The sequence below is a fragment of the Bacillota bacterium genome (genome assembly GCA_013314855.1).
Taxonomy (GTDB): Bacteria; Bacillota; Clostridia; order Acetivibrionales; family DUMC01; genus Ch48.
In genome coordinates this window covers 1-53,594 of record JABUEW010000011.1, presented here as the reverse complement: position 1 = coordinate 53,594, position 53,594 = coordinate 1, and the positions used below count along the sequence as shown (strand labels likewise).

At 36.7% G+C, this 53,594-nt stretch carries 29 protein-coding genes and 1 CRISPR repeat array; of the genes, 28 read left to right on the top strand and 1 reads right to left on the bottom strand.

The annotated features are described in order from the left end of the window. Nucleotides 1–211 precede the first annotated feature (211 nt). Nucleotides 212–1,843, top strand: a complete 1,632-nt coding sequence (locus HPY74_03120; GenBank protein NSW89669.1) for a histidine kinase — start codon at nt 212–214, stop codon at nt 1,841–1,843. Between the two features lie 160 nt (nt 1,844–2,003). Here HPY74_03120 and HPY74_03115 read toward each other — a convergent pair whose 3' ends face one another. Continuing rightward, entirely contained in the window at nt 2,004–2,693 is a 690-nt protein-coding gene (locus HPY74_03115; protein NSW89668.1) for a hypothetical protein, read from the bottom strand. 302 nt (nt 2,694–2,995) lie between these two features. On the opposite strand from HPY74_03115, the gene HPY74_03110 reads away from it, so the two are divergent. The 27 genes from HPY74_03110 to cas2 all read left to right on the top strand — a co-directional run bounded on the left by HPY74_03110 (nt 2,996) and on the right by cas2 (nt 36,412). Then, nucleotides 2,996–4,474 carry a helix-turn-helix domain-containing protein gene (locus HPY74_03110; protein ID NSW89667.1) on the top strand — a complete coding sequence of 493 codons (1,479 nt, stop codon included), beginning with the start codon at nt 2,996–2,998 and terminating at the stop codon, nt 4,472–4,474. Between the two features lie 736 nt (nt 4,475–5,210). Continuing rightward, on the top strand, nt 5,211–5,969 hold the full coding sequence (locus tag HPY74_03105; protein ID NSW89666.1) for a type II toxin-antitoxin system Phd/YefM family antitoxin: 759 nt from the start codon (nt 5,211–5,213) through the stop codon (nt 5,967–5,969). A gap of 311 nt (nt 5,970–6,280) precedes the next feature. Then, nucleotides 6,281–7,546, top strand: a complete 1,266-nt coding sequence (locus tag HPY74_03100; GenBank protein NSW89665.1) for a zinc-binding dehydrogenase — start codon at nt 6,281–6,283, stop codon at nt 7,544–7,546. 146 nt (nt 7,547–7,692) lie between these two features. After that, nucleotides 7,693–8,358, top strand: coding sequence for a lipoyl(octanoyl) transferase LipB (gene lipB / locus HPY74_03095; protein ID NSW89664.1), 666 nt, complete (start codon nt 7,693–7,695; stop codon nt 8,356–8,358). A gap of 20 nt (nt 8,359–8,378) precedes the next feature. Then, a complete protein-coding gene (gene lipA / locus HPY74_03090; protein NSW89663.1) occupies nt 8,379–9,233 on the top strand; it encodes a lipoyl synthase in 855 nt (284 codons plus the stop codon). Nucleotides 9,234–9,378: 145 nt separating this feature from the next. Continuing rightward, on the top strand, nt 9,379–10,860 hold the full coding sequence (locus HPY74_03085; protein NSW89662.1) for a 2-oxo acid dehydrogenase subunit E2: 1,482 nt from the start codon (nt 9,379–9,381) through the stop codon (nt 10,858–10,860). Nucleotides 10,861–10,987: 127 nt separating this feature from the next. Beyond that, nucleotides 10,988–12,352, top strand: a complete 1,365-nt coding sequence (gene lpdA, locus HPY74_03080) for a dihydrolipoyl dehydrogenase (protein NSW89661.1) — start codon at nt 10,988–10,990, stop codon at nt 12,350–12,352. A gap of 109 nt (nt 12,353–12,461) precedes the next feature. After that, nucleotides 12,462–14,933, top strand: a complete 2,472-nt coding sequence (locus HPY74_03075; GenBank protein ID NSW89660.1) for a dehydrogenase — start codon at nt 12,462–12,464, stop codon at nt 14,931–14,933. A gap of 24 nt (nt 14,934–14,957) precedes the next feature. Next, nucleotides 14,958–15,722 (top strand): DeoR/GlpR transcriptional regulator, encoded by a 765-nt coding sequence (locus HPY74_03070; protein ID NSW89659.1) that lies wholly within the window; start codon nt 14,958–14,960, stop codon nt 15,720–15,722. 235 nt (nt 15,723–15,957) lie between these two features. Then, nucleotides 15,958–16,749, top strand: coding sequence for a sorbitol-6-phosphate dehydrogenase (gene srlD / locus HPY74_03065; protein NSW89658.1), 792 nt, complete (start codon nt 15,958–15,960; stop codon nt 16,747–16,749). A 60-nt stretch (nt 16,750–16,809) separates the two neighbouring features. Further along, on the top strand, nt 16,810–18,132 hold the full coding sequence (locus HPY74_03060; GenBank protein NSW89657.1) for a PHP domain-containing protein: 1,323 nt from the start codon (nt 16,810–16,812) through the stop codon (nt 18,130–18,132). A gap of 123 nt (nt 18,133–18,255) precedes the next feature. Continuing rightward, entirely contained in the window at nt 18,256–19,740 is a 1,485-nt protein-coding gene (locus HPY74_03055; GenBank protein ID NSW89656.1) for a rhamnulokinase, read from the top strand. Between the two features lie 111 nt (nt 19,741–19,851). After that, on the top strand, nt 19,852–22,107 hold the full coding sequence (locus HPY74_03050; GenBank protein ID NSW89655.1) for an S-layer homology domain-containing protein: 2,256 nt from the start codon (nt 19,852–19,854) through the stop codon (nt 22,105–22,107). A 564-nt stretch (nt 22,108–22,671) separates the two neighbouring features. Next, nucleotides 22,672–24,573, top strand: coding sequence for a transcription termination factor Rho (gene rho, locus HPY74_03045; protein NSW89654.1), 1,902 nt, complete (start codon nt 22,672–22,674; stop codon nt 24,571–24,573). A 142-nt stretch (nt 24,574–24,715) separates the two neighbouring features. After that, nucleotides 24,716–24,925: a 50S ribosomal protein L31 gene (gene rpmE, locus HPY74_03040; GenBank protein NSW89653.1), complete on the top strand. Its 210-nt coding sequence runs from the start codon at nt 24,716–24,718 to the stop codon at nt 24,923–24,925. A 147-nt stretch (nt 24,926–25,072) separates the two neighbouring features. Further along, entirely contained in the window at nt 25,073–25,999 is a 927-nt protein-coding gene (locus tag HPY74_03035) for a DUF1385 domain-containing protein (protein NSW89652.1), read from the top strand. A 6-nt stretch (nt 26,000–26,005) separates the two neighbouring features. Further along, a complete protein-coding gene (gene prmC, locus HPY74_03030) occupies nt 26,006–26,863 on the top strand; it encodes a peptide chain release factor N(5)-glutamine methyltransferase (protein ID NSW89651.1) in 858 nt (285 codons plus the stop codon). A gap of 152 nt (nt 26,864–27,015) precedes the next feature. Beyond that, nucleotides 27,016–28,299: a homoserine dehydrogenase gene (locus HPY74_03025; GenBank protein ID NSW89650.1), complete on the top strand. Its 1,284-nt coding sequence runs from the start codon at nt 27,016–27,018 to the stop codon at nt 28,297–28,299. A gap of 290 nt (nt 28,300–28,589) precedes the next feature. Further along, nucleotides 28,590–29,909 carry an electron transport complex subunit RsxC gene (gene rsxC, locus HPY74_03020; GenBank protein ID NSW89649.1) on the top strand — a complete coding sequence of 440 codons (1,320 nt, stop codon included), beginning with the start codon at nt 28,590–28,592 and terminating at the stop codon, nt 29,907–29,909. Nucleotides 29,910–29,969: 60 nt separating this feature from the next. Beyond that, nucleotides 29,970–30,935, top strand: coding sequence for an RnfABCDGE type electron transport complex subunit D (locus tag HPY74_03015; protein ID NSW89648.1), 966 nt, complete (start codon nt 29,970–29,972; stop codon nt 30,933–30,935). Beyond that, nucleotides 30,928–31,542 (top strand): RnfABCDGE type electron transport complex subunit G, encoded by a 615-nt coding sequence (locus HPY74_03010; protein ID NSW89647.1) that lies wholly within the window; start codon nt 30,928–30,930, stop codon nt 31,540–31,542. The genes HPY74_03015 and HPY74_03010 overlap by 8 nt, the downstream gene beginning before the upstream one ends. Nucleotides 31,543–31,675: 133 nt before the next feature. Then, complete coding sequence (locus HPY74_03005) at nt 31,676–32,320, top strand: electron transport complex subunit E (GenBank protein NSW89646.1); 645 nt, start codon at nt 31,676–31,678, stop codon at nt 32,318–32,320. A gap of 16 nt (nt 32,321–32,336) precedes the next feature. Then, the gene (gene rsxA, locus HPY74_03000; GenBank protein NSW89645.1) at nt 32,337–32,918 is read left to right on the top strand and encodes an electron transport complex subunit RsxA; all 582 of its coding nucleotides are present in this window, start codon (nt 32,337–32,339) and stop codon (nt 32,916–32,918) included. A 154-nt stretch (nt 32,919–33,072) separates the two neighbouring features. Next, nucleotides 33,073–33,888 carry a Fe-S cluster domain-containing protein gene (locus tag HPY74_02995; protein NSW89644.1) on the top strand — a complete coding sequence of 272 codons (816 nt, stop codon included), beginning with the start codon at nt 33,073–33,075 and terminating at the stop codon, nt 33,886–33,888. A 407-nt stretch (nt 33,889–34,295) separates the two neighbouring features. Continuing rightward, nucleotides 34,296–35,042 carry a CRISPR-associated endoribonuclease Cas6 gene (cas6, locus tag HPY74_02990; GenBank protein ID NSW89643.1) on the top strand — a complete coding sequence of 249 codons (747 nt, stop codon included), beginning with the start codon at nt 34,296–34,298 and terminating at the stop codon, nt 35,040–35,042. Next, on the top strand, nt 35,042–36,034 hold the full coding sequence (gene cas1b, locus HPY74_02985) for a type I-B CRISPR-associated endonuclease Cas1 (GenBank protein ID NSW89642.1): 993 nt from the start codon (nt 35,042–35,044) through the stop codon (nt 36,032–36,034). Before cas6 ends, cas1b begins: the two co-directional genes overlap by 1 nt. A gap of 114 nt (nt 36,035–36,148) precedes the next feature. Beyond that, nucleotides 36,149–36,412 (top strand): CRISPR-associated endonuclease Cas2, encoded by a 264-nt coding sequence (gene cas2 / locus HPY74_02980; GenBank protein ID NSW89641.1) that lies wholly within the window; start codon nt 36,149–36,151, stop codon nt 36,410–36,412. Nucleotides 36,413–36,577: 165 nt separating this feature from the next. Then, nucleotides 36,578–53,471: a CRISPR direct-repeat array (repeat unit 30 nt; unit sequence GTTTTTATCGTACCTATAAGGAATTGAAAC). Between the last annotated feature and the right edge of the window lie 123 nt (nt 53,472–53,594).

The window sequence follows — 53,594 nt, the reverse complement described above, 5'->3', positions numbered from 1 at the left end:
AATTTTCTTATCCTTGCTATATACACCTGTTTCCATATTTTTATTATAACATGCTGCTCTTAAAAAAACCAGCCCTTTTTTAAAATATGCTCTATTGCTGTATAAAAAATTTTATGAAGAGGCCCTTTCAAAGAATTTACTCATAGCCTCCTTTTTGTTCTTCATTATAATCCCGGTTTTATGCTTTAGCCTTTTAAGCTATTTTTATATAATGGATATCATAAAAACAAAAATTACCGATAATGCCATAAATATGTTGGAACAGATCAATATAAACATTGAGAATGAAGCTATAAGAATTGATAATTATTTTGACCAAATTGTTAATGATTCCAATATTCAAAGCCAGATAAAAAGTGCAAGATTTGACTATATTGATTACAATTTAAAAGTGCTATTTGATAACTGGGATAAATATTTTGACAAATTATTCTTTCGAAACAAAATCAATAATGTTTTTTTAATTTCTCCTGTTAAAGGGTTTTATCATTATCGAGAAATTATATATTTAAACGAAGATGATATAAGAAATAACGAGTGGTATAAAAGCACAGTGTCTATGCAAGGAAAAACTAATTGGATTGGTATGAAAAACAGTGGAAGTATTATTAACCCGAATAGTTATTTATTTTTTGCTAGCAGGGCTATACTGGATAAAAAAAGCTTCAAATCAATTGGGGTAATATCTATAGCTATAGAAGAAGCAAACTTTAGGAGAATCTATTCTAATATACCTAATAATAGTCAATTTTTTGTAATTGATGATAAAAATCGTATTATTATCGCCTCACAGCATAACACACTTGGAAAACAATTGTCAGATTTTCCGCATGCAATATCCCCTAAAGATCCGGCAGGTTCATATCAAGTATCAAATGGCAAAGAAGCATATTTATGCATATATTCATCTTCTAACAAGTACGGGTGGAGGATTGTAAATAAAATACCGCTTAATTCTATTTTTAAGGAACTAACTATAGTTAGGGATTCGGCTTTTATTATAATTCTTATTTGTATTACGATATTTGCGTTTTTCCTATATATAATATACAGAAATATTTCTAAGCCACTTCAATATCTTATCAACTTTATCAATGAGATTGAGTCTGGAACTGAGAAAGTTGATCTAAGAAAGTTTTCATGTTATGAATTACTAAAAATCAGTTCCGGAGTTATTTCATTAGTGGAAAAACTTGAAAAAACAGAAAAGAAGAGTCAAAAAATGGAGCTGGCAAAACTCCAAGCTCAGATTAACCCCCATTTTCTATATAACACATTAAATTCTATAAAATATATTGCTCTAAAGAACAACCAGGATTTGATCAGTGAACTTGTCACTTCTCTTGTAAAGCTATTGAAAAATAGTATTAGCAGGGAAGGTGAATTTATCACGGTACAAGATGAGATTTCAAATGTGAAGCACTATATAAATATTCAAAGCATTATTTATGAAAATAAAATTCATTTTTCATATGAACTTGATAGCGAATTGGATAAGTATTATGTCCCTAATTTTATATTACAACCGCTGGTGGAAAACTGCATTTTCCATGGTGTCAACCCGAATAGCAATGAAGGTATTATAACTATTCGTAATTATCGAATAGATAATAATTTATTCTTTGAAGTTGAAGATAACGGCAAGGGTATAGATGAGCAGAAAATGAATGAAATTATAAATAGCAGTAGCAACAAAAACAACTTCAGTAATCTTGGTATCAGGGGAATTCATGAAAAATTAAAACTAATCTATGGCGCAGATTACAGTCTGGAGATAAAGAGCAAAATTGATTCGGGAACAACTATAATAATTAAGTTACCTATTCAAAACAAAAATAAGTGAACTTGAAAACAGATTTAGGAATTAGAGGAAATAAGCCTTAAAATACCAATATAAAGAAAAAAATGGCAAGGAGTTAAGAATTGGACCTTGAAAATGTGCATAGCGAAGCTGAACCTGGAAGATGACAGGTTCTCTAATGAAGGGATAAATTTATGGGCATTTAGGCAGGTATATCTTTTAAAACCGGGAACAAGTCAGTGATTTTCAAATCACAGTTTTTGTACCAGGCATCGATATACATGCAAAAAGCGCCGAGGAAAACCCTGACTGTCCAGCGCTGGATGGAACGCACGCCGGCATGCTTTATGGCGAAGTCGTTTTTAATACGGTCGTTGCAGCGTTCTGTAGAAGGCCGCTTGTTGTAAAGGGTGTTCCAGAGATCCGAGTTTCTTGGCCTTCTGTAATGGGATTTGTGGAAGAGTTTATCAATAATTACGAGACGGTCCATGAAGTCGTAGAAGGTACCGACGCCTGGTATGGTATCCGGGAGATAGGACTCATTGCCTGAGGGTTTATAGCCCCAGGGGAGAAAGCCGCTCAGTATGGCGAGCAGGTCATTGTTGCGGAGTTCTTTTATCCATGCATCGATGCTTGTAAATTTACAGTAAGTCATAAGGATAAGTGAGCGGAACAAGGCAAGAGGGTCTTTGGGTTTGGCTCCGCAGGGTGAATTGGTGTAAGCATGCCTGATGATGTCATAGAGGCCTGTCAGGTCGGAAATGAAGAAGGCGACAATGTGTTTGGCATAGCGCAGTACAGGAATAAGTTTATTCACATTGATGTAGAAGGCATTGATGAAAGACAATACAAAATCCTGATACTGCTTATGTGTAGATTTAGAGAACAGCATAGCAAACCACTCCTTTTTGGTATTATTGAATAAAAATAGTATCTATTTCCATTTTGGAGTGGTTTTGCCAAAATCAAGTTTGATATATGGCTATTAGCACAATTTATGGCTGTATATTATTAAATATCTGATAATATATTCTAAAATCAGCCATTTTTGCAATTAGGGATATATTATATAAGATGTTAATATATGGTCAGAATTGGAGTGAATAGCTTTATGTCAACTTTATTGATACATTATTTTTCAATGCTCGGAATGGTTTCCGAGAGAACTTATAATTTATCGGGGGGATTAAGGCAATGATCAAAATTTTGCTGGTAGACGATGAACCCATTGTGTTAGAGGTATTAAAACAGAAAGTTCCATGGAAAATGTTTGATATGGAAATCATTGGCCTTGCTTACGATGGATATACTGCTTTATCATTTATAGCACAAAATGATGTTGATATTGTTTTCACTGATGTAAAAATGCCTCATATGGATGGATACATTTTAATTGAAAAGGCTCTGGCAATTAAGCCCGATACCAAATTTGTTGTTTTAAGCTCCTATAGTGATTTTCATCTTGTAAAAAAGTCTTTTCAAGCCGGTGCACTTGATTATGTTCTAAAAGAGGATATTGATTCAACAAACATGCTTGATGCGCTTGAACGTTATAAACAACTAGTTCTGGAAACACCAAAGAGAAAAAAATATTTAGAAACTTACTTTAGAGAAACAGCACAAAAGAATACTACTCTGAAGTTAAATAGTCAGTATATAGTTTTAGTAATTAATCACTGTCAAAATAAGTATGAGGATTGTATAAAGTTAAATCTAAAAAATATGGAACAGGAATATTCCATCATATGGCTAGTATTCCTTAAAGGGATTATAGTGGTTTTTGACATTGCTAGTTTCAAGGTTTCCTCAAAAGAAAATCTATTATTTAGAAAAATACAAAACATTGTAAGGGAACAAATTCTCAAAGAAACGACCCACAATTACTTAGTTGGAATTAGCGATATTGGAACACTGCATACATTAGATTCGTTATGCACACAGGCAATTGAACGAATCGAATCTCTAAAATTCTATCTTGATGATAAATTCTTCCATGAAAGTCAATTTTCATCTAGCGAGATCTATGAGGTAAATACTATAAAATTCAAGGATGACCTGCGTTATCATATAAACAACATAGATTTTAATAAAGTTAAAGAAGTATTGATTAGCTTTTTGGAATTACTAAAATTCCATCGGATTGATAAAAAAGTTGTATTGGAAGTAACATTAGAGCTATATTTATACCTTATCAACCATATTTTCGATCTTGGACTTCTTCCAAACAAATTCAAAGGGGATAGTATCCATGTAAAACAACAAATCAGCAACTTTACTTCCTTTACCCAATTAGAAAAGTGGATCTCGAACCAAATTAATGAAATAGAGAACTATTTCTTATCATTAAAAGGTACACAACCAATCACTCTAATAAAACTTTATCTTGAGCAAAATTTTGGAAAGAATTTATCACTTAGAGAAATTGCACAAAAGTTTGGATTCAATGAGAGTTATTTAAGTAGAAAATTCGCAAGTGAAACCGGAGTCCGAATCAAAGAGTATATTAGTCTTTTGCGGTTAGAAAAAGCTAAAAAGCTTTTGACAACTACAAATATGAAAATGACAGAAATATCCGAGAAAGTTGGTTATGCAAATGTAGAACATTTTTCAAGAGTTTTTAAAAAATATATTGGTGTATCTCCAATTCTATATAAGAATAGTAGCAAGCTATGACGATAAACAAACACAACAATTTTATCGTTTGTTTGATTACCAAGTTTTCCTTTTAAGAGGCCGTTTTTTTACTAACTGATTTTACTTTTTTACTACCTGGGAAACAGCATCAACTCTCTTTTTTTTACATTTGATAGCAAATTTTAATTTCCACCCTCTGTATTTTTCAATATATCACTTCCGGCAGCACTATTGGTGTTTCACTTTTTAACGTAAAAATCATCTTGCATATATTGAGCTGACAAGTGGGTCCAATCCTGATAATACTGTTCTTGAAACTTTTATATATATGTAGAATGTCTTGCATAAATTTGGTTCAAACCTTAAGTTTGCAAGGGGTAAAAGCAGTTCCCTTAATGCGGATTCTCGCCGGAAGGTATTCTCATACAGGGACTTTTCAGGTATATATCCCTCGCTTGAAGATAAATACCTATCCTTAAGCTCCTTGATACTGCCTCTTATTTTATCGCTGTCGGCTATACTTTTGCCAAACCCATATATAGCCCTGTAAATTGTGCTATGCGCTATTTTATTATTTTCATCACAGAAATTTTGAGGTATCTTCCTTAAGGAAAGATCCGATGTTTCATAAACGGCGGTTTTATGATATTATGAACCCTGTATTTTAAATAGTGGCATTGCAGTATAATATTGCAAATAATCGTACGATATAATATTATATATGTACAAAACCAAAAGCTATATTGTACGAAATAAAACTATAGTACGGGGTGATATGAATATGGAAAAGGAAAATAAAGTGGTAATCACAGCCACAGAATTGAAGTCCAACCTTGGGAAATACCTGGATTATGTATGTGATGATAACGAGGTAGTAATTACAAAAAACGGCAAGAAAGTAGTTCGCATGACACCGTATATTACGGATATTGAGAGGTATTTTACCGTACGGGAAAAAGCTCCGGATTATCAGTACGGTGGAAAAAAGGTATCCTATGAAGAATTCATGGAAATTTATGAAAAAAGCGATCTGCGTATGGAGTACATCAATGGGGAGATTGTCCTGTTGTCGTCCCCAAGCACCTATCATCAGGATATTTCCGGAAATCTATATATCCTGTTAAGAAATTATCTGAAGGGAAAGCCTTGTAAGGTATTCTATTCACCTTTTGATGTACACTTTTATAAAAAAGATTTTAAAGATCCGGATGTGATGCAGCCTGATTTGCTTATTGCCTGTGACTTGGAGCATACTGTGGACGAAAGGGGGCGGTATATGGGAACACCAACGCTGGTGGTAGAGATATTATCGCCTGGTACCAGGTCTAAAGACATGGTAGATAAATTGAATACTTATATGCTGTCGGGTGTAAAGGAATTCTGGGTAGTAGACCCTGAGGGAAGAACCGTACTGGTTTACGGGTTCAAAGATTTTCAGATTGACTCGTTTGTAACGTATAAAAACAGTGAAGTTGTAAAATCGTATTGGTTTGATGGCCTGCAGGCACCACTCAAAGAGGTATTTGAATCATAAGAGATTGAAAAGAAATGATTGTTAGCGGATTTGTGAATATAGGAAATCGCATACTGCCATATTAAAACATGATGGTAAATAAACTATGGATGCGAAGTGCAGGATTTATAATTATAATATATGTGCATTTATAATAAATTTTAACAGAATCATGTTCAAAAATATCATTTTTTTGATATAATTAAAAAAGTAAATGAAATTTTACTAATATGTTTGTTTTGTATAATATTGTAAAATTTAAAGGCAAAACCTGAACAGTAAACGCAAAAATAAAGCAGTAAATACAAAAATAAAAATAAGGTGGGATTAAAATGAAAACAAAAGCAGTGAGGCTATATGGAAAAAATGATCTAAGGATGGAAGAGTTTGAACTTCCTAAGGTTAAAGATGATGAAATCCTGGCCAGGGTAGTTTCAGACAGTATATGCATGTCCTCTTACAAGGCAGCAATACAGGGTGCCGACCATAAAAGAGTGCCGAAGGATGTGGATAAGAACCCTATTATAATAGGGCATGAATTTTGCGGGGAAATAGTGGAAGTAGGGAAAAAATGGCATCACAAATTCAAGGTGGGAAACAAGTTTTCCATCCAACCTGCCCTGAATCTGGAGAGCAACCCCTATGCTGCTCCCGGATATACATTCCAATATATTGGGGGAGCTGCCACTTATATAATAATACCTAACGAAGTTATGGAAAAGAATTGCCTTTTGAATTATGACGGTGAAGCCTACTTTTACGGTTCTCTTGCTGAACCCATGTCCTGTATAGTGGGTGCGTTCCATGCCAGTTATCATACCACGGCAGGTTCATATATACACAGCATGGGTATTAAAAAAGGGGGTAATATGGCTATATTGGCAGGTGTAGGGCCAATGGGACTTGGTGCTATTGACTATGTTATTCATTGTGACAGGAGGCCTGGACTTCTTGTCGTAACCGACATAGATGAAGCCAGGTTAAAAAGGGCGGCTTCTATTTATACTGTTGAAGAAGCCGCGAAAAATGGTGTTACCCTCAAATACGTAAACACAGCCAATGTAGAAAACGTTCCGGAATACCTTACCTCTTTTACAGGCGGGGAAGGATATGATGATGTTTTTGTATTTGCTCCTGTAAGGGCAGTTGTTGAACAGGGAGACAAAATACTGGGCAAGGACGGGTGCTTAAACTTTTTTGCAGGACCTACAAATCCTAACTTTACGGCAGAATTGAACTTCTATAACGTGCATTACAACTCGACCCATATTGTAGGCACAAGTGGAGGAAATACCGATGATATGGTTGAGTCCCTGGAAATGATGGAGAAGGGTTTGATAAACCCTGCAGCAATGGTTACTCATATAGGAGGCCTTGACAGTGTTGTTGAAACTACATTAAAATTACCGAATATACCAGGCGGGAAGAAACTGATTTACACTAATATCCAAATGGAACTTACGGCCATAGCTGATTTTGAGGAAAAAGGAAAGATAGAACCTCTTTTCGCAAAGTTGGCTGAAATTGTTAAGAACAACAATGGTTTGTGGTGTGTAGAAGCTGAAAAGTATTTGTTGACGCATGCCAAAGCTATATAATGCCATATAATAGAGTATGTGCTCGTACTAAATAATAGGGTATGTACCTGTAACTTAAGTTACGGGTTGGTGGCACTATAAATAAATAATACTTTAAATAATATGATAAATAATATGAGGGAGATGCTATAGCTGTAAATGAGACGATGAAAAAGATAAATGTTGCAAAACTGGGAATGGTGGACTACCAGGAATCCCTTGAGCTTCAGGAAAAGATGATGAAGGAGGTACAATCAGGTGAAAGGGAAGATATATTGTTGCTGGTGGAACACCCCCCGGTACTTACCATAGGAAGAAGCGGAAAATATAGTAACATAATAGTGCCTGAAGATGTACTGAAATCCAGTGGCGTTAACATATACGAAGTGAGCCGGGGTGGAGATGTTACCTACCACGGCCCCGGACAGATAGTGGGTTATCCGGTTATGGATTTGAAGAGACATGGAAGGGATATAAAAGACTTTGTTTGGAAAATTGAGGAGGTATTTATCCGGCTTCTCAAGAAAGAATATGGTATTGAAGCCCACAGGGAAGAAAAAAAGTATACCGGCGTATGGATAGGGGAAGAAAAAATTACTGCTATAGGGATTGCAGTAAAACACTGGGTTACCATGCACGGTTTTGCATTTAATGTAAACACGGACCTCGAGCATTTCAAGTGGATAATACCATGCGGACTTGCAGACAGGGGAGTAACATCGCTTAAGAAAATAACAGGGGTTCATCAGGATTTTGAAAGATTAAACGATTTGGTTATTGATTATTTTTGCCAAATATTCAATCTTGAGTATGAAGAGGAGATTATACAATAATGTGAAGAGGAGATTATACAATGTACGAACAAAAACCCGATTGGCTGAGAATCAGGATACAGGGGGACAGCAAGTATGCAGAGGTGGAAAACATCCTGAGGAAGTTATCCCTTAATACAGTGTGTGAAGAGGCCAACTGTCCAAACAGGATGGAGTGTTTTAACAGAAAAACTGCCACATTCATGATACTAGGGAGAACATGTACAAGGAACTGCACTTTTTGCAACGTGGAAAAAAACAAGCCTCAGCCGGTTGATAAAGATGAGCCCCTGCATATAGCCCATGCCGTTGCAGAACTAAACCTGCACCATGTGGTAATAACTTCTGTTACCAGGGATGACCTGCCTGATGGAGGAGCCGGGCATTTTGCAAGGGTAATTGAGGAAATCAGGAACCTGGATAAAAAGGTTGTAATAGAGGTATTGATACCGGATTTTAAAGGAAGCAGGGAAGCTCTCGCCAAAGTAATAAATGCCATGCCTGAAATAATCAACCATAATATTGAAACGGTACCCAGACTTTATCCCTCAGTAAGGCCTATGGCTGTTTATGAAAGGTCACTGGGTTTGCTTGGAAATGTCAAAGAGGAAAATAGCAGCATCCGGACAAAATCCGGTATTATGCTGGGGTTGGGTGAAAAAAGGGATGAAGTGATTGAGGTTTTGGAGGACTTAAGGAGCGCAGGCTGTGATTTCTTAACAATAGGGCAATATCTTGCCCCTTCTAAAAAACACCACCCTGTAGTTGAATATATACATCCCGATGTATTTGAGGAGTATAAAAGCATAGGCTATGAGATGGGTTTTAAATACGTGGCTTCCGGGCCTCTTGTAAGAAGCTCCTATATGGCCGAAAAAGCACTTGAAAATAAATGAGAATAGTTAGCGTAAAGTGCGCATTTTATTTTTATGAAGAAAATGCGTCCGTTAGAGTAAAAGACATTGTTGACTTTTATCACGTGTGATGATAATATATAACATATAGATGAAATAATCTAACATATTAAAAGGTGGGTAATATATGGCTATACCAGTAATCATGCCCAAGCAGGGGCAAACAGTCGAAAGCTGTATTATTGCAAAGTGGCATAAAAAGAAGGGTGACCAGGTAAAAGCCGGGGATATTCTATTTACATATGAGACCGACAAGGCTACCTTCGATGAAGAAGCTAAAGAAGATGGAATACTTCTTGAGATATTTTTTGAGGAGGGTGACGATGTACCGGTACTAACAAATGTTTGCGTAATCGGCCGGGAAGGAGATGATGTTTCAGAGTTTGACCCCCGCACACAAATCGGCCGGGAGGATAAGGTGACTAAGACAACGGTAGCAGATAAGGTTGGTGTTGAAGGGGAAGGGGAAGCATATGCGGCAAATGTAGCAGCAAATGTAGCGGCAGATGCGGCGATAGAGGCGGCAGCAGATACAGCGGCAGATGCAGCGAAACAGCAAGGCATAGGCACAGGTGGAGAAACCGGTTTCATTAGAAGCGATACCGGCGACGGAAAGATTGGAATTTCGCCAAGGGCTAGAAATCTTGCTGAAAAAGCGGGGATTGACTACCGTTATGCAAAACCCACGGGACCTCACGGAAGAATAATTGAAAGAGATATTATTTCTTTAATGGAAAAAGGTCCTGTTTTTACTTTTGCAGCTAAAGATGAAAGCCTGAAATCCGAAACAAAAATTGTTGAGGAAGGTAGCGGCATAGGAGGAAGAATAACAACCGGTGATTTAGGAAGAGTACAATCAGAATCCCAAGTGGCAGCACATGCATCTTATTCACCTGGAGTTGTGCCAGGAGAGGCGGAGTTTACTGAAGTAAAACTTACCAATATAAGAAAAGTAATAGCAAAGGCAATGCACCATTCCTTGTCTTCAACAGCCCAACTTACCTTGAATACTACCTTTGATGCTACTGAAATACTGGAATACAGGAAGAAACTAAAGGAGAACAAAGAAAAATTAGGACTCCGGAATATAACTATTAATGATATAGTACTTTTTGCAGTATCCAGGACCTTACCTGGACATAAACCATTAAACGCCCATTTCCTCGATGACAGGATGTTGCTATTCAATGTTGTCCATTTGGGAGTGGCTGTTGATACTGAAAGGGGTTTAATGGTACCTACTATATTCTATGCAAATCATAAATCACTAAACGAGATATCTGCTGAAGTTAAAGAACTTGCTGAAGAATGCCAGAAGGGTACAATCAATCCCGACCTGCTAAAAGGAGGCACTTTCACTGTAACAAACCTGGGCATGTTAGACATAGAATCCTTTACCCCGGTCTTAAATCCTCCACAAACAGGTATCCTTGGAGTCAATAATATTGTTCAACGTGTTAAGGAAGTTAACGGCCAGTATGTTTATTATCCTGCAATGGGGTTATCCCTGACATTTGACCACAGGGCGGTGGATGGTGCTCCTGCGGCAAGATTCCTCAAGGATTTAAAAACAAACCTCGAAAATTTCAGTATTTTACTGGCGAAGTAAACATGCCGGTGTCGGCATTTTACCGGAAAATTTAAAACGGTTTTGCCGGCTTGCAAGCTGCGGGAATAAAAATAGATACATAGAATATTAAAATAATTTTAAATAATGCAATTTGGAGTTGAGAAATATGGTATATGATTTAATAGTCATCGGAGGCGGTCCTGCAGGCTACCTCGGTGCAGAAAGGGCAGGGCAGGCAGGGCTGAATACGCTTTTAATAGAGAAAAGGGCATTGGGGGGAGTTTGCCTTAACGAAGGATGTATTCCATCCAAAACCCTGTTGTATTCGGCAAAGATGTACGATAATGCCAGGTATAGTGAGAAATACGGAGTAGTATCGGAAAATGTAAAATTTAACCATGACAAAGTTATCGAGAGAAAAAACAAAGTGGTAAGAACCCTTGTTGCAGGAATCAAGGCTCAACTTAAAAAAAGCAATGTCACCATATTAGAAGGGACGGGAGAGATAGCCGGAAGAAGCAGCGAAGGGTATGAAGTAAGGATAAATAACGAAAGCTTTATTGGTAAAAGGCTTCTTATTGCAACAGGCTCCATGCCCATATTGCCCTCAATTCCTGGGGTTAAAGAGGGGATGGAAAAGGGCTTTGTCCTCACTAACAGGGAAATACTGGACATAAAAGAAGTGCCCGGCTCCCTGGTAATTGTAGGGGGAGGGGTTATAGGCCTTGAGATGGCTTCCTATTTCAATTCTGCCGGAAGCAAGGTCACAATTATTGAGATGCTGGATCACATTGCCGGCAATAATGAGAGAGAAATATCGGATATTTTGATGAAAACCTATGAAAAAAAGGGAATTGTATTTAAGTTAAGCTCGAAAGTTGTTGAGGTAAAAGAGGGGATGGTCCTTTATGAATATAATAGAGAAAGAGCCTCGGTTGAAGCCGATAAGATTTTAATGAGTATAGGAAGGAAGCCGGTAGTGGATGGCTATGGACTTGAAAGGATTGGCGTTGAGATTGAAAATGGACGTATAAAGGTGGATGAAAGAGGCCGAACCAATGTACCGGGAGTCTATGCCGCAGGGGATGTGAATGGCTATTCAATGCTTGCCCATACCGCCTATAGGGAAGCTGAAGTATGTATAAACAACATCCTTGGTAAAAAGGATGTTATGCGGTACAATGCCATTCCTTACGTCATATATACAAATCCTGAGGTTGCAGGCGTTGGTGAAACTGAGGAAACAGCCAGGCAAAAGGGAATAGAGGTCGAGGTTTCCAAAATATCAATGAGGTATAGCGGAAGATACCTTGCTGAAAATGAAGGTGGGGATGGTATTTGTAAAATCCTTATAGATAAGAAATACCGGAGGCTGGTTGGCCTTCACATGATTGGTAACTATTCATCGGAGATTATATACGGCACAGCTGCTATGATTGAGATGGAGATGAGGGTTGATGACATTAAGGAAATTGTATTCCCTCATCCAACAGTGTCGGAGATTATAAGGGAAGGCATATTTTACTTATAACATGGGAAATTTACCTAAAACATAGAAAATTACCAAAAAAAAGAAATATCACCTAAAACATGAAAATTTACTTAAAACATAGAAATAGAATATGAAAAGAGGGAGTTAAATGCCGAAATCACAATTCATTGATCCAAAGGAAGTAAGAAAAAGCGGAAATATAACTTTTAAAGACATTCCTGTAAACCAATACAATAAAACCATTGAGGAAGAAAAAGAAAATTATACGAAAGAAGATTTTTTGAGAATATTCAGGGATATGGCCATTATCCGTGAATTTGAAACAATGCTAAATGCCATTAAAACTACAGGTGAATACAACGGCATAAAGTATAATCACCCGGGGCCGGCGCACCTTTCATTGGGGCAGGAGGCATCGGCAGTAGGGCAGGCATATCTTCTGGACAAAGATGATTTTATTTTCGGTTCCCACAGAAGCCACGGCGAAGTCCTGGCAAAGGGGCTTTCGGCTATTGAAAAGTTAGGTGACGATGAGCTTCTGGACATAATGGAAAACTTTTTTGACGGCAGGATTCTGAAAGTGGTTGAAGGCAAGCAAAAAGATAAGGGTAATGTTAAAGAACTGGCAATAGATTTTCTGGTCTACGGAGTCCTGGCAGAGAACTTTGCCCGTGAAACGGGATTTAATAAAGGATTGGGAGGTTCAATGCATGTATTTTTCCCACCCTTCGGTATATACCCAAACAATGCCATAGTAGGAGGATCTGCTGATATTGCAGTAGGCGCGGCATTATATAAGAAGATAAACAGGAAAAAAGGCATAGTTATAGCAAATATAGGAGACGGTTCCATGGGGTGCGGGCCTGTATGGGAGGCCATTTGCCTTGCCACAATGGACCAGTACAAGCTGCTATGGGAAGGAGAATATAAGGGGGGACTGCCATTAATATTTAATTTCTTTAACAACCAGTACGGCATGGGAGGACAAACCTGTGGAGAGACCATGGGGTACAAGATACTTGCCCGTGTAGGGGCGGGTGTCAACCCTGAACAGATGCATGCGGAAAGAGTAGATGGGTATAATCCTTTAGCGGTTATTGATGCTATACGCAGGAAGAAAAAGATACTTGAACAAAAAGACGGTCCTGTCCTCCTTGATACATTAACATACAGGTTTACAGGCCATTCTCCATCAGATGCCTCCAGTTATAGGACAAAAGAAGAGATTGAAGCCTGGATGGCAGACGATTCCCTTGTTTGTTATAGAAATGAACTGGTCAAAGCTGGCGTTGCAAGCCATGATGAATTTGAAGAAATTCTTGAAAATGTAAGGGAACTGATAACAAAGACATGTAAACTTGCCACGGATGACAATGTTTCCCCTAGGATGGATTTGATCAAGGATTCTGATGCCATAGGCAGGCTGATGTTCTCGAATCAGCGGATTGAAAAGATGGAAGACGGAGAATGTGAGGTATTAATATCTAAAGAAGAAAATCCGAGAGTGCAGCAAATTAAAAAGAAGGTAAGAGCGGGAATTGAAAATGGCAAACCTGTGCCCAAGAACAGGGTATTACAGTTGCGGGACGCTATTTTTGAGGCTATACTTGATAAGTTCTATACAGATCCTACATTGATAGCTTACGGGGAAGAAAACAGAGACTGGGGAGGAGCTTTTGCCGTATACCGGGGACTTACCGAAGCGCTGCCATATCATAGGCTCTTTAACACGCCAATTTCCGAAGGCGCAATTGTAGGTTCGGCAGTAGGGTATGGAATGTGTGGCGGCAGGGTTATTGCAGAATTGATGTACTGCGATTTCCTGGGAAGGGCAGGAGATGAAATATTCAACCAATTGTCGAAATGGCAGGCCATGAGTGCCGGGTTGCTTAAAATGCCTGTTGTTATAAGGGTATCTGTAGGTTCCAAGTATGGGGCTCAACATTCTCAGGACTGGACATCCCTAGTGGCGCATATACCTGGATTAAAGGTAGTATTCCCTGCTACACCCTATGATGCAAAGGGGCTTATGAACAGTGCCCTTATGGGAACAGACCCGGTAATATTTTTTGAGAGCCAGAGAATATATGATATAGGGGAATTGTTCCATCCTGAAGGGGTTCCGGAAGGTTATTATGAAGTGCCTATAGGTGAGCCTGACATAAAGAAAGAAGGTAAGGATCTTACAATCCTGACTATAGGTGCAACTCTCTACAGGGTTTTGGATGCGGTAGAAATACTTGAAGAAAAGTATGGGATTTCAGTTGAAATTATTGATGCCCGTACATTGGTGCCGTTTAATTATGAAAAAGTATTGGAATCTGTTAAAAAAACAGGTAAAATTTTATTAACAAGTGATGCATGTGAGAGGGGGTCCTACTTGAAGAATATGGCACAAACAATAAGTGAAGTTGCCTTCGATTACCTTGATGCCCCTCCCGTGGTGGTAGGTTCAAGAAACTGGATTACTCCTGCACACGAGCTTGAGACATACTTTTTCCCGCAGCCTGAGTGGATTGTTGATGCAGTCCATGAAAAAATTATACCTTTGAAGGGACATATCCCGACTACAAACTTTACCCTGAATGAACAGTTAAGAAGGAATAAACTGGGAGTATAACATAAAATAGTAGGATGTGATTTTGTGTTAAATGAAAGGCAACAACAAATATTGAACATAATGGAAAATACAGGGGAAATTCAGCTTCAGCAGTTAAAGGAAATGTTTCCCGATGTTTCAACCATGACATTAAGGAGAGACCTTATTAACCTTGAAAATGAAGGATACTTGATACGTACTTACGGAGGGGCAGTGAGTGTTAAAAAGGTCGGGGTTACCCAAAAGGAAGAAGATGCTTATTCCATAAGGGCTACTGAAAATGTCGAGGCTAAAATGAAAATAGCGGAAAAAGCCGTTGGTATGGTTGAAACGGGACGTTCCATTTATTTTGATGCCGGAAGTACATTGATGTGCCTTGCCAGAATTATTCCTGATGATAGTTTTTCCATACTGACAAGCGGGGCCAATATTGCATTGGAACTTGTAAAAAAACTCAGGCCTTCAGTTGTAACCTTGGGGGGACAGATTAACAGAAATACACTTTCAATGTCAGGCCCATATGCTAATTCCCTTTTGGATCTGGTAAATATTGATTTGGCATTTATGTCTGCATCGGGTTTTTCAGTCGATAGTGGCTTTACCGTAGGGAATATTTATGAGTGTGAGCTGAAGAGAAAGGTTGTTAAAAGGGCGAAGAAAGTAATAATGTTGATGGATACAAGTAAAATAAATAAAAATTTGCCCTTTACCTATGCAACGCTGGAAGATATTGACATATGGGTGTGTGAAAAACCTCTGCCGGAAGATTTAATGGAGGAAATAAGAAGACATGATGTAGAGGTTTTATGAGATACCGGAGGTAGAGGAATTATAGGATAACAGAGGTGAGGAGAGAAGTTTGTGAGTTTGCCAATATCGGCTCAAGATGATGCCTATGATAGTTATCATATCATGACAGTATGATAGTCATGACAGTATGATAGTATAGATAGATAGATAGAATGAAATTAAGTATAATAATATGTAGAATATATGTAGAATATATGTAGAATATATACAGAGGAATATAATGGGGAGGGTGTTTATGTCATCGGACAGTTATTATAAAAGATTGGAAGGCCAGGTGGCTATAGTTACAGGTGCAGCACAAGGCCTGGGCGAAGCCCTTGCCGAAAGGCTGGATAAAGAAGGCTGTAAGGTGGTTGTGGCCGATATTAACATCGAAAAAGCAGGGGAGGTTGCAGCAAGGCTAACAGATGCAATAGCAGTAAAAGTAGATGTAACCGATGAAGAGCAAGTTGAAAATATGGTTAAAACAGCGGTTGATAAATACGGCAAGTTAGATTTGCTTGTTTCGAATGCGGCTATTCTTATAGCAAAACCTGTAGTCGAATTTCCGGCAAACGAGTGGAGGAAAATGATAGATGTAAACCTTGTAGGTTATTTCCTGTGTGCAAAGGCTGCAGCAAAAGTCATGATCCCTAACAGGAAAGGAAATATTATTCAAATTAACAGTAAATCGGGCAAAAAAGGGTCGTATAAGAATTCAGCATATGCAGCATCCAAATTCGGCGGAATAGGTTTTACACAGAGCCTTGCCCTTGAACTTGCGGAATTTAATATAAGGGTGAATGCCATATGCCCCGGTAATTTGCTGGATTCTCCACTGTGGGTTAACAGCCTGTATGAGCAGTATGCAAGGAACCAGGGGCTGACTGTTGAAGAGGTAAGGAAGAAATATTTAAGCCAGGTTCCCCTGGGCAGGGGATGCACATATGAAGATGTTGCCAATGTTTTAGTATTTCTTGCATCGGATGAAGCAAGTTATATGACAGGCCAGGCAATTAATGTGACAGGTGGACAGGAAATGCGCTGAACCATTGGAAACGCGCTGAACTATTCATCATTTGATTTATCATTTGGGGGAAGCGATATAATGGACAATAACTACCTTTATATTATTGAAGATCTTATTGAAAATTTAAACCATGAAAATGTTGAGACAAGGCTGGAAAGTTTGAGAAAATTGTCCGGATTGGTGAAAAGCGGTAAAATTCCCGTATCTGAAAGAGGAAGTGACGTAAACAATCACATCCATACTTTTTATTCCTTTTCTCCCTATTCTCCGTCTAAGGCAATATGGATGGCATATAATGCAGGGTTAATGACTGCCGGTATTATGGACCACGATTCTATCAGCGGAGCGCTGGAGTTTATAGAAGCGGGAGAAATATTAGGAATAGCTACGACTATCGGGGTGGAATGCAGGGCAGACTTTTCGCGGACACCATTAAAAGGGAGAAAAATCAATAATCCCGACCAGGATTCCGTTGCTTATGTAGCTTTACACGGAATACCCCATAATAAGATAAACGATGTCAAAAGTTTTTTTGTGCCATATACTAGAGAAAGGAATAATCGGAACAGTCTTATGGTTGGCAGACTGAACCGTTTACTAAAACCCTATAATATAAGCGTTGACTATGAAAATGATATAGTACCTATCTCAAAAAGCCATGAAGGCGGAAGCATAACAGAAAGGCACATACTTTTTGCATTAGCTAATGTGCTGGTAGATAGGTTTAAAAGAGGGGAAAAATTAGTTGATTTTTTAAAAAATGATTTAAAAATTAATATAAAACCCAGACTGGAGGGATACCTCCTTGATGTATCGAATGAGTTTTATGAATATGACTTGCTTGGGGTACTGAAAAGCGACCTGTTAGGCAAATTCTATATAGATGCAACACTGGAATGCCCTGATATAAAGGAAGTGATTGGTTTCTCAAACAGTATCGGCGCCATATCTGCCTATGCATATCTTGGAGATGTGACAGATTCTGTTACTGGAGATAAAAAAACCCAGAAGTTTGAGGATGATTACATTGAATTACTCTTCCAGGTTATAAAAGAACTCGGGTTTAATGCCGTTACATACATGCCTTCCAGGAATACTATGGAGCAGCTTAAAAGGGTAAAGGCTTTATGCTGGGAATATGAACTTTTCCAAATAAGCGGCGAGGATATTAATTCACCCAGGCAGCCATTCGTTTGTACTGCAATGAGAAATGAAGAATTCAAGAACCTAATCGACTCAACCTGGGCCCTGATAGGACATGAAAAGCTTGCTACTGTAAACATTAAGGATGCCATGTTTTCTAATGAAACTATTAAAAAATATCCTGATTTGAATGAAAGAATTCGGGTTTACAAGGAAATGGGGCTTAACGCCTTTAAAGTGAGCAATAGTGACTTATAAGCATCCATATAAGCATCCATAAATGAAATGACTCAAAGGAGTCCATAAATGAGTCATAAATAAACCACTTGATATAAAGATATAAATTTATGAAAAAAGTGTTACCGGAAAGGAGTGTATACCATGCTGAAACTTTTGGCCTTTGATTACGGGGCAAGCAGCGGGCGTGCCATACTTGGCCAATATGACGGAGAAAGAGTGACGTTAGATGAAGTGCATAGGTTTTCCAACGACCCGGTTATGGTCAATGAGACATTATACTGGGATGTCCTGAGACTTTTTCATGAAATGAAGACGGGGATACTAAGGTGTGTACATAGGGGCGACAGGGATATATCAGGTATAGGAGTAGATACGTGGGGAGTTGATTTTGGACTCCTGGATGCTTCGGGAGGACTCCTGGGAAATCCTGTTCATTACAGGGACGATCGGACGGAAGGTATGATTGAAGAAGCATGTAAAATTGTTCCGAAGAGGGAAATATATGAAGAGACCGGTATACAGTTTATGAAGTTTAATACTTTATACCAGCTTCTGTCAATGAAACTTGGCAACTCTCCTATTCTTGAAAAATCCAAAACCATGCTTCTCATGCCCGATTTGTTCAATTACTTCCTTACAGGTGAAAAAATTTCAGAGTATACAATAGCAAGCACTACCCAGATGATGAATCCGAGAACAGGAAATTGGGCCAAATCCCTTATCGATAAGTTGGGAATACCGGGAGACATACTTACGGATATAATAGATGCAGGTACAGTAATCGGCAAAGTAAATAAAAATATCAAAGATGAGCTTAATGTACAAGATGTGCCTGTAATTGCTGTTGCAGGGCATGATACAGGCAGCGCTGTTGTATCTGTACCTGCGGCCGAAGGGAAATTTGCCTATTTGAGTAGCGGGACCTGGTCGCTTCTCGGGGTAGAATTGCCGGCACCGATGATAAATGAAACTACATTCAGCCTGGACTATACAAATGAGGGCGGTTATAACCGGACCACAAGGCTTTTGAAGAATATAATGGGATTATGGATATTGCAGGAGTGCAAAAGGACATGGGACAAAGCAGGTGAGACCCATAGTTATGATGAACTGGAAGAAATGGCAGAGGAAGCAAAACCCTTTAGTGCTTTTATTGACCCTGACGATGATGTATTTTACAGCCCGGGGAATATGCCTGAAAAGGTGATGGAGTTCTGCAGGAAAACGGGGCAGCCGGTTCCTGAAGACAAGGCTTCTATTGTGAGGTGTGTGCTGGAAAGTTTGGCGCTTAAGTATAATAAAACAATTGAAGGGCTGGAAAAGATAGTTGGATACGAAATACCGGTTTTGCATATTGTGGGGGGAGGTACCCGAAATATTATACTCTGCCGGTTTACTGCAGATGCATGCGGGAAAACGGTAGTGACGGGACCTGTAGAAGCCACATCGTTAGGAAATATTTTGTGCCAGTTGATGGCCTTAAAGGAGGTCTCAGGGCTTAAAGAGGCCCGTACCCTGGTAGAAAAATCTTTTCCGACGAGAGTATATACTCCGGCTGATACAGCTTCCTGGAAAGAAGCTTACGCGAAGTTTGAGAAGATACTCGAGGCAAACGGTTCAAGGTGAGTCCCCCTTTAAAACTTTTTTCTTGGCTCATCGAGTCAGGAACTTTTGTGAAAATCATCCGTCTAATTATGTGAATAACAAAAAATACATAATTTGAGGGGTGATTTTTATATGAGACGGATAATAGCTTTGGTTTTATCGGTCTTGATGGCTGTATTAATAGTAATTCCGGTGCAGACTTTCGCCCAAACGGAAAATGAAAGCGAATTGGAAGAAGTAATTAAGGCAGTCAGAAGAAAATTTGATATTCCTGAAGAACTTAAATTTACAGACTATTATGCCAGCACTAATGAAAGAGGAGTAAAAACATGGAGCTTAACCTGGAGAGATAAAGAAAAGGATATCAGCATGAGCGTTGGTATAACAGACAAAGGAGTTATCACAAGATATTACTATTATGAGCCTTATAAGGAAGTGGAAAAAAAGTTTCCCAAAGTTACTGAAGAGGAAGCTACAGAAAAAGCGGAAGATTTTATAAGGAGGATAGCTCCTGCCGGTACTCTTGCAAAAATAAGAAAACAGGATGAAGTCGACGGTCAGATTCTGTTTTTAAAAAGAAACTATTACTTCAATTATTACAGGGTTGTTAACGGAGTACCTTATTATGCCAATAACATTGGTATTGATGTAAATGCCGAGACGGGAAAAATAACAAGCTACTATTATAACTTGGACGACAGCCTATCATTCCCTGCATTAGAAAATGTTATATCTCTTGAGGATGCTGAAAAGGCATATGAGAATAACCTCGGTCTAAAACTCATATACAAATACTATTATGACTCAAAAAAAGAAAAAATCAATGTGTATCCCGTATATGTACCGAAATATGATAATGGAACATACGTCGTTGATGCAATAACTGGTGAAAAAATACGGATAGGGACATACTATTACGGCTATGACGGTTACGGTTTAGGAGATCAAAGTTCATTAGCTGTGCAGAAAGAGATGGTCGCTAAAGCTGCAGGAGTAAGCATGGGGCCGGTACTTACTCCAGAGGAACTTGAAGCAGCTAAGAAACAGGCTGAGCTTCTGACTGAAGCAGAGGCAGGGAAGATTGTGAGAGAGGCCCCCGAAATCGGGCTTGACGATGGCTATAAGCTGACAAATGTCTATTTAAACAAAGGCTGGCCTGAAAGGGATAAATTTATATACAACTTAAGTTTCAGAAAAGAAGTGCAGGGAGAAACAAAAGAAGATTACAGAACTCTGTATGCTTCAGCAAGTGTTAATGCCAAAACCGGTGAAATAACAAGTTTTTATGTTGATAACATTTACTCTGAAGAAGAGCCGAAGTTTGACAAAGAAGCTGCAAAAGCAGAGGTTGAAAAATTCCTGAAGAGCTTTAAGCCCGAGAAATTTGCAGAAACAGAGCTTGATGAAAGCAAGGAAGAGTATGAAATCTACAAAACTTCAGAACAGAAACCGCAGAGATATTATTACTTCAGATATATAAGACAGGTAAACGGCATACCTTTTCCGGATAATGGCCTTTATATAGGCTTTGATGCAGTAAACGGAAAAGTTACAAATTTCAGCATGAATTGGTTTGATGTAGACTTCCCCAGCCTGGAAAACGTGATTTCCAATGAAGATGCCCATGAAGCCCTTTTTGAAAAAATAGGCCTGGAGCTTCAGTATAAGCAGGTATCAAGGGGAAATGATGTTGTACCACTGCCTAAACCTGTGGCAGAAACTGAAGCTCAAATTGATGAAAATAACGAGAAAAGCAATCTGCCGCAAATTAAACTAGTGTATGCTTTAAAATCAGGAAAACCCTTAATTCTTGATGCCTATACAGGAGATATTCTTGATTATAACGGCAAGCCATACAAAGAAAATAAACCGGCAGAGTATACTGATATTGCAGGGCATTTTGCCGAGGAACAAATTAAAACACTGGCAAAGTACCGAATTATTAACTTTAATGGCCCTGAATACAGGCCTGATGAAGAAATTACTCAAAAAGACTTTTTCATAATATTGTCAAAAATAATAGACAAATATTATGGAACAATTGTATCAGAAGATAGCGACGCGGATGAAATTGATGATATGTACAAACAGCTATTGCGGGAAGGGATAATAAAGGAAGGGGAAAAATCTCCCGAATCTTCAGTTACGAGAGAAGATGCAATAAAATTTTTAATAAGGGCTCTTAAGTACGATAAAGTTGCCGATATACCGGGGATATTTACAGTGCCTTTTAAGGATGAAGATCAAATCGACCCGGGACTTATAGGATATGTGGCTATTGCCAGTGGCCTTAAAATTATATCGGGAGCAGGCGGGAAGTTCTACCCGAAGAACAATCTTACAAGGGCTGAAGCAGCCGTCATGATATATAATTATCTAAAAAAATAGTAAAAAGATTTATATACGTTTTTATAAAACTGAATTATAGAAAGGGAATTTATAAAGGAAGTATTTCTTAAAATTATAAAAAAGAAGTACTTCCTTTTTTATTGATTTTATGGTTTAAATAAGCCGAAAAAGGTATATAATATATATGAGTGTGAGGTTGGACAGGTAAAAGAATAGGTAAAAAAAGAAAAAAGTGTTGACACAGAATGTTGGTAAATGTTATACTAGAATTAAACTACGAAGTTCAGGTATAAATCCCCGGAGTATTTGCTTGGAAGTATGTTAGGAAGTGCAAGAATTTGAGTATAATAGAGTTCAAAAATTCTTCTCTATTCAGAATTTCATAAGTTAATAGTTGCTAATAGTTACTAATATAGTTGCTAATAGTTACTATTGGATGGTGGGGTTTATTTGTGCGTTTAAAAGGAGAGTATTTTTGTCTGTAAGTTTCCATGTAGAGGCTCAAATTTAAATAAGAGGGGTTAATTAAAGTTAAGAAGGCATAATAAAAAGATGAGAATATTTACTAAGAATAAGTTACTAAGATAAGTAAGGTGGTGGATTATGGAAGAAGTCAATTTACGTAGTAAAAAGTTGCAAGATTTGCGCTATATTGCGAAAGTGATGGGAATTAAGAGTGTTACAAGGTATAAGAAGGATGAACTCATTGAAAAAATTCTTGAAGTAGGCAGACAGTCATCAGGCCAGGATTATATAAAGCCTGTAGAAGAAAAGCCTAAAAAGGCCAAACAAAGGCCGGAAGAAGAGGAAACTGACGAAAAGACAGTAGAAATTAGGGAAGTACAAGAAACAAGAGAAGATAAAGGTTTAGATGAAGAAAAAGAACCTGAAGCTGTTGAAACCGAAGTTACTGCGCCGAAATTTGAAGAGGAAGAGGCAAAGCCTAAAAAAACGAGAAGAGGCAGACCGCCAAAAATCAAAGAAGAAGAAAGCCTTGCAGAAAAAGTTGCAAAGGTGGAGCCGGAGGCTGAGACTAAGGAGAAAACGGCTGGAAAAGAGGAAAAGACGGTAGTAAAAAGCAAGGAAGAAGAAGAAAAAGATGCAACAACAGTAAAAGAAAAAACAGAAGAAGTAGAAATAGGTGAAGAGAAAAAAGCAGCAGAAGAAGAAAAAGAAGGAGAAAGAGTTGAAGAGGAAAAACCCTTATTAAAACTTGATGTAGCAGCAAAAATAACCGACGTTCCCGTTGATACGCGGACAGAAACAAAAGATCAGGCTAAGGAAGAGCCTAAAAGGTTTGAAGAAAAACTGTCCGGAAGAATGTATGACCAACAAAAGCGGGATAGTTGGATTAATGGTTTAGAGAAAATTGAAAGTGATGACCCTGTTGAAGGCGTATTGGAAGTATTGCCTGACGGATATGGGTTTTTAAGGAGCGATAATTATCTTCCCGGTTCAAAGGATATATATGTATCTCCATCACAAATAAGAAGGTTTTCATTGAAGACCGGTGATAAAGTTAGAGGCAAGGGAAGAATACCGAAGGAAGGAGAGAAATTTCAGGCGCTGCTTTATGTACAGACAGTAAACGGAGATGCGCCGGAAGTGGCATCTAAAAGGATCCCCTTCGAATATCTCACTCCAATATATCCTAACAAGAGAATAACCCTTGAAACAATACCAAAGGAATTATCTACAAGGCTGATTGACCTTATTGCTCCTATTGGCAAAGGCCAGCGCGGTATGATTGTATCACCTCCAAAAGCCGGTAAAACTATTCTTTTACAAAAAATAGCCAATAGTATAACTGCAAATTACCCTGAGATTGAGCTTATTGTATTGCTGATAGATGAAAGGCCTGAAGAAGTAACTGATATGCAGCGTTCAATTAAAGGAGAGGTTGTGTATTCAACTTTTGACAAGGTCCCGGAGCATCATATAAAAGTTGCTGAAATGGTACTTGAAAGGGCTCAGAGGCTGGTAGAACATAAAAAAGACGTAGTAATTTTATTGGATAGCATAACAAGACTGGCAAGGGCATATAACCTGACAATTCCTCCAACAGGAAGAACGCTTTCAGGTGGACTTGATCCCGGTGCACTTCACAGTCCAAAGCGGTTCTTTGGTTCGGCAAGAAATATTGAAAATGGAGGAAGCCTTACAATAATTGCTACTGCCCTGGTTGATACCGGAAGCAGGATGGATGATGTTATTTACGAAGAATTCAAAGGGACAGGAAATATGGAAATTCATTTAGACAGAAGACTTTCAGAAAAACGAATTTTCCCTGCCATTGATGTAAATAAGTCAGGTACAAGGAGAGAAGAATTGCTTTTGAACCAGAAAGAACTGGATGCCATATGGGCTATTAGGAAGGCAGTAAGTAATATGGGTACGGCGGAAGTAACGGAAATGCTCATTAATAGACTTATGCAGACAAAAAGTAATGAAGAGTTTATAAATAGTATTAATCTGGCATTTGTTGAAAAGTATATGATGGCATAAGTTACCTTGATGGCATAAGTTACGTGTGTCGATTAAAAAACTTGCACTTAAAATAACAGGTAATAATAAGACTTGCTTTACTGAGTATTTTTGTGTTAGAATGTGACTTGTTGCAAAAGTTTTTTGAAAGAAGGTGAAGCACATGAAAAAGGGAATTCATCCAAAATACGGTGAAGCAGTGGTAAGGTGTGCATGTGGAGAGACTTTTACTACAGGCTCTACAAAAAAAGAATTACGTGTAGAGATATGTTCCAAATGCCATCCATTTTTTACAGGGAAACAGAAATTTGTAGACACTGCAGGAAGAGTTGAGAAGTTTAAAAAGAAGTACGGACTGGAAGATAATGAATAAAATGGTACTAATGGGGACTACGTTATTCTTAGCCGGTTTATCCTCCACTTTCGTTAATGCTTACGAGTGGAGGGTGAATCGGCTAAAGGGGTAAAAATAAAGTATCCGGATAAATACCATAGTAGATGGAATAGAGGAAGATGTACCATGAAAAAAACAAATATAGGGGGGCAAGCCCTTATTGAAGGTTTACTAATGATTGGCCCTAAAAGTGCTGTTACTGCGATAAGAAAAGCAAATGACGAAATAATAATTCAAAAAAAAGAATTGCCTCCAAAGGGCGTATTATCAAAAATTCCTATTATACGTGGAATAACCGGTTTTGTGAGGCAAATGGTTTTAGGAATGAAAGCATTAATGTATTCTGCTGAATTTGTGGACATTGAAGAAGAAGCTGATAAACCTACAAAATTTGATAAGTTTATAGAACGCCTACTGGGAGATAAACTAAAAGACGTAGTTATTTATTTTTCAGTTATTATAGCAATAATTCTTGGTGTAAGTTTATTTATCCTGCTCCCCAATTTCCTGGCAGGTTTTATAAAAGCAGGTAAAACAACCGGAGGTGGAGTAATACTTCGCAATTTAGTCGAAGGTATAATAAGAATTGTATTGTTTCTTACCTACATTGCCTTAGCGTCTAAAATAAAGGATATAAAAAGAATCTGGCAATACCATGGAGCAGAACATAAGACAATACACTGCTATGAACATGCTGAAGAACTCACTGTCGAAAATGTCAGGAAATACTCTACAAAACATCCCAGGTGCGGTACTTCTTTTCTGTTTCTTGTTATGATAGTAAGCATTATAGTTTTTTCTCTTGTGGGATGGCACGGGAGATGGATAAATATTCTATTGAGGATATTATTGATTCCCCTTGTTGCAGGGATTTCATATGAACTCCTGAAAATTGCAGGCAGAAGTGAAAGAAAAATAATGAAAGTAATCAATGCTCCAGGGTTGGCTCTTCAACTTATGACAACACAAGAACCTGACGATAAACAGATTGGTGTAGCTATTGAGGCTTTGAAAAGTGTATTGGTGGAAGATAAAGATGCAGATAACTGGTGATGGTGGATGAACATTGAAACGGCTTTAAGTAAAGCAATAAACATACTGAAAAACGCTCAAAAGATATCCCCAGCAGTTGATGCCGGGGTTATTTTATGTTTTGTACTAAGCTGCGACAGGGCATACCTTTTGTCACATTATAATTATGAGCTTAGCAGGGATGAAGAAGAAAAATATTTTAACCTTATAAATTTAAGGGCCAGTGGTATCCCTGTTCAATATATAACCGGTCACAAGGAATTTATGTCACTTAATTTTAATGTAAATCCCCATGTCTTAATTCCAAGACCGGAAACTGAAATACTTGTCGAAACCGTTTTAAACTATGTTGGCAACTATAATTGTGATAAATATGTCCGCATATTGGATATGGGCACCGGTTCAGGGTGTATAGCAGTAAGTCTCGCCTGTTATATTGAAATTAAAAATTGCCGTATAACGGCTCTGGACATATCTGAGGAGGCCTTGCATACAGCCTGCCTTAACGCAGTTGCAAATGGAGTAAGTGATAAAATTACTTTTGTCCTTAGTAACTTATTCGAAAAATTAGATGGTATGGTATTCGACATAATTGTTTCAAATCCCCCTTATATTCCATCCCCTGAAATAGAAAATCTTCAAATTGAAGTAAAAGGCCATGAACCTATTATTGCCCTGGACGGAGGAGAAGACGGCCTTTATTACTATAAGAAGATAGTAGAAGAAGCGCCTTGTTTTTTGGAAAGTAATGGACTGCTTGCATTTGAGGTAGGTTACAACCAGGCCCGTGAGGTTGCCAGGTTGATGGAAGAAAGGCACTTTAAAAAAATAAAAATCATTAAAGATTTAGCTAAAATTGATAGAGTTGTGATGGGCTGGTATTAAATGTTCTTGGGAATATATTTCTTCACTTTAAAAAAATGCCATTGTATATGGATAACGTTCCTATATATAGTGAAGTGTCTATTGTAAAAGTACCATAAAATGAGGTATAATTATTCAAGACTATTATCACGCAATTTTGGAGGTTGAACATTTTGCAGGAAATAAATATAGGCTTTTTTGGATTTGGGAATATAGGTACCGGAGTATATCAGATACTTGAAAAAAACGGTGAAGATATATTTAAAAGAGAAGGCATTAAAGTCAAAATAAAAAAAATACTTGTAAGGGATATAAACAAAAAGCGAAAGATTGATGTAGAGCCAGGCTTGCTTACAGATAATGTAAAAGATATTGTTGAAGACCCTGAAATATCATTAATTGCTGAATTTATCGGAGGAGAAGAACCGGCAAGGCAGTATATTCTTGCTGCACTTAAAAACAAAAAAACTGTAGTTACGGCGAACAAAGAAGTTATGGCCAGGCACTGGACTGAATTGGAAGATGCTGCAAGAGAAAATGGGGCAGGTTTATATTATGAAGCAAGTGTTGCAGGTGGAATTCCAATTATAAAAGTAATAAGAGAATCCTTGCAGGCTAATAACATATTTGAGATTATGGGAATTATAAATGGGACAACCAATTATATACTTACCAAAATGTCTGAAGAGGGCAGGAGTTTTGAGAGCGTTTTGCTTGAGGCTCAACAGTTGGGATACGCAGAACCTGATCCAACCTTTGATATTGAAGGGTTGGATGCCATGTTTAAACTCTCTATTCTCTCTACCCTGGCTTTCCATACCAGGGTCCATGTGGATAGAATATATACAGAGGGTATCACCGGCATAGCTATTGATGATATAAATTACGGGAAGGAACTGGGCTATACCATACGCCTTTTAGCAATAGCTAAAAAACGGGGGCAGGAGGTTGAGGTGAGAGTCCACCCTACTTTTATTCCAACGAATCATCCCCTGGCAGCAGTACGGGATTCATACAACGGTATATTTATCAGGGGTGATGCTGTAGGAAACCTGATGCTATATGGTAAAGGTGCAGGAGACTTACCTACAGGAAGTGCTATTGTTTCGGATATTATAACTGCCTGTATTAATAAGTCCAGGCATACTTATTCCACTTTAAGCAATGGAAACAGGGTAGCGGATAATGTAAGTTTTAACGATAATTGGGAAACCGAATATTTTATTCGCATGACAGTGAAGGATAAGCCAGGGGTGCTTGCAAAAATAGCCGGTATTTTCGGAAAACATGAGGTAAGTATTGCTTCAGTTATACAAAAAGGCCGTAATGGAGATAGCACCCCGATAATATTTGTAACCCATAAGGCAAAAGAGCTTTCAATGAAAAAGGCAATCGAAGATATGCAAAATGAGCCGGTTGTAGTAAGGGTGGACAATGTAATAAGGGTTGAAAGTTAATATATTTTATTATGGTAGGGTGATATCTTAAATGTGGAAATTCAGATTGTATACAAAGTACAACATATGGTAGTTATAATGCAGCACTAACAATGGTTGCAGCAAACTTAGTAAAATTAACATTATTGAAATTTGTAGCCAGGTAATAAAATTAAGAGGAAAACGACAGTAAACTAATTAAAAGACTAATAAATAGATGTTTACTGTTTAATATATAGAGGTTATTTATTTGACTTATTACCTGGTAATAATTATAATAAATTACTAGTAGAAAAATGAGGTCAAATGATATGTTAATTTCGAAAAAGATATTTGGCGGAGGGGTAACAGTACCCCACAGAAAAAACACTGCACAATGCGAAACTGTAAAAATGGATGTGCCTGAAAAGGTAGTAATTCCAATGCTTCAACATGTAGGGGCACCATGTCAACTTGTTGTTAAAAAAGGGGATATAGTAAGGGTGGGACAGGTAATAGGTATATCTAGTAAATATGTCTCCGCTCCAATTCATTCAAGCGTATCCGGAACAGTAACAAACATTGTCCAGGTAATTAATTCATCAGGTATGTATATTGATGCTGTAGAAATAAAGGCAGATGGCAAACAGGAGATTCATGAAAGCGTTAAACCTCCTGTATATTCCAATGATGCAGAACTGCTTGAGTTAATAAAAGAATCCGGCCTTGTTGGACTTGGAGGTGCAGGTTTTCCCACCCATGTCAAGCTTGCCCCCCAGGTGGACAAAAAAATAGATATTTTAATTGTAAATGGGGCAGAATGTGAACCGTATATAACTGCAGACTACAGGGAAATAGTGGAGAACTCATGGAATATTATCAGCGGTATAAATATCCTTATGGACTTACTGAAGGTGGACAATGTTTTAATAGGCATTGAAGATAACAAGCCTGAAGCCATAAAGGTGCTGACAGACCTTGCAAATACAAGTGATAAAATTAATGTGGTTAAGCTTAAATCCCGCTACCCCCAGGGTGCAGAAAAAATGCTTATATATTCATTGACAGGGAGAAAGGTGCCTCCCGGAAAGTTGCCGCTAGATGTAGGAGTTGTGGTAATGAATGTAAACAGTGTTTCATTTGTGGCTGAATATGTAAAAACAGGCATGCCGTTAATAAAAAAGAGGGTTACGGTAGACGGACCGGCAGTTATGAATCCTTCCAATGTGGAAGTTCTAATTGGCACTCCTCTGGGTGATGTATTCGAGTTTTGCGGCGGATTTAAAACAGAACCGTATAAAATTATTATGGGGGGGCCTATGATGGGAGTGGCCCAGCCTTCACTACAAAATCCGGTTCTAAAATATACTAATGCCCTTCTGGCATTTGACCGCGAAAGTGGGGAGCTTCCTAAAGAAAGTCCATGCATCAGGTGCGGAAAGTGTGTAAAAGCTTGCCCCATGAACTTATTGCCTCTTTTTTTGAACCTTAATGCTATTCATGGTAATATAGATGGTTTGAAAAAATATAATGCTATGGATTGTATTGAGTGCGGCAGTTGTTCGTACGTATGCCCGGCCAAAAGGCATCTTGTACATTCAATACGGCTTGGAAAAGCACTGCTTAAGAAAGAAAGCATGAATAAAACATGAATATGCTATTTGGAAGCTATTTAGAAGCTATATGGAAGCTATTTGGAAGGGGGAAAGAATTTGAATAATACCTTGCTGTTGTCCTCATCACCCCATATAAGGGGTAGGGACACTACTCAAAGGATAATGATAGATGTGGTAATAGCCCTAGTACCTGCTGTTATTTCAGGGATTTATTTTTTTGGCTCAAGAGTTATAATGGTTGTGCTTATTACCGTTATTTCGTGCGTGATATCCGAATATGCATCTCAAAAAATTATGAAAAGGAATATTACCATATCAGATTTCAGTGCTGTGGTCACAGGAGTTTTACTGGCCTTAAACCTACCTCCGGCGATACCTTTATGGATAGCAGCCGTGGGAGGAATTATTGCTATTGTAATAATAAAGCAGATGTTTGGGGGTATTGGACAGAATTTTATGAACCCTGCCCTGGGAGCCCGGGTTATTCTAATGCTTTCATGGACGCAACACATGACAAACTGGATAAACCCCAAGGTGCCTGATGCAGTTTCTTCCGCTACACCGCTTATTTATATAAAAAAAGGGCAAGAGATAATGGAAGGTATTAATAGGCCTGATTATATCGAGTTTCTTTTAGGCCATGCAATGGGTTCAATAGGAGAAACCTCTGTATTGGCCTTATTATTAGGCGGAGCTTATTTGCTTTATAGGAAGGTAATATCACCGGCCATACCTTTTAGTTTTATAGGAAGCGCAGCGCTGTTTTCCTGGATATTTGGAGGAAACAGGCCTTTTACAGGGGATTTTCTTTACCATATATTGGCCGGGGGAATAATGCTGGGTGCATTTTTTATGGCTACAGACTACTCTACCTCTCCTGTTACCACTAAAGGGAAAATTATAATGGGTATAGGATGTGGAATAATAACCATAATAATAAGGCTTTATGCCAATTATCCTGAAGGAGTTTCTTTTTCAATAATACTAATGAATTTACTGGTCCCTCTTATCGATAAATATACCGTTCCGAGGACTTTTGGAGGTGAAGGCAGAGGTGGGTAGCATACTTAAACCGGCTACGGTGCTTTTTTTGGTATGTTTAATAGTAACTTGCGGACTTGCTCTTACTTACAATTTAACAAAAGATAAAATAGGAGAGAGAGCTGCCCTGGATGCTGAAAACGCGAGAAAAGAAATTTTATCTGATGCAGATAGCTTCATGAAGGTAGAAAATATTGAGGATATTGCTGAACACAGGACAGAATTAAAACTTATCAAGGAAGCGTATGTGGGATTGAAGGCGGAAAAAGAGTTAGGATATGTGTTTTTAGTTGTAAATAAAGGTTACGGCGGCGATATTAGTGTAATGGTGGGAGTAGATAAAAGTAGAAAGGTTACAGGAGTGAAAATTGTCAAACATTCTGAAACTCCCGGTTTGGGCTCAAAGGCAACAGACAAAGCTTTTCTTTCACAATTGGTTGATATAACTCCAAAAGAGGGTTTAAAGGTTGTAAAAGGGCAAAAAGGAAAACCGGAAGAGATAAACGCTGTCAGTGGCGCTACAGTAACTTCAAAAGCGGTTGTCGGCGCAGTACAGGCGGCATTGGATATGTCGGTAGAATTGGATAAGTTGGAGGAATCGGGTGAATTGAAGAAGTCGGATATTTAGGTAGAATTCTATATGTGTATATGTGCATGTGCGAGATATCCGCGGTATTGAATGTGTTGAATGAATTATATGGATAGGAGAAGCAGTATCTCCAATAAATAGACGGGATAGAAGCAAAAGGAGGAGGCTGTAAATGGGGAAGAAGTTAAAAACACTTACTAACGGAATAATACAGGAAAATCCCACTTTAAGGCTTGTACTGGGTACCTGCCCTACCCTGGCGGTAACCACATCAGCTTTATACGGCCTTGGTATGGGTATTTCAGCAACTGTTGTACTGCTTGGGTCTAATATCGTCATTTCTTTGTTGAGAAAGCTAATACCCGATAAGGTTAGAATACCTGCATTTATTACCATAATAGCCGGTTTCGTTACTATTGTACAACTTTTACTGGAAGCATATGTGCCTGCATTAAATAAAGCCTTAGGAATATTTATACCACTGATAGTGGTAAATTGCATAATTTTAGCCAGAGCTGAAATGTTTGCAAGTAAGAATAGCGTATTTTTGTCTGTGCTTGATGCAATAGGCATGGGCCTCGGTTTTACCCTTGCCCTTGTCATAATAGGCTCAGTAAGGGAAATATTCGGCAATGGGACCTGGTTTGGAATTAATATCAATGCAGGCTTGATAGATCCGGCAGTTATTATGATTCTGCCGCCGGGTGGGTTCTTTGTATTTGGCATAGTTATTGCTATTGTCAATAAGCTTTCCAAGAGAAAGAAAATGGAGTATGGAAATTGCGCGTCATGCGGTATGTGCAATAAAAGTCCCTAAGGAGGTTTTAAAGTAAATGAGGGAAATGATAATTATTATAATAAGTGCAATCCTTGTAGAAAATTTTGTATTGACAAAGTTTTTAGGCATATGTCCCTTCCTGGGAGTGTCCAAAAACATGTCATCTGCAATGGGCATGAGCGGTGCGGTAGTTTTTGTAATGACTATAGCATCAGGAGCTACATGGGTCGTAAACGAATTCCTTCTTAAAAGATTTGGAATTGGGTACCTGCAAACAATTGCATTTATCCTGGTTATAGCAGCCCTGGTCCAGTTTGTTGAAATAGTGTTGAAAAAAATGTTCCCTCCTCTTTACAAATCCCTGGGAATATACTTGCCGCTGATTACAACAAACTGTGCAGTGCTCGGCGTTTCCCTTCTTAACATTGGAAGGGAATATAACTTTGTGCAGTCGCTGGTATATGGTTGTGGGGCTGGCCTGGGTTTCACACTTGCACTTTTGCTATTTTCCAGTATAAGGGAAAAGCTTGAGATGTGCGATATACCTGAAGCTCTGAAGGGGTTACCTATAACCCTTATAGCTGCAGCATTAGTATCACTGGCATTCTTCGGATTCCAGGGATTGTTTACAAGGTAGTTGTAGTTAGTACAGATTCAGGTGATTATAGATTATAGATTATAGATTTATATTAGTATAGATTCAAGTGATTATTGATTTGGTTTTATTTGTATATTAAGTATACATTAATAATAATAATAATAATGAAACATGGTAGTGGAGGGTATATTTTATGATGTCTGAAATATTAATACCCGTTGCTGTAGTTGGAGGTTTGGGATTATTTTTTGGAATAGGGCTTTCCTTTGCTTCGAAAAAATTCGAGGTAAAGGTTGATGAAAAGGTCAAGCTTGTAAGGGATGTACTTCCCGGCGCCAATTGTGCCGCATGTGGACAGACCGGTTGTGATGCTTTTGCAGAAGCTGTTGCAGAGGGAAAAGTTGCAGTGACGGGATGTCCTGTTGGCGGGGCCGATGTGGCAAAAAAAATAGGTGAAATACTAGGACTTGAAGCAGAAGCTGTAGAAGATAAAACTGCAAGAGTAATATGCGGCGGGACTTTTGAAAACAGCAAAGTGAAATACAATTATTACGGAATAGAAGACTGTAATGCAGCAGCAGCTTTATATGGAGGACCGTCCGCATGTTTATACGGATGTATAGGATTAGGTACATGCGTTCGTGCCTGTCCCTTTGATGCAATAGTAATAGAAAATGGACTTGCAAGGGTCCTGGAATGGAAATGTACAGGGTGCGGCATGTGTGTAAAAGCCTGCCCCAAAAAAATAATTGAACTAGTGCCAAGATATTCAAGGCATACCGTTACATGCAGCAGTCTGGATAAAGGTAATATTGTAAGGCAGGTCTGCAGTGTAGGGTGTATAGGTTGTACCAGGTGTGTTAAGGCTTGTCCTGTAGGGGCTATAAGTATGAAAGGCTCGCTGGCGAAAATTGACCCCCCAACATGCACAAATTGCGGAGAATGTGTAAAGGTGTGCCCAACAGGTGCTATAAGGTGTTATAACATGGCAGGGGAGTATATATCTTAATAACATGTCAAAATAAATCAGGTGACTGCTCGTCTTAAGAACAGCCTGGGTATAAGAAATGAAATATAATATTAATTCTATACAAGGCTGTTTTTATTATTATTAATTATATATGTTATTATTTATACAAGTTTAAACTTCCAGATTTAGTCTAAACCGATACACTCCAAACCCTTCCTTATTAAAATTTTATGTAAAAAAATATAAAATTTTGAGAAAAAGAAGGATTTTCTATATACTGTGTAGAATAACATATTATACTTAATAATACTTAATATTCACATTTTTAGCATATTTTATTACTGTTTGCAAGTATGAAATACAGAATGATGAAATACAGAATGAAAATACTGTTGAGAAATATAAAAAGACATAAAAACAAAAATTTAAAATAAGGAATAGTAAATATGAGAATTGTGTTTGAATTTACTTTTAATGGGAAGCTTGTTTTGCCCATATACTATAATCAAATCCTGCAGGGTTTTATCTACAATAATATTACAGATAAAGAAACACAGAAATTTATACATGATAAAGGCTTTACCTATGAAAAAAGGCGTTACAAGCTATTCACTTTTTCCAGGTTAATGGGTACGTATAGAATTGATAATAACAATAAAATAATTAAGTATGACTCTCCTGTAACCCTGGAGGTATCCTCCCATTATGATGATTTCTTCATTGATTTCTCTACTTCTATTATTAAGAATAACCTTGTGCTTTATGACCAGAATATATATCTTGAGAATATAAAGGTTAAATTTCCAAATATAAATCCTGAATCAAGAATAAGAATGCTTTCACCTATAGTAGTCTACTCAACTGATCAGAATAAAAAGACATATTATTATGGTCCGGGAGATGAAAAATTCTATGAACTTGTTAAAGAAAATTTGAAGAAAAAATATCAGGCGTTTAATGGTTCCAGCATTGACAATATTAACTTTACAATAAAAGCATTTATTGAAACACAAAGAGAAGTAACAACAAAGTATAAAGACTTTATAATAAAAGGCTGGATGGGAGAGTATCTTATAAAGGGGGATACCGACCTAATAACTCTGGCATATAACACGGGCCTTGGAGGCAAGAATTCGCAGGGATTTGGGTGTTTTGAGTTTATAGAGTGTGAAGATAGTAAGAGGAGAAGCTAATGAAAAAAAGCGCATATATTTTTAATGATGGTGAACTTAAAAGAAAAGATAATACTGTATTTTTTGAAAGTGAAGAGGGTAATAAATACTTGCCCATAGAAGATATTAATGAGTTATATGTTTTTGGTGAAGTTACTGTTACAAAGAAATTCTTAGAACTGGCATCACAAAAGGAAATATTACTGCATTTCTTCAATTACCATGAATATTACACTGGTACATATTACCCAAGGGAACATTACAATTCAGGGTATATGATTTTGAAACAGGCAGAGTATTATCTTGATGAAGAAAAAAGGAAGGATATAGCATACAGGATTGTTGAGGGAAGTATAAGAAATATTTTGACTGTTTTAAAATATTATAATAATAGAGGTAAAAATCTTGAATATGGCATACAAAAGATAGAGGAACTTAAATCAAAGCTGAGCAAGAATATGGATATAAATCAAATGATGGCTATTGAAGGAAACACTAGGGATATATATTACAGTAGTTTTGACACAATTTTGGATGATTCGGATTTTTTATTTGAAAAACGTACAAAACAACCTCCTTTAAATCGTTTAAATTCTCTTATCAGCTTTGGTAATAGCGTTTTATATACTATAGTATTAAGTGAGATTTATAAAACGCACCTTGATCCGAGGATTGGGTTTTTGCATACGACTAATAACAGAAGGTTTACGTTAAATCTGGATATAGCCGAAATATTTAAGCCATTATTGGTAGATCGCACTATATTTACAATTCTCGGAAAGAAGATGCTTAATCAAAAACACTTTGAAAATAAAATGGGAGGAATTATTCTAAATGATGATGGAAAGAAAATATTTATAAATCAGTTAAATGAGAAATTGAACAGTACACTTTCATATAAACCTCTTGGGCGTTCAGTGTCATACCGGCGTTTAATCAGGCTCGAGCTGTATAAACTTGAAAAGCATTTAATAGGAGAAAAATTATACGAGCCTTATATAAGCATGTGGTAATTTGCTTTATCAGTATAGCTAAAATTTCAACTATATACAGCCAAAAATGGAAATTGGTCAAAGTGCCAGAAATAAAGTAGAAATAAAGTAGAAATAGAGTGAGGAGGAGTAGCAATTTTTGTTATCTTAGTGTATGATGTAGGTGAAAAAAGAGTAGGGAAAATTCTTAAAATATGCAGAAAATATTTGCATTGGGTACAAAATTCAGTTTTTGAAGGAGAAATCAGTGATGCCAATTTCAAAAAGCTGAAGCATGAATTATCAGCAAAAATAGATAAGGATGAGGATTCAGTTATTTTTTATACTTTTAGAACAACCAAATATACAGATAGGGAAATTATGGGATTGGAAAAAAATCCTACAGATTTAATGTTGTAGTTCGTCGGTGTCCGATAGTGCAAAAACCCTAGGAAATCGACGAATAAACAGAAAACATATAAACGCTTGATATTATAAAGGTTACTCTATTTTTTCCTAATTTACCCTTGCATTTTTTGCAAAAGTGTTTTAAAATTAAGATATTATATTATGCAGTTTTTACGGGTTTTTATCGTACCTATAAGGAATTGAAACTCGGTTGGCTCGGTTGTTGTGGGAGTGGAGGAGATAGTTTTTATCGTACCTATAAGGAATTGAAACTAGGAAAGTTATGAATTTATTTGGTGCTAAAGTAAGTTTTTATCGTACCTATAAGGAATTGAAACCCATGAAATATTTGTACCTATTTGTGAACATATGGAGAGTTTTTATCGTACCTATAAGGAATTGAAACTCCCCGAATATCTGTTTGCAGTACATCTCAGCAAGCGTTTTTATCGTACCTATAAGGAATTGAAACCAAGCGCAAACTCAAAGAAAACGGCGTAAGGCTTATATGTTTTTATCGTACCTATAAGGAATTGAAACGATTGGGATCCGTTATGCCCACAATAATATTGTTTGTCGTTTTTATCGTACCTATAAGGAATTGAAACAACCCCCTCTTGCGCCTATTATACCGATGTGGTATAAGTTTTTATCGTACCTATAAGGAATTGAAACTTGATTTTTAATCAACGGTATTCTGGAACAACTTTAGCGTTTTTATCGTACCTATAAGGAATTGAAACTCAATTTGTTGTTCAGGGTTAATAAATTCTTCATAGTTTTTATCGTACCTATAAGGAATTGAAACTGTTTTACTTTTTGGATATTTTCTTCCATCGTCATACTGTTTTTATCGTACCTATAAGGAATTGAAACGCAGAATATCCGGCGTTGACGACGGAGGAAAAAGCAGAAAGTTTTTATCGTACCTATAAGGAATTGAAACTTTTGTTGCTGTGCATATTGATGTATTTTTTCAGCTAGAGTTTTTATCGTACCTATAAGGAATTGAAACTGTCGATGTTCCTGATTTCGTCAATTTGAAATACGTGTTTTTATCGTACCTATAAGGAATTGAAACTTGGTCATACGGATATACGTAATCCTATCGACCAAAGTTTTTATCGTACCTATAAGGAATTGAAACGACAAGTCGTTCGCATCATCAAGGCGATAGAAGAAGAAGGTTTTTATCGTACCTATAAGGAATTGAAACTATCGTGTCGATGATAAAAGCTATCACGGGAAAATCGTTTTTATCGTACCTATAAGGAATTGAAACCGTTGGCTTGGACATGCAGTATGAGTATATCGAAAAGTTTTTATCGTACCTATAAGGAATTGAAACTGGGAGGTGGTTGTAGATGTTACTAGAACAAGAACAGTTTTTATCGTACCTATAAGGAATTGAAACTACCCCGCTACATCGAAGAAGAAATAATGACTAATGCGTTTTTATCGTACCTATAAGGAATTGAAACCTTTTTCGTTGCCCATCTTTAATTTCCAGTTATCAGTTTTTATCGTACCTATAAGGAATTGAAACGGCCACCGCCTAAAATCTTCCTCCATGCCTTTTGTAGTTTTTATCGTACCTATAAGGAATTGAAACTAGTGATAGCCATGCTAGGAGGATTGATGAATCTTAGTTTTTATCGTACCTATAAGGAATTGAAACCAAAAAACGTCATTTAAAGGGAGATAAAGATGTATAAGTTTTTATCGTACCTATAAGGAATTGAAACTCCGTTTGCATATTATTCCTGCTTTAGGCAATTAGTTTTTATCGTACCTATAAGGAATTGAAACTGCTGTCTACTATTCATAGCTTGGACGTGGAAAAATCGGTTTTTATCGTACCTATAAGGAATTGAAACTTTTGCAACGTAACTAATATTTCTGATTCAACTTTAGGTTTTTATCGTACCTATAAGGAATTGAAACTTGCCGCAGAAATGCTTGGCGCTGTATCAGGATTAGGGTTTTTATCGTACCTATAAGGAATTGAAACCAATAAAAATGGTTGAAGACCAGATATTTACAAATGCAGTTTTTATCGTACCTATAAGGAATTGAAACCTATATATATCGATTTAGAAGTACTTGAACAAGTAGACGTTTTTATCGTACCTATAAGGAATTGAAACCGTAAAAACGTACTGCGTAACCTTTTTTGAGTTTTAGTTTTTATCGTACCTATAAGGAATTGAAACTCATGCTTGCTGGCTTCTTAGGTGTGGCGTTCATCCGTTTTTATCGTACCTATAAGGAATTGAAACCAGTATATTAAAATGCAAAACGAATATAAACAACAAGTTTTTATCGTACCTATAAGGAATTGAAACTTTTTTTCGCAATTTTGCTTACAATTCCTGGAGGTTTGTTTTTATCGTACCTATAAGGAATTGAAACAAGTGCGGCCCTGATGGATCAAAGTTTGCACTTCTAAGTTTTTATCGTACCTATAAGGAATTGAAACTTTTGGGAAGGCGCAAAGCATCCCGTGAAACGAGTTTTGGTTTTTATCGTACCTATAAGGAATTGAAACAGATTTTCCGATTCTCCAAATATCAAATCATATCATCGTTTTTATCGTACCTATAAGGAATTGAAACTCAGTAGCCTGAATGATTATATCCATTACCGCTGCCACGGTTTTTATCGTACCTATAAGGAATTGAAACTATCCATATTGAAATCCTTCACGCTTCGTATATCCCCGTTTTTATCGTACCTATAAGGAATTGAAACCGCCTCCCTAATCCCTAATCCTTAATCTTAAATTTCAGTTTTTATCGTACCTATAAGGAATTGAAACACATTTTTCCCATCTCCTTCGTAATATTTTTTTATTTGTTTTTATCGTACCTATAAGGAATTGAAACTTTCAGCAAAATTCAAAGATTTTACTTTAACAATCAAGTTTTTATCGTACCTATAAGGAATTGAAACATTCCGTATCAGAAGGCGTATCTAATGTAGCAGATGCAAGTTTTTATCGTACCTATAAGGAATTGAAACATGCTGGAGCTCCGGTAGTGAATTTGTATCCTCCTAAGTTTTTATCGTACCTATAAGGAATTGAAACATGTCATTTGAATTTAGTTTGTCTTTTGGAGATAGAGTTTTTATCGTACCTATAAGGAATTGAAACTGCTGTCTACTATTCATAGCTTGGACGTGGAAAAATCGTTTTTATCGTACCTATAAGGAATTGAAACTGTTAACCGTTGCAGCTGCGCCATATAGCTGCCCTTCGTTTTTATCGTACCTATAAGGAATTGAAACATTATTTGCCTCCTTCTCCTAAAGTTTCATTTATAGTTTTTATCGTACCTATAAGGAATTGAAACCAGGCCTAATTTCAATGAGTTTCTTTTCAGGCCCGTAGTTTTTATCGTACCTATAAGGAATTGAAACATTATTTGCCTCCTTCTCCTAAAGTTTCATTTATAGGTTTTTATCGTACCTATAAGGAATTGAAACTGACAGGCACTCTGGCAATTATGGTTGGAGAAAAAATGTTTTTATCGTACCTATAAGGAATTGAAACCAATAAAAATGGTTGAAGACCAGATATTTACAAATGGTTTTTATCGTACCTATAAGGAATTGAAACTACATTTTTGCATTGCCAGCATTCTATCTATAATTCCTTGTTTTTATCGTACCTATAAGGAATTGAAACTACGAAAGGATACGTTTCTGTTTCTTCTACAACAGTGTTTTTATCGTACCTATAAGGAATTGAAACTGTGTGAGCGCATACATTGTTTGGTTGTTCACTTTTTCCGTTTTTATCGTACCTATAAGGAATTGAAACTCACTCCTTTCACTCCTTCGTAGCATCTTTCTGCCCGTTTTTATCGTACCTATAAGGAATTGAAACCCGCGCCGCCACTGGTAATAATTGCTGCTATTTTTTCGGTTTTTATCGTACCTATAAGGAATTGAAACATCCGGCATCTTGAAGCACCTGCTCTGCCAGTGTATAGGTTTTTATCGTACCTATAAGGAATTGAAACGTGGGCAAATGGATATGGCTCGGAATTCAAGCAGCCGCAAGTTTTTATCGTACCTATAAGGAATTGAAACTTCTAAAAGATATGAATACAGACGAGATAATACATTGTTTTTATCGTACCTATAAGGAATTGAAACTTGGAAAGAAGTTTCGATACCTTTTATTGAGCAATAGGTTTTTATCGTACCTATAAGGAATTGAAACTTTTCCCGTCAACGGTAAGCATAAAAGAGCCGCCTAGTTTTTATCGTACCTATAAGGAATTGAAACCCGTTGACGGGAAAATAAATATAAGCAATACAGGGCCGTTTTTATCGTACCTATAAGGAATTGAAACGTGGGACATTCCCGTTGAATAGCTGGCAACATATTGCAAGTTTTTATCGTACCTATAAGGAATTGAAACCGTGGAAAATGATAAAGGATGACGATTTAAAACTGAGTTTTTATCGTACCTATAAGGAATTGAAACTGCTGGTATCGTCTTGCGCCATGGCAGTTTCTTTGTGTTTTTATCGTACCTATAAGGAATTGAAACTGCCTTCCATGTATTCCCTCAGTTCCGGATCCACGTGTTTTTATCGTACCTATAAGGAATTGAAACTGCAGGCGATATAATCACTTCACTTTGGCATACAATGTTTTTATCGTACCTATAAGGAATTGAAACACTAATTCAATCGGTTTTGATGGCCTGCCTCCTGGCAGTTTTTATCGTACCTATAAGGAATTGAAACACGATGACATAGTGAGCTTGCGGCTTTTGGAAGAGCGTTTTTATCGTACCTATAAGGAATTGAAACTCGACCTCCTCATAAACGATTAACGCTGCTCCTATGTTTTTATCGTACCTATAAGGAATTGAAACGATTCGTAGTTAGTAACCTTATAACTTCCAATACAAAGTTTTTATCGTACCTATAAGGAATTGAAACTTGTTTCTCCAAATAATATTGTTTCTTCTGTTTGTCCGTTTTTATCGTACCTATAAGGAATTGAAACCCGTAGCCTCAAGCGTATCATCCGGACTATCCCAGTCTGTTTTTATCGTACCTATAAGGAATTGAAACCTTGCAACTGTAAAAGTTCCTTCACCATTTGTAGTAAGTTTTTATCGTACCTATAAGGAATTGAAACTTGCGTCCACAGTCTCAACCCCCTTTCTATCGCAAAGTTTTTATCGTACCTATAAGGAATTGAAACGCCATCTGTATATCTGCCTTCCTGATGCCGGTATATATAGTTTTTATCGTACCTATAAGGAATTGAAACTTTCTGGCAATAGGCATTTATCTATTGATACGCATTTGTTTTTATCGTACCTATAAGGAATTGAAACTCTGCAATATTCTACTGTCCCAAGGCTTTGAGGTTATTGTTTTTATCGTACCTATAAGGAATTGAAACTATCGCCTGCATAACAGGTCATAGTTGCTGTCCCGCCTGGTTTTTATCGTACCTATAAGGAATTGAAACGCGCCTTTATATACTTTTTTGTTCCCCCGACTTTTGGTTTTTATCGTACCTATAAGGAATTGAAACCATCTTTTGCCAACATGTGGACTTTCAGCGTCCTATCGTTTTTATCGTACCTATAAGGAATTGAAACTATAGTGTGTATCAGTATGGATATAGTGTAACTGAGTTTTTATCGTACCTATAAGGAATTGAAACATACCAGGGATAAGAGGTAAAGTTAATGTATAGTTAGTTTTTATCGTACCTATAAGGAATTGAAACTCCAATATTGCCTTACGCCTTACAAAGTCTTAGGCAGTTTTTATCGTACCTATAAGGAATTGAAACACCAAAAGATACATTTTGTCTAATCCTAACAATTCCCGTTTTTATCGTACCTATAAGGAATTGAAACTAAAGTTTATTTATATTTAGAGGGTGGAGAACGTCCTGTTTTTATCGTACCTATAAGGAATTGAAACTTGGTTTGTCACCTCCCTCAATAGGTCCCATATTCAGTTTTTATCGTACCTATAAGGAATTGAAACAATACTATTTATAAAAATTTTGAAGGAGGTATGTGCAAGTTTTTATCGTACCTATAAGGAATTGAAACACCTTAGAACAAAAGACTCACTACCACTTGGGAGAGTGTGTTTTTATCGTACCTATAAGGAATTGAAACATAGCATTTTGTGAAAGTCAAGATGAAGGTGGAAGCTAGTTTTTATCGTACCTATAAGGAATTGAAACTAATATGCAAATAATTGTTGACAAATTAAAGTATATGTTTTTATCGTACCTATAAGGAATTGAAACTGATTATAAGTATAATCATATAACTGGGATACCAGAAAGTTTTTATCGTACCTATAAGGAATTGAAACATAGGCAAAAAATAATCCAGGTAAACCACCTGGATTAGTTTTTATCGTACCTATAAGGAATTGAAACGGTGTTTTGACTGAACAAGATGTTTACAATAGTTATAGGTTTTTATCGTACCTATAAGGAATTGAAACTATGGTAAATTCTGTCAACTCATACCACATGAAGAGTTTTTATCGTACCTATAAGGAATTGAAACCTGTAGATGGTATAAATGCGGTTGCGGACAGGAATAGTTTTTATCGTACCTATAAGGAATTGAAACTTCATGTGGTGCAGGTATAGGTATAGCATATTTCCAAGTCAGGTTTTTATCGTACCTATAAGGAATTGAAACTACCAATATATCAAAGAGTATTGAAAATATACTAAAGTTTTTATCGTACCTATAAGGAATTGAAACGATTTATGCGAACAAAATGGTTTTAGTAGGGATTTCGGTTTTTATCGTACCTATAAGGAATTGAAACACTGAAATATCTATGGAGCAAGCCGAGATAAAACGCAAGGTTTTTATCGTACCTATAAGGAATTGAAACCCTCGAATATCATTCTCAATATATCATCTTCACTATAGTTTTTATCGTACCTATAAGGAATTGAAACCTTGAAAGGGTAAAGGAGGGATAAGGTATGGCAAACGAGTTTTTATCGTACCTATAAGGAATTGAAACCGGGTCGAAAATTTTATTGCCGCCTCGGTTAGCTTCCGTTTTTATCGTACCTATAAGGAATTGAAACACTCAAAATAGAAAGGCAAGTGGGATACAAATATTGTGTTTTTATCGTACCTATAAGGAATTGAAACACTCCTTTATTATTATATATTAATTAACTCTAATCGTTTTTATCGTACCTATAAGGAATTGAAACAGGAATTGGAGGAAAAATTGTAATGGGTAAAGCGAGGTTTTTATCGTACCTATAAGGAATTGAAACATGGAAATTAGAGAAAAAAATCTTGATGAAATAATTGTTTTTATCGTACCTATAAGGAATTGAAACTATGGATATAAAGATAACACCCCCGAACAATTCTATGTTTTTATCGTACCTATAAGGAATTGAAACATAACGAACACATAAGCAAGTTTTTCAGCTTCATATTCAGTTTTTATCGTACCTATAAGGAATTGAAACCATTGTTGCGTATTTATTGAATATCCTAATCATTTTATGTTTTTATCGTACCTATAAGGAATTGAAACTCTAACACAAGGTAGTTGGTGGAGTAACGATAAAAAGTTTTTATCGTACCTATAAGGAATTGAAACCGGCAATACCCCCCCCCATAGGTCGGCGCAAGCGCAAGGTTTTTATCGTACCTATAAGGAATTGAAACAAGGAAATTATGGATAAACTCAAGGATGGATTTAATTAGTTTTTATCGTACCTATAAGGAATTGAAACCATTGTTGCGTATTTATTGAATATCCTAATCATTTTATGTTTTTATCGTACCTATAAGGAATTGAAACCAAGCCCGTCCAAGATGAATTTTTGCCCGCCCATGAGTTTTTATCGTACCTATAAGGAATTGAAACCTTAATGCTTCACACGACAATAAAGGCAAAAGTTCTGTTTTTATCGTACCTATAAGGAATTGAAACTTTCTACATGCCGTACCTTTATATGGAGTTCAGGAAGTTTTTATCGTACCTATAAGGAATTGAAACCATGGATAAACGAGCGAGGCGGAGAAATAATCGATCTCCGTTTTTATCGTACCTATAAGGAATTGAAACTATCGACGCTCAATTAACCGAAAATTGCGTAATATTGGTTTTTATCGTACCTATAAGGAATTGAAACACAATACGCCTTTCAAACAAGGCGACAAAGTAATAAGTTTTTATCGTACCTATAAGGAATTGAAACCAGCAAGTTTTGTATTTATGGCCCAATTGTTTATTTTTGTTTTTATCGTACCTATAAGGAATTGAAACTCAAAGCTGCTTTTTGTGCCGCAACCAGTCCCCAAGGTTTTTATCGTACCTATAAGGAATTGAAACCCTTACGGTATGAAAATCCTGCCTCAGTAAGTGCTTTGTTTTTATCGTACCTATAAGGAATTGAAACGCACCGTCAAGGCTTGCAGCTTCAACAATCGATTTTTCCGTTTTTATCGTACCTATAAGGAATTGAAACAAAGCAGTTTGAATATAGTCGTATTAGGCATATCAATTGTTTTTATCGTACCTATAAGGAATTGAAACTTGCCTTTTGACCAGCAAGAACTTGCTCTGGAAAACAGTTTTTATCGTACCTATAAGGAATTGAAACGTATCATCATCAATTACGCCGTAACTTTTTATTAGCGTTTTTATCGTACCTATAAGGAATTGAAACATATTGTACAACATAAAGCGCAAAAAAAGTATTTTTTGGTTTTTATCGTACCTATAAGGAATTGAAACTTTGTCTCATACTTATGCTCCTGCTTCGCCGGAAAGAGTTTTTATCGTACCTATAAGGAATTGAAACCACCCCACGGTATCAGACATACTTTTGCCTCATTGTGTTTTTATCGTACCTATAAGGAATTGAAACAAAGTAAGTATGTTTTCCCAGGATCAGATGACAATAAGTTTTTATCGTACCTATAAGGAATTGAAACGCGGGAAATAAAAAATTTTGACTCTTAATCAGGGTGTGTTTTTATCGTACCTATAAGGAATTGAAACCGTGCGATTATGATTTATGTTGACGGAATAGGTGAAGTTTTTATCGTACCTATAAGGAATTGAAACATATCTCCATATATCGTTTTTCTATCAGACTTTCCAGTTTTTATCGTACCTATAAGGAATTGAAACGAGACTTTTGGGTTTATTCGTGTATCTTCTTCGCAAGTTTTTATCGTACCTATAAGGAATTGAAACCGGCAATTATCTCCATTGCCATTTTGCCACTTGCCATGTTTTTATCGTACCTATAAGGAATTGAAACAGGAGGTGTAGATATGATAATATACAAAATGTCTAAAGTTTTTATCGTACCTATAAGGAATTGAAACGTTGCTGCCCTCATATATACCCTCGTTCCTGGTCCGCCTGGTTTTTATCGTACCTATAAGGAATTGAAACACAGAGCGGAAAAGCTAGAAGACATACTATACATAGGTTTTTATCGTACCTATAAGGAATTGAAACTTAGCTGTTATCTTTGCTTTATGTTTTCTGTATTCAGGTTTTTATCGTACCTATAAGGAATTGAAACGCGCTCCAATTTTCATATATCCCCAAGCATTTACAAAAGTTTTTATCGTACCTATAAGGAATTGAAACTATTTTATGCATGTGGCGGTATGGATATTATCAGGGTTTTTATCGTACCTATAAGGAATTGAAACTACGAATCAGGATATTAGTAAGGATAATATAGTTTTGTTTTTATCGTACCTATAAGGAATTGAAACTCATTTTCCATCACAACCTTAATCATATACCTTCCTCCGTTTTTATCGTACCTATAAGGAATTGAAACTCAATCTTCAACACAACACACATATTGAGTTTAGACGTTTTTATCGTACCTATAAGGAATTGAAACTTCCGCCTCTACCAAATAACCAATATACTTCATTACGTTTTTATCGTACCTATAAGGAATTGAAACATCCATGCGACTTCCCGCATACGCTCTAATCCCTGCAGTTTTTATCGTACCTATAAGGAATTGAAACTGAGGAAGGTGCTGTTGCATTATTCGCACAAGTTACGTTTTTATCGTACCTATAAGGAATTGAAACAGGCCGGAGGATATTGAGGAAATGGGAAAAAACTAAGTTTTTATCGTACCTATAAGGAATTGAAACCCCGTAATACCTAATGCATACGCCTTATCCTGTATGCGTTTTTATCGTACCTATAAGGAATTGAAACTAACTATCGTAAGATTCTCGTAATTCGTCATCTTGTACAGTTTTTATCGTACCTATAAGGAATTGAAACTGCTTCATATTTTCAATTGACATCAGTTTGAATAACGTTTTTATCGTACCTATAAGGAATTGAAACAAAAGGTAAGCAAAATAAGTATTAATGGTGACAAAACGTTTTTATCGTACCTATAAGGAATTGAAACTGCTGGACTACATCTCCAGGAAGGAAGGGAGGGATAGTTTTTATCGTACCTATAAGGAATTGAAACTCGACAAAATTTTCTGGAAATACAATAACAGCATTGACAGTTTTTATCGTACCTATAAGGAATTGAAACCTGTCTTTGTATAGAGCAAGGTATTATCCTGAGCATAGTTTTTATCGTACCTATAAGGAATTGAAACCCCTGCTGAATATTTGGCCGTAAGACTTCATTTCTTGTTTTTATCGTACCTATAAGGAATTGAAACAAGAAATAAATGACGAGTGGTATGAGGTCACTGTATGGTTTTTATCGTACCTATAAGGAATTGAAACCCACAACGGCACAAAGCCTACGTCCGGCGGCTTGGTAGTTTTTATCGTACCTATAAGGAATTGAAACCGGCAGAAGATTAAAAAATTAAGCAGGACAAGCATCAAGTTTTTATCGTACCTATAAGGAATTGAAACTCGTATTTTTAAATAATTTATTAAAATTGAACCATTACGTTTTTATCGTACCTATAAGGAATTGAAACTCATCCCCACCGTGTCCCACATCTAGCATTATCTTGTTTTTATCGTACCTATAAGGAATTGAAACCTAACCTCATGGGTACTGATGGCGATTGCGAGGATAGTTTTTATCGTACCTATAAGGAATTGAAACCGGCTTGAAACAGACGATATTGACGTAGAAAGCGCAGCAGGTTTTTATCGTACCTATAAGGAATTGAAACTGTCGTTCAAGTCTAAAACGCAAGTCCAGCCCGATAGTTTTTATCGTACCTATAAGGAATTGAAACGCCTTTAGCCAATCCCTGCCATAATGCAGCTTCGAGGGTTTTTATCGTACCTATAAGGAATTGAAACCGCTTGCACTTGATACAGCAAATAAAGTGTTCGGCAGGTTTTTATCGTACCTATAAGGAATTGAAACCTATGCCCTGGTCCGTTGTGTTTACTATTTCCATCAAGTTTTTATCGTACCTATAAGGAATTGAAACCGAATGGTTTGGTATCGAAGCTGTGAGCCCAAAGGATAGTTTTTATCGTACCTATAAGGAATTGAAACTTACGATATGCCGGCGAATACTTTGCCGAGCGGCAACGTTTTTATCGTACCTATAAGGAATTGAAACGCCAGTTGCTCCGGATGAAATCTTCCTGGCCGCCAACGTTTTTATCGTACCTATAAGGAATTGAAACCAAAAGACCAAATGGAAGGTATGAATGGAAACAAAGTTTTTATCGTACCTATAAGGAATTGAAACCTAACATGCTAACGGTATATATATTCCCATCTACTTGTTTTTATCGTACCTATAAGGAATTGAAACATTCTGTAAAAATATCTGGTAGTGGTGAAATACGTAGTTTTTATCGTACCTATAAGGAATTGAAACTCCTAATTCAAATGAAAGGAAGAAATCTGATCCCGCATAGTTTTTATCGTACCTATAAGGAATTGAAACTCATATTACAGGCTCTCGATGGCATTGGTTGCCCTGGTTTTTATCGTACCTATAAGGAATTGAAACGGGGTTTGATAAGAGCCAAAAAAAATCGGCTCTTTAGTTTTTATCGTACCTATAAGGAATTGAAACATGTGGTATTGCGCCGCTATTTCCTCGCACCAAAACTGTTTTTATCGTACCTATAAGGAATTGAAACTTGGTAGAAGCCAATTCTAAGGTATATGCTTCTATCCGTTTTTATCGTACCTATAAGGAATTGAAACACGCTTTCCTGTTTTCGAAGACCAACAAACGCCAAATCGTTTTTATCGTACCTATAAGGAATTGAAACTATTAAAGCTATCACAATAGGCAAAATATTCATCAAGTTTTTATCGTACCTATAAGGAATTGAAACAAAGCTCCGTTTTTCCTATTTTGACGGACAGTGCCCATGTTTTTATCGTACCTATAAGGAATTGAAACTCGTAGTAGTCCCATACTGGCTCATCATATATCCTGTGTTTTTATCGTACCTATAAGGAATTGAAACATATAATATTTATGAAAATTACCAATTGATTAAATTATGTTTTTATCGTACCTATAAGGAATTGAAACTCATAATCAAGAGAAAGGAAAGAAGCATATTCTTGAGTTTTTATCGTACCTATAAGGAATTGAAACTTGGTTATTCCTTTATTTATATACTGTGTGTAAATTAGTTTTTATCGTACCTATAAGGAATTGAAACGGGGGGTGATATTTTGATAACAAGTGATATGCTCCAGTTTTTATCGTACCTATAAGGAATTGAAACTAATTTTACAGTTCTGTTATTTTGTATAATTAGTAAAAGTTTTTATCGTACCTATAAGGAATTGAAACTTTGTTACAAATTAAGGAGCAGGATCTAGTTGATAGTTTTTATCGTACCTATAAGGAATTGAAACCCTTCAGAATAATATACAAAAGCCCCAGTTTCATAGTTTTTATCGTACCTATAAGGAATTGAAACAGTGTTTGACGATATTTGTCTGGTACGTCATATTTACGTTTTTATCGTACCTATAAGGAATTGAAACCAATTGCAAAGATATACAGAAGATAGGATTGAGGTACGTTTTTATCGTACCTATAAGGAATTGAAACGGCATATAGCAAACCCTCCAGTATACCACAACATATGTTTTTATCGTACCTATAAGGAATTGAAACATGAGAGGGTACTGCAGAAAATAGATAATGCTGTGAAGTTTTTATCGTACCTATAAGGAATTGAAACACACTTCACAAACTGATTTTATCAAATTATCCCTATGTTTTTATCGTACCTATAAGGAATTGAAACCACCTCCATTAACTTTTTTAGTTAAGCTGGTATTGAATAGTTTTTATCGTACCTATAAGGAATTGAAACAGAATTTTCTTGTAAGCGGGGCGGTATATGTTGTTGCGTTTTTATCGTACCTATAAGGAATTGAAACAAATCCTTTTCTCCCCACTTTTTCATAAAGCATCCTCCGTTTTTATCGTACCTATAAGGAATTGAAACTGATAATACAGTTGGTACAACAAGTGCATCATTAGTCAGTTTTTATCGTACCTATAAGGAATTGAAACCTCGTTCTTTGTTCTGTATCGTGAGCGGCTTTGCATGTTTTTATCGTACCTATAAGGAATTGAAACTGATGTATGCTTAGAAATACATCAACTTGCTCCTTCGTTTTTATCGTACCTATAAGGAATTGAAACATATCGACTTATTTCTGGAGGAAGAGTTGGTACTTAAGGGTTTTTATCGTACCTATAAGGAATTGAAACTGGTAGCGATTGGGGCGATGCAAGAGGTTATTGAACGTTTTTATCGTACCTATAAGGAATTGAAACTTACCCGTCGTATTTCCCCCGCCGGATACACGTTTGTTTTTATCGTACCTATAAGGAATTGAAACTCACACCTCCATAAATAATAAAAGTAAGCAGGAGATATAGTTTTTATCGTACCTATAAGGAATTGAAACTGCCAAACCCTTGCTCCTTCTTTTCCCAAGCACCTAAGTTTTTATCGTACCTATAAGGAATTGAAACCCAATGAAGATAACATATCAGCGGTTATAATTGTAGGTTTTTATCGTACCTATAAGGAATTGAAACAACTTATATTAGTAAATACTTTGTAAGAGGTGGTTTTGTTTTTATCGTACCTATAAGGAATTGAAACTGATATTGAAGGGACAACAAGAGATACAGTAACTGTGTTTTTATCGTACCTATAAGGAATTGAAACCGGCTGAAATGTTTGCAGATTTGGTAAGTGGTATAACGTTTTTATCGTACCTATAAGGAATTGAAACGCTTTAGACTTGCCTAAAACAAGTCTAAAAGCTTCCGTTTTTATCGTACCTATAAGGAATTGAAACTGAGCTGTCGGGTCTTTGTTTTTGCTCTTGTTCTTAGTTTTTATCGTACCTATAAGGAATTGAAACCTACTAATGAAAGAATAAAAGAAGAACAATATGGCAGGGTTTTTATCGTACCTATAAGGAATTGAAACCTTTTTTATACCACGTCACGTTATTCAACCTCCTTCGTTTTTATCGTACCTATAAGGAATTGAAACCCCGTTACAAACAGGAAGCAGAAAAGATACCTGAAAGTTTTTATCGTACCTATAAGGAATTGAAACTAGCCATCTTCAATAGAAGCCGCCCAAGATTTTTTTGTTTTTATCGTACCTATAAGGAATTGAAACCGTTTGTCTGCACCTGTGAACTTTGGTATGTGCCTTTGGTTTTTATCGTACCTATAAGGAATTGAAACTCTCACTTGTAGTCCACCTAGCAGCTAGAAAATGCCACGTTTTTATCGTACCTATAAGGAATTGAAACCCGGTCACGGTCTTTGTGTAGAGCAAAGTATTGTCCGTTTTTATCGTACCTATAAGGAATTGAAACTGTGGCACGGTGTCCACGCTGTCTGCTGTCTGCTGTGGGTTTTTATCGTACCTATAAGGAATTGAAACCTATGGAACTTATAGAGCATGTTTGCATTCTCTTGTCTGTTTTTATCGTACCTATAAGGAATTGAAACTCGGAAATCCACTGTCCGATATTGTTCCATGCATTCACGTTTTTATCGTACCTATAAGGAATTGAAACTTCGGTTGAAAAATCCAGTATCAATCCCTATCTCCGTTTTTATCGTACCTATAAGGAATTGAAACTATCAGCTATTGAAGATGAGCAACTTGTAGATTTTAATGTTTTTATCGTACCTATAAGGAATTGAAACATTTTGTTGAAATACTCACAAATATCGTCCTTGTAGTTTTTATCGTACCTATAAGGAATTGAAACTTTTATTGCCGGCTCTCATTCGCCTGCCGGCAGGGGGTTTTTATCGTACCTATAAGGAATTGAAACCCGCTTCCTGCGTTGCTATGACCTTTCATGAACATATGTTTTTATCGTACCTATAAGGAATTGAAACAAGATGGAGTAGGTGCTCCAGAGATTAAAGACGGAAAGTTTTTATCGTACCTATAAGGAATTGAAACTGACAATCCGCTTTCCGTCCGGTAAATGTATAATGGTTTTTATCGTACCTATAAGGAATTGAAACACGTTTAACTGTAAACGGGGCAAATGTGGCGTAACAGTTTTTATCGTACCTATAAGGAATTGAAACCAGGAAGCATTGGGGCATGACCAGTCAACAACCACGTTTTTATCGTACCTATAAGGAATTGAAACAAGATGGAGTAGGTGCTCCAGAGATTAAAGACGGAAAAGTTTTTATCGTACCTATAAGGAATTGAAACAAGATGGAGTAGGTGCTCCAGAGATTAAAGACGGAAAGTTTTTATCGTACCTATAAGGAATTGAAACCAGATCAGTCTTATATCACAAGAAGGGACGATCTAAGTTTTTATCGTACCTATAAGGAATTGAAACCACGGTTGCAGGTCTATAGATGTCAAGTTATACGTAGGTTTTTATCGTACCTATAAGGAATTGAAACCACCTCGCTCCCGGAGGAACACATAATTCAACGTTGGAGTTTTTATCGTACCTATAAGGAATTGAAACTAACAAGATAAGCACATACTATGTTGATACGGAAAAGTTTTTATCGTACCTATAAGGAATTGAAACAGCTCTTCATGAGTATTCCCATGATAAGAATACTCAAGGTTTTTATCGTACCTATAAGGAATTGAAACTCCAATTCCTTGTAAGCTTCTTCAATTTTTTCTGCGTTTTTATCGTACCTATAAGGAATTGAAACACTATTACAAGGACAAATCAGCCTAAAGGAGGTTGTGTTTTTATCGTACCTATAAGGAATTGAAACGCCACTTCATAGTTCAAGGTTCACCCCCCAATCTTCAATGTTTTTATCGTACCTATAAGGAATTGAAACTATGAATACGCAAATTGAAGCCGAGGCTAAAAACAAGTTTTTATCGTACCTATAAGGAATTGAAACAGGTTACTCCGCACATGTTCAGACATACTTTTGTTTATTGTTTTTATCGTACCTATAAGGAATTGAAACGAAAATCGGCTTATAAATTCTGACTCTTCTGAATGGGTTTTTATCGTACCTATAAGGAATTGAAACCGGTATTCCTTGTATTCCTGGTTTTTCCGCTTTTCCGTTTTTATCGTACCTATAAGGAATTGAAACCCCAAGCCAATAACGTATTTTTCTATCAAATCCCTGAGTTTTTATCGTACCTATAAGGAATTGAAACGGTCGTGCATGCTGTAATCAACATATTCACGGCCTAAGTTTTTATCGTACCTATAAGGAATTGAAACACTTTTATAATTCTTTTGCATCAACATCTTCAACAGTGTTTTTATCGTACCTATAAGGAATTGAAACAGAGTGAGTATATTTCCGATATGATTTGTTCGGCTTCGTTTTTATCGTACCTATAAGGAATTGAAACTTTCGATTTGTTCATTTTTCTTGCGTAACCTTCGCCGTTTTTATCGTACCTATAAGGAATTGAAACCGTGGGAACTTCAAATCATTCTGCATCCTGACCGCCTGTTTTTATCGTACCTATAAGGAATTGAAACACAGGATTGAAGGAAATACGCTAGAACTATACAATAGTTTTTATCGTACCTATAAGGAATTGATGTTGTGAGACAAGCTAATTTGCAGTAGTTTAGACAAGATAAACTTCAGGGACAAGTAATGAAAAAAATACGAGATTGGAAAATAAAATTGTGCTTACTTTACTGGTCTATAGAAATTAATGTAGA

Excerpts from the sequence above, each read along its gene's own strand:
- HPY74_03120 (NSW89669.1), top strand. The coding sequence starts at position 212 with ATGGATATCATAAAAACAAAAATTACCGATAATGCCATAAATATGTTG.
- HPY74_03115 (NSW89668.1), bottom strand. The coding sequence starts at position 2,693 with ATGCTGTTCTCTAAATCTACACATAAGCAGTATCAGGATTTTGTATTG.
- HPY74_03110 (NSW89667.1), top strand. The coding sequence starts at position 2,996 with ATGATCAAAATTTTGCTGGTAGACGATGAACCCATTGTGTTAGAGGTA.
- HPY74_03105 (NSW89666.1), top strand. The coding sequence starts at position 5,211 with ATGAATATGGAAAAGGAAAATAAAGTGGTAATCACAGCCACAGAATTG.
- HPY74_03100 (NSW89665.1), top strand. The coding sequence starts at position 6,281 with ATGAAAACAAAAGCAGTGAGGCTATATGGAAAAAATGATCTAAGGATG.
- lipB (NSW89664.1), top strand. The coding sequence starts at position 7,693 with ATGAAAAAGATAAATGTTGCAAAACTGGGAATGGTGGACTACCAGGAA.
- lipA (NSW89663.1), top strand. The coding sequence starts at position 8,379 with ATGTACGAACAAAAACCCGATTGGCTGAGAATCAGGATACAGGGGGAC.
- HPY74_03085 (NSW89662.1), top strand. The coding sequence starts at position 9,379 with ATGGCTATACCAGTAATCATGCCCAAGCAGGGGCAAACAGTCGAAAGC.
- lpdA (NSW89661.1), top strand. The coding sequence starts at position 10,988 with ATGGTATATGATTTAATAGTCATCGGAGGCGGTCCTGCAGGCTACCTC.
- HPY74_03075 (NSW89660.1), top strand. The coding sequence starts at position 12,462 with ATGCCGAAATCACAATTCATTGATCCAAAGGAAGTAAGAAAAAGCGGA.
- srlD (NSW89658.1), top strand. The coding sequence starts at position 15,958 with ATGTCATCGGACAGTTATTATAAAAGATTGGAAGGCCAGGTGGCTATA.
- HPY74_03060 (NSW89657.1), top strand. The coding sequence starts at position 16,810 with ATGGACAATAACTACCTTTATATTATTGAAGATCTTATTGAAAATTTA.
- HPY74_03055 (NSW89656.1), top strand. The coding sequence starts at position 18,256 with ATGCTGAAACTTTTGGCCTTTGATTACGGGGCAAGCAGCGGGCGTGCC.
- HPY74_03050 (NSW89655.1), top strand. The coding sequence starts at position 19,852 with ATGAGACGGATAATAGCTTTGGTTTTATCGGTCTTGATGGCTGTATTA.
- rho (NSW89654.1), top strand. The coding sequence starts at position 22,672 with ATGGAAGAAGTCAATTTACGTAGTAAAAAGTTGCAAGATTTGCGCTAT.
- rpmE (NSW89653.1), top strand. The coding sequence starts at position 24,716 with ATGAAAAAGGGAATTCATCCAAAATACGGTGAAGCAGTGGTAAGGTGT.
- HPY74_03035 (NSW89652.1), top strand. The coding sequence starts at position 25,073 with ATGAAAAAAACAAATATAGGGGGGCAAGCCCTTATTGAAGGTTTACTA.
- prmC (NSW89651.1), top strand. The coding sequence starts at position 26,006 with ATGAACATTGAAACGGCTTTAAGTAAAGCAATAAACATACTGAAAAAC.
- rsxC (NSW89649.1), top strand. The coding sequence starts at position 28,590 with ATGTTAATTTCGAAAAAGATATTTGGCGGAGGGGTAACAGTACCCCAC.
- HPY74_03005 (NSW89646.1), top strand. The coding sequence starts at position 31,676 with ATGGGGAAGAAGTTAAAAACACTTACTAACGGAATAATACAGGAAAAT.
- rsxA (NSW89645.1), top strand. The coding sequence starts at position 32,337 with ATGAGGGAAATGATAATTATTATAATAAGTGCAATCCTTGTAGAAAAT.
- HPY74_02995 (NSW89644.1), top strand. The coding sequence starts at position 33,073 with ATGATGTCTGAAATATTAATACCCGTTGCTGTAGTTGGAGGTTTGGGA.
- cas6 (NSW89643.1), top strand. The coding sequence starts at position 34,296 with ATGAGAATTGTGTTTGAATTTACTTTTAATGGGAAGCTTGTTTTGCCC.
- cas1b (NSW89642.1), top strand. The coding sequence starts at position 35,042 with ATGAAAAAAAGCGCATATATTTTTAATGATGGTGAACTTAAAAGAAAA.